Source organism: Xanthomonas sp. BRIP62415, from assembly GCF_003993515.1.
Classification (GTDB): domain Bacteria; phylum Pseudomonadota; class Gammaproteobacteria; order Xanthomonadales; family Xanthomonadaceae; genus Xanthomonas; species Xanthomonas euroxanthea.
In genome coordinates, this window is the sequence record NZ_QEZH01000013.1 from 229,845 (window position 1) to 287,360 (window position 57,516).

General features: G+C 65.5%; 52 protein-coding genes and 1 riboswitch (1 of these 53 cut by a window edge). Of the genes, 33 read left to right on the forward strand and 19 right to left on the reverse strand.

All coding sequences use genetic code 11. The annotated features are described in order from the left end of the window. The 7 genes from der to ndk form a co-directional block, all read right to left on the reverse strand. A protein-coding gene (der, locus tag EO141_RS04215) for a ribosome biogenesis GTPase Der (RefSeq protein WP_126970277.1) crosses the window boundary here: on the reverse strand, window positions 1-83 show its 5' end (the start). 1,315 nt of this gene lie to the left of the window's left edge; only the first 83 of its 1,398 coding nucleotides appear in the window; it begins with the start codon at window positions 81-83; the stop codon falls past the left edge of the window. 10 nt (window positions 84-93) lie between these two features. Continuing rightward, a complete protein-coding gene (gene bamB / locus EO141_RS04220; protein WP_164739055.1) occupies window positions 94-1,311 on the reverse strand; it encodes an outer membrane protein assembly factor BamB in 1,218 nt (405 codons plus the stop codon). Then, a complete protein-coding gene (locus tag EO141_RS04225) occupies window positions 1,311-1,949 on the reverse strand; it encodes a tetratricopeptide repeat protein (RefSeq protein WP_104648722.1) in 639 nt (212 codons plus the stop codon). Before EO141_RS04225 ends, bamB begins: the two co-directional genes overlap by 1 nt. A 70-nt stretch (window positions 1,950-2,019) precedes the next feature. Beyond that, window positions 2,020-2,880, reverse strand: a complete 861-nt coding sequence (locus EO141_RS04230) for a helix-turn-helix domain-containing protein (RefSeq protein WP_104582653.1) — start codon at window positions 2,878-2,880, stop codon at window positions 2,020-2,022. After that, a complete protein-coding gene (pilW, locus tag EO141_RS04235; protein WP_126946081.1) occupies window positions 2,877-3,665 on the reverse strand; it encodes a type IV pilus biogenesis/stability protein PilW in 789 nt (262 codons plus the stop codon). The genes EO141_RS04230 and pilW overlap by 4 nt, the downstream gene beginning before the upstream one ends. A gap of 10 nt (window positions 3,666-3,675) precedes the next feature. After that, window positions 3,676-4,881: a 23S rRNA (adenine(2503)-C(2))-methyltransferase RlmN gene (gene rlmN, locus EO141_RS04240; RefSeq protein ID WP_127168594.1), complete on the reverse strand. Its 1,206-nt coding sequence runs from the start codon at window positions 4,879-4,881 to the stop codon at window positions 3,676-3,678. Window positions 4,882-4,899: 18 nt separating this feature from the next. Further along, complete coding sequence (gene ndk / locus EO141_RS04245) at window positions 4,900-5,325, reverse strand: nucleoside-diphosphate kinase (protein ID WP_024940120.1); 426 nt, start codon at window positions 5,323-5,325, stop codon at window positions 4,900-4,902. A gap of 217 nt (window positions 5,326-5,542) precedes the next feature. Here ndk and EO141_RS04250 point away from each other — a divergent pair, with 217 nt between their 5' ends. From EO141_RS04250 to EO141_RS04260, 3 genes are all read left to right on the forward strand, one after another. Beyond that, a complete protein-coding gene (locus tag EO141_RS04250) occupies window positions 5,543-6,175 on the forward strand; it encodes a TetR/AcrR family transcriptional regulator (protein WP_024940119.1) in 633 nt (210 codons plus the stop codon). Window positions 6,176-6,200: 25 nt separating this feature from the next. Next, entirely contained in the window at window positions 6,201-8,573 is a 2,373-nt protein-coding gene (locus EO141_RS04255) for a 3-hydroxyacyl-CoA dehydrogenase/enoyl-CoA hydratase family protein (RefSeq protein WP_126945749.1), read from the forward strand. Between the two features lie 155 nt (window positions 8,574-8,728). Further along, entirely contained in the window at window positions 8,729-9,934 is a 1,206-nt protein-coding gene (locus tag EO141_RS04260) for an acetyl-CoA C-acyltransferase (RefSeq protein ID WP_024940117.1), read from the forward strand. A 326-nt stretch (window positions 9,935-10,260) separates the two neighbouring features. On the opposite strand, the gene crcB is transcribed toward EO141_RS04260, so the two are convergent. The 5 genes from crcB to EO141_RS04285 all read right to left on the reverse strand — a co-directional run bounded on the left by crcB (window position 10,261) and on the right by EO141_RS04285 (window position 17,510). Then, the gene (crcB, locus tag EO141_RS04265) at window positions 10,261-10,662 is read right to left on the reverse strand and encodes a fluoride efflux transporter CrcB (protein ID WP_127168595.1); all 402 of its coding nucleotides are present in this window, start codon (window positions 10,660-10,662) and stop codon (window positions 10,261-10,263) included. 114 nt (window positions 10,663-10,776) lie between these two features. After that, window positions 10,777-10,845: riboswitch (Fluoride riboswitch) on the reverse strand. 2 nt (window positions 10,846-10,847) lie between these two features. Further along, window positions 10,848-12,137, reverse strand: a complete 1,290-nt coding sequence (locus tag EO141_RS04270) for a replication-associated recombination protein A (RefSeq protein WP_241236620.1) — start codon at window positions 12,135-12,137, stop codon at window positions 10,848-10,850. A 159-nt stretch (window positions 12,138-12,296) separates the two neighbouring features. Further along, window positions 12,297-12,926 (reverse strand): outer membrane lipoprotein chaperone LolA, encoded by a 630-nt coding sequence (lolA, locus tag EO141_RS04275; protein ID WP_127168597.1) that lies wholly within the window; start codon window positions 12,924-12,926, stop codon window positions 12,297-12,299. A gap of 96 nt (window positions 12,927-13,022) precedes the next feature. After that, the gene (locus tag EO141_RS04280; RefSeq protein ID WP_127168598.1) at window positions 13,023-14,957 is read right to left on the reverse strand and encodes a DUF3857 and transglutaminase domain-containing protein; all 1,935 of its coding nucleotides are present in this window, start codon (window positions 14,955-14,957) and stop codon (window positions 13,023-13,025) included. A gap of 195 nt (window positions 14,958-15,152) precedes the next feature. Further along, a complete protein-coding gene (locus EO141_RS04285; protein WP_104582660.1) occupies window positions 15,153-17,510 on the reverse strand; it encodes a DNA translocase FtsK in 2,358 nt (785 codons plus the stop codon). Window positions 17,511-17,793: 283 nt separating this feature from the next. Between EO141_RS04285 and trxB the strand changes: the two genes are divergently transcribed. From trxB to infA, 4 genes are all read left to right on the forward strand, one after another. After that, window positions 17,794-18,762, forward strand: a complete 969-nt coding sequence (trxB, locus tag EO141_RS04290; RefSeq protein ID WP_104582661.1) for a thioredoxin-disulfide reductase — start codon at window positions 17,794-17,796, stop codon at window positions 18,760-18,762. A gap of 60 nt (window positions 18,763-18,822) precedes the next feature. Continuing rightward, window positions 18,823-19,941 carry a GNAT family N-acetyltransferase gene (locus EO141_RS04295; RefSeq protein ID WP_127168599.1) on the forward strand — a complete coding sequence of 373 codons (1,119 nt, stop codon included), beginning with the start codon at window positions 18,823-18,825 and terminating at the stop codon, window positions 19,939-19,941. Between the two features lie 229 nt (window positions 19,942-20,170). Further along, the gene (gene aat, locus EO141_RS04300) at window positions 20,171-20,920 is read left to right on the forward strand and encodes a leucyl/phenylalanyl-tRNA--protein transferase (RefSeq protein WP_127168600.1); all 750 of its coding nucleotides are present in this window, start codon (window positions 20,171-20,173) and stop codon (window positions 20,918-20,920) included. Window positions 20,921-21,000: 80 nt separating this feature from the next. Beyond that, on the forward strand, window positions 21,001-21,219 hold the full coding sequence (gene infA, locus EO141_RS04305; RefSeq protein WP_002813418.1) for a translation initiation factor IF-1: 219 nt from the start codon (window positions 21,001-21,003) through the stop codon (window positions 21,217-21,219). Between the two features lie 293 nt (window positions 21,220-21,512). Here infA and clpA read toward each other — a convergent pair whose 3' ends face one another. Both clpA and clpS read right to left on the reverse strand, forming a co-directional pair. Beyond that, the gene (gene clpA / locus EO141_RS04310) at window positions 21,513-23,795 is read right to left on the reverse strand and encodes an ATP-dependent Clp protease ATP-binding subunit ClpA (protein ID WP_104582663.1); all 2,283 of its coding nucleotides are present in this window, start codon (window positions 23,793-23,795) and stop codon (window positions 21,513-21,515) included. A gap of 142 nt (window positions 23,796-23,937) precedes the next feature. Next, on the reverse strand, window positions 23,938-24,258 hold the full coding sequence (gene clpS, locus EO141_RS04315; RefSeq protein WP_104582664.1) for an ATP-dependent Clp protease adapter ClpS: 321 nt from the start codon (window positions 24,256-24,258) through the stop codon (window positions 23,938-23,940). Window positions 24,259-24,347: 89 nt separating this feature from the next. Here clpS and EO141_RS21325 point away from each other — a divergent pair, with 89 nt between their 5' ends. The 6 genes from EO141_RS21325 to EO141_RS04340 all read left to right on the forward strand — a co-directional run bounded on the left by EO141_RS21325 (window position 24,348) and on the right by EO141_RS04340 (window position 28,419). Further along, window positions 24,348-24,512: a hypothetical protein gene (locus tag EO141_RS21325; RefSeq protein ID WP_164739056.1), complete on the forward strand. Its 165-nt coding sequence runs from the start codon at window positions 24,348-24,350 to the stop codon at window positions 24,510-24,512. Further along, window positions 24,509-24,967: an NUDIX hydrolase gene (locus EO141_RS04320; protein ID WP_104582665.1), complete on the forward strand. Its 459-nt coding sequence runs from the start codon at window positions 24,509-24,511 to the stop codon at window positions 24,965-24,967. The genes EO141_RS21325 and EO141_RS04320 overlap by 4 nt, the downstream gene beginning before the upstream one ends. After that, window positions 24,964-26,100: a tRNA 2-thiouridine(34) synthase MnmA gene (mnmA, locus tag EO141_RS04325; protein ID WP_127168601.1), complete on the forward strand. Its 1,137-nt coding sequence runs from the start codon at window positions 24,964-24,966 to the stop codon at window positions 26,098-26,100. Before EO141_RS04320 ends, mnmA begins: the two co-directional genes overlap by 4 nt. Further along, window positions 26,100-26,714 carry a high frequency lysogenization protein HflD gene (gene hflD, locus EO141_RS04330; RefSeq protein ID WP_104582667.1) on the forward strand — a complete coding sequence of 205 codons (615 nt, stop codon included), beginning with the start codon at window positions 26,100-26,102 and terminating at the stop codon, window positions 26,712-26,714. Before mnmA ends, hflD begins: the two co-directional genes overlap by 1 nt. 59 nt (window positions 26,715-26,773) lie before the next feature. Further along, window positions 26,774-28,051 carry a methyl-accepting chemotaxis protein gene (locus EO141_RS04335; RefSeq protein WP_180496970.1) on the forward strand — a complete coding sequence of 426 codons (1,278 nt, stop codon included), beginning with the start codon at window positions 26,774-26,776 and terminating at the stop codon, window positions 28,049-28,051. Window positions 28,052-28,134: 83 nt separating this feature from the next. Beyond that, on the forward strand, window positions 28,135-28,419 hold the full coding sequence (locus tag EO141_RS04340; RefSeq protein ID WP_104582668.1) for a hypothetical protein: 285 nt from the start codon (window positions 28,135-28,137) through the stop codon (window positions 28,417-28,419). A gap of 1,060 nt (window positions 28,420-29,479) precedes the next feature. On the opposite strand, the gene EO141_RS04345 is transcribed toward EO141_RS04340, so the two are convergent. After that, the gene (locus EO141_RS04345; RefSeq protein WP_181116226.1) at window positions 29,480-32,266 is read right to left on the reverse strand and encodes an EAL domain-containing protein; all 2,787 of its coding nucleotides are present in this window, start codon (window positions 32,264-32,266) and stop codon (window positions 29,480-29,482) included. Between the two features lie 120 nt (window positions 32,267-32,386). Between EO141_RS04345 and EO141_RS04350 the strand changes: the two genes are divergently transcribed. Together EO141_RS04350 and EO141_RS04355 are read left to right on the forward strand one after the other, a co-directional pair. Next, complete coding sequence (locus EO141_RS04350) at window positions 32,387-34,519, forward strand: PAS domain S-box protein (protein ID WP_164739058.1); 2,133 nt, start codon at window positions 32,387-32,389, stop codon at window positions 34,517-34,519. Window positions 34,520-34,522: 3 nt separating this feature from the next. Beyond that, window positions 34,523-36,244 (forward strand): EAL domain-containing protein, encoded by a 1,722-nt coding sequence (locus EO141_RS04355; protein WP_126945767.1) that lies wholly within the window; start codon window positions 34,523-34,525, stop codon window positions 36,242-36,244. A gap of 144 nt (window positions 36,245-36,388) precedes the next feature. Here EO141_RS04355 and EO141_RS04360 read toward each other — a convergent pair whose 3' ends face one another. From EO141_RS04360 to flgA, 4 genes are all read right to left on the reverse strand, one after another. Continuing rightward, window positions 36,389-37,615: an ATP-binding protein gene (locus tag EO141_RS04360; protein WP_104582670.1), complete on the reverse strand. Its 1,227-nt coding sequence runs from the start codon at window positions 37,613-37,615 to the stop codon at window positions 36,389-36,391. 153 nt (window positions 37,616-37,768) lie between these two features. Continuing rightward, a complete protein-coding gene (locus EO141_RS04365) occupies window positions 37,769-38,101 on the reverse strand; it encodes a hypothetical protein (protein ID WP_024939614.1) in 333 nt (110 codons plus the stop codon). 15 nt (window positions 38,102-38,116) lie between these two features. Next, entirely contained in the window at window positions 38,117-38,428 is a 312-nt protein-coding gene (gene flgM, locus EO141_RS04370) for a flagellar biosynthesis anti-sigma factor FlgM (protein WP_104582672.1), read from the reverse strand. Window positions 38,429-38,494: 66 nt separating this feature from the next. Beyond that, a complete protein-coding gene (gene flgA, locus EO141_RS04375) occupies window positions 38,495-39,139 on the reverse strand; it encodes a flagellar basal body P-ring formation chaperone FlgA (protein ID WP_104648710.1) in 645 nt (214 codons plus the stop codon). Window positions 39,140-39,436: 297 nt separating this feature from the next. Between flgA and EO141_RS04380 the strand changes: the two genes are divergently transcribed. The 18 genes from EO141_RS04380 to EO141_RS04470 all read left to right on the forward strand — a co-directional run bounded on the left by EO141_RS04380 (window position 39,437) and on the right by EO141_RS04470 (window position 57,368). After that, window positions 39,437-40,381: a chemotaxis protein gene (locus EO141_RS04380; RefSeq protein WP_104582674.1), complete on the forward strand. Its 945-nt coding sequence runs from the start codon at window positions 39,437-39,439 to the stop codon at window positions 40,379-40,381. Window positions 40,382-40,740: 359 nt separating this feature from the next. Beyond that, window positions 40,741-41,142 carry a flagellar basal body rod protein FlgB gene (gene flgB / locus EO141_RS04385; RefSeq protein WP_104533384.1) on the forward strand — a complete coding sequence of 134 codons (402 nt, stop codon included), beginning with the start codon at window positions 40,741-40,743 and terminating at the stop codon, window positions 41,140-41,142. Window positions 41,143-41,145: 3 nt separating this feature from the next. Continuing rightward, window positions 41,146-41,553 carry a flagellar basal body rod protein FlgC gene (flgC, locus tag EO141_RS04390; RefSeq protein ID WP_005914451.1) on the forward strand — a complete coding sequence of 136 codons (408 nt, stop codon included), beginning with the start codon at window positions 41,146-41,148 and terminating at the stop codon, window positions 41,551-41,553. A gap of 37 nt (window positions 41,554-41,590) precedes the next feature. Further along, entirely contained in the window at window positions 41,591-42,262 is a 672-nt protein-coding gene (locus EO141_RS04395) for a flagellar hook capping FlgD N-terminal domain-containing protein (RefSeq protein WP_104582675.1), read from the forward strand. Between the two features lie 31 nt (window positions 42,263-42,293). Then, window positions 42,294-43,517 carry a flagellar hook protein FlgE gene (gene flgE, locus EO141_RS04400; protein WP_104582676.1) on the forward strand — a complete coding sequence of 408 codons (1,224 nt, stop codon included), beginning with the start codon at window positions 42,294-42,296 and terminating at the stop codon, window positions 43,515-43,517. Between the two features lie 144 nt (window positions 43,518-43,661). Then, on the forward strand, window positions 43,662-44,417 hold the full coding sequence (gene flgF, locus EO141_RS04405; RefSeq protein WP_005921307.1) for a flagellar basal-body rod protein FlgF: 756 nt from the start codon (window positions 43,662-43,664) through the stop codon (window positions 44,415-44,417). A gap of 787 nt (window positions 44,418-45,204) precedes the next feature. After that, window positions 45,205-45,990 (forward strand): flagellar basal-body rod protein FlgG, encoded by a 786-nt coding sequence (gene flgG / locus EO141_RS04415; RefSeq protein ID WP_016901723.1) that lies wholly within the window; start codon window positions 45,205-45,207, stop codon window positions 45,988-45,990. Window positions 45,991-46,028: 38 nt separating this feature from the next. Beyond that, complete coding sequence (gene flgH / locus EO141_RS04420; protein ID WP_104582678.1) at window positions 46,029-46,721, forward strand: flagellar basal body L-ring protein FlgH; 693 nt, start codon at window positions 46,029-46,031, stop codon at window positions 46,719-46,721. Between the two features lie 10 nt (window positions 46,722-46,731). After that, entirely contained in the window at window positions 46,732-47,850 is a 1,119-nt protein-coding gene (locus EO141_RS04425) for a flagellar basal body P-ring protein FlgI (RefSeq protein ID WP_104582679.1), read from the forward strand. 1 nt (window position 47,851) lies between these two features. After that, window positions 47,852-49,030, forward strand: coding sequence for a flagellar assembly peptidoglycan hydrolase FlgJ (gene flgJ, locus EO141_RS04430; RefSeq protein ID WP_119128781.1), 1,179 nt, complete (start codon window positions 47,852-47,854; stop codon window positions 49,028-49,030). A gap of 11 nt (window positions 49,031-49,041) precedes the next feature. Further along, window positions 49,042-50,916, forward strand: coding sequence for a flagellar hook-associated protein FlgK (gene flgK / locus EO141_RS04435; protein ID WP_119128782.1), 1,875 nt, complete (start codon window positions 49,042-49,044; stop codon window positions 50,914-50,916). After that, on the forward strand, window positions 50,916-52,121 hold the full coding sequence (gene flgL, locus EO141_RS04440) for a flagellar hook-associated protein FlgL (RefSeq protein ID WP_104582682.1): 1,206 nt from the start codon (window positions 50,916-50,918) through the stop codon (window positions 52,119-52,121). Before flgK ends, flgL begins: the two co-directional genes overlap by 1 nt. A gap of 317 nt (window positions 52,122-52,438) precedes the next feature. Beyond that, window positions 52,439-53,638 carry a flagellin gene (locus EO141_RS04445; protein ID WP_104582683.1) on the forward strand — a complete coding sequence of 400 codons (1,200 nt, stop codon included), beginning with the start codon at window positions 52,439-52,441 and terminating at the stop codon, window positions 53,636-53,638. Window positions 53,639-53,908: 270 nt separating this feature from the next. Then, window positions 53,909-55,234, forward strand: coding sequence for a flagellar filament capping protein FliD (fliD, locus tag EO141_RS04450; RefSeq protein ID WP_126970251.1), 1,326 nt, complete (start codon window positions 53,909-53,911; stop codon window positions 55,232-55,234). A 150-nt stretch (window positions 55,235-55,384) separates the two neighbouring features. After that, window positions 55,385-55,798, forward strand: coding sequence for a flagellar export chaperone FliS (fliS, locus tag EO141_RS04455; protein ID WP_104537438.1), 414 nt, complete (start codon window positions 55,385-55,387; stop codon window positions 55,796-55,798). Between the two features lie 8 nt (window positions 55,799-55,806). After that, entirely contained in the window at window positions 55,807-56,100 is a 294-nt protein-coding gene (locus EO141_RS04460; RefSeq protein WP_127168626.1) for a hypothetical protein, read from the forward strand. Continuing rightward, window positions 56,100-56,666: a PilZ domain-containing protein gene (locus EO141_RS04465; RefSeq protein WP_127168604.1), complete on the forward strand. Its 567-nt coding sequence runs from the start codon at window positions 56,100-56,102 to the stop codon at window positions 56,664-56,666. The genes EO141_RS04460 and EO141_RS04465 overlap by 1 nt, the downstream gene beginning before the upstream one ends. A 69-nt stretch (window positions 56,667-56,735) precedes the next feature. Further along, a complete protein-coding gene (locus tag EO141_RS04470; protein ID WP_003482986.1) occupies window positions 56,736-57,368 on the forward strand; it encodes a response regulator transcription factor in 633 nt (210 codons plus the stop codon). Window positions 57,369-57,516 lie beyond the last annotated feature (148 nt).

A 57,516-nucleotide genomic window follows, 5' to 3' on the forward strand; every position in this document is an offset into this window, starting at 1 on the left:
GCGTCACGGGTGCGCGTCAGCGCATTGAAGATGGTGGACTTGCCGACATTGGGCCGTCCGACCAGGGCGACCAGGGGCAGCATCGCGAAGTCCTTATTGTGCCAACCGGAAGGCGGTGATATCGCCATCGGTGTTTTGTACCAACAGAATGCCATCCACGACGATCGGCTGCGCCAGCAGCGTGTCGCGTCCAGCGCGAGCGCGCGCGGCCAGTGCACCGTCGCTGAGTTTCAGCCAGTGCAGATAGCCCTTGTAATCGCCGACCACGGCGTAATCGCCCTGGATGGCCACACCGGTCAGGGAGCGACGCGCCAGCGCGGCCTGCGACCACATCGCCGCACCGCTGCTCTTGTCCAGGCCCCACACCGAGCCGGCGTTGTCGGACACGACCACCACCGCGGACGACACGCCGACGCCACCGGCGCCGCCGTGATCGCGCGTCCACAGCGGACGACCGCTCGGGCCTTCCAGTGCGAGGGTTTCGTTCTTGAAGCTGGTCGCATACAGCGTGGTGCCGTCGAGCACCGGCGCGCCGTCCACATCGGACATGCGCTCCAGCTCGGTGCGGCCTTCCGGCACCCCAATTGCCTGTTCCCACAACGGGCGGCCGTCCTGCAACGCCAGGGCGCTCAAGGTGCCGCTATCGTTGCCGACGAACAGCACACCCGGGCCGGTCACGATCGGTGCATTGCCGCGCACCGACAGGGTCGGGCCTTCTTCGGCATGGAACCAGCGACGCTCGCCGGTGGCTGCGTCGAAGGCAGTGACGCGACCATCGTTGCTGCGCACCAGCACCAGGTTCTGTGCAATGGCCGGTGCAGCGATGACTTCGTTCGGCACCTTGGCACGCCACTTTTCGGTGCCATCGGCCTGGTTCAACGCAATCACGTCGCCAGACAGCGTCCCGATCACCACCAGGCCATCGCCGACGCCGGGGCCACCGGACAGGCGCTGCTTGAACTTGCGATCGTTGCGCTCTTCCTTCTTGGGCTTGTATTCCCACACGCGCTTGCCGGTCTGCAGGTCCAGTGCCTGCACGCCGCCGGTGATCGCCGAGGCGTACACCTTGCCATCGGCCACCGCCGGACGCTGACGCACGCCGATATGGCCTTCGCCCTTGCCCACGCCGGTGGACCAGATCTTGTCGACCTTGACCGACGGCTCGAACTTGACCAGCTCGGCAGGTTCCTGCGCCTTCTTGGCGGCAGCGTCCTTCCCGGCAAACCAGCCCTTGACGGTGCCGCAACCGGCCAGCGACACGCCCATCAGGGCGATCAATGCAATGCGCTTGTACATATCAACCTGCTTCATCAAATCGGCTCCGCCGGATCGGGCACCTTGCCGCCCACATCCATCAGCTTGGTTTCCAGCAAACGGCGCTGCGGCGAGGCCACGTCCACCGTGGTCAGGGCCTTGGCGTAGAGCGCACGCGCTTGATCCGGCTTGCCCTGCACCACCAGCGCATCGGCGCGGATCTCCAGGCTGGTGTGATCCTGCGCATCGGCCAGCAGCTTGATCGCTTCGTCCGGCTTGCCGCTTTCGGTCAGCACGCGCGCCAGGCGCTGCTGCACGATCTGCTTGAGCTCGCCTTCGGCGGGCACGTCGCGCAAGGTCTTGATCGCCTCGGCATGCTTGCCGGCATCCACCTGGGCCTTGGCCAGACGCAATGCAGCCAGCTCGGCGTAGATTCCACCCTTGCCGTCATCGAGCGCCACGATGTCCTTGGCCGCCTTGTCCAGGTCCTTGCCCTGGATGGACTTCACCACCGCCTCGTAACGGGTATTGGCTTCCACCGATTGAGTGGCGGTGTGCTTCTGCCACCACTGCCAGCCCAGGATCAGGGCCAGGCCCAGTACGACGCCGCCAATCAGCCCTGCGCCATTCTTTCTCAACCAGGAACGAACGCGTTCGCCTTGTTCGTGTTCGTCCAGCAGATCGTCGATCGCCATGCGTACTCTCGCTCCGTCATCCCGGAGGCGCGGAACATCAATAGGGAAAAATGAAAAACCGCAGTCCGCTTCACTCGGAAGCAGGTACCACGGAGCCGTCGGAGGATACCGCAAAACGGGCGACGTTAGCGCGCTGGAACGGTCTCACGTCGACGATACTGCCGCCTTGCTGAACCTCTACCGCCGACGCGTTGCCCAGCACGACCCGGCCCACCTGCCCGGGCGAATAACTGCGACGCTCGCCGGCACGCACCAGTGCTTTTTCGACCGCGCTGCCATCGGGCGCCAGAATCTGCACCCAGCTGTCGCCACTGAAGCTCAACGACAGACTGCCGCCAGTGGCGGACGCCGCTGCAGGCGTCTCGACCTCGGGCGTGGCGCGCGGCACTGGCGTCATCGAGGCGATGTACGGGGCCGGCTGCTCGCGCGGCGCGCCGGCCGGCTGTGTTGCAGCGTTGGCCGGTGTACCGGCCCTGGGCGTTTCGGGCATGCTGTCCAGCGACACCGTGCTGGGCACCGTGCCATCCAGGTGCGAACGGGTCGCATACCACACCGGCACCGCGAACACCCCGGTGATCACCACATACATCGCCTTGCGCGCCGTGCTTTCCAGGATGCGCCGCGCCCGCGGCGTATGCGTATGACTGACCAGCTTGACCGGCTCGATCGGCGCAATGGTGGCCTGCTTCAGCAATGGCTCCAGGTCCACATGTAGCAGGCGCGCATAGCTGCGCAACTGACCACGCACAAAGACCGGCGCGCCCAGGCGCTGCCATTCCTCCTGCTCCAGCGAGCGCACCACATGCGCCGGCATGCGCAGCTTGCCGGCGACTTCGTCCACGCTCAGACCTGCCGCTTCGCGCGCATCGCGCAAATGCTGTCCGCAGCCCTTTTCTTGCTCGAAAGGGTTCGGATTGGAATCACTGATCACAATGCATTGGCCCCGGAGTTGGCGGTCGCTGCGTCAGGAAATTCCCTGACCAACCGCTGTTGGTAACGGCTGGCAGCTACCTTGTCGCCCAGCCCTTGCTCAATCTGAATGGCGAGTTGTAACACGGAAGCGGTTGCCGGTGCAGCCGCAAGCCGTCGTTCGATAAAGGCGCGCGCTTCGAAATAATTGCGACGTGTCGCTTCCGAACGCGCCATCGACTCGAGTGCGTACGGATTGACTGGATCCAGTTCCAGCGCTTTCCGCAAGTCACTGGCTGCACGTTCCGGCTGCCCCGCCTTGAGCGCGCAACCGCCTGCATTGCCCAATGCAGAGGCGGGCGATGCGTAGTTTCTGTCGGTCAGGGCGCGATCGAACCAGAGCAAGGCTTCGGCCGGCGAGCCGTTCGCGCACAACCATGCGCCGTAATTGTTCAAGACATCGCCACGCTGGGGTGCAAGTTCCGCAGCCCGGCGGTAGGAGGCACCGGAGCCGGAAACATCGCCCTTGGCACCCTGAATCAGCGCGAGCAACCCAATGGCATCCACCGATTGGGGATCTTTCTTCAAGGCTGCACGGACCTGTTCCTCGGCAGCGGCATAGTCGCCTATCTGCAGCCGGTTATTGGCCAGACCGAGCTTCTCCTGCACCGCCAGACGATTCTTGGTTGCGTTGCTGTCGCGGAACGAGTGCACCTGCGCGACCTCCTCGACCGTCTGGACCGAGCCCGCCTTTGCATTGCGACCACCGCAGCCGACCACGCTCAGCGCGATCGCCGCGGCCGCCATGACGGCAAGATCACGCTGCCGCATCTCGACCGGCCTGCCCTTCCAGGGAACGCAGGAAATCCGCCTGCCGACGGGTACGGTCCATGACCTGCCCCTTGAGCTGCCCACAGGCGGCGTCGATGTCGTCACCGCGGGTACGGCGCACCATCGTCAGTACTTGCGCATCGAGCAGGATCTTCTGGAAGGCGCGGATCTCGGTCTCGCCCGAGCGCTCATAACGCGTGCCCGGGAATGGATTGAACGGGATCAGATTGACCTTGCCGGCGTCCTTGGACTGCACCGCATTGTCGAACTGCCGCATCAACCGGGCCAGCTGGCGCGCATGCTCGGGCTGGTCGTTGATGCCCTTCATCAAGGTGTACTCGAAGGTGACCGAATCGCGCTTCTTGTTGCCGCGCAGATAGCGCGCGCACGACTCCATCAGCTCGGCGATCGGGTACTTCTTGTTCAACGGCACCAGGCTTTCGCGCAGCGTGTCGTTGGCGGCATGCAAGGAGACCGCCAGCGAGACATCGCTTTCGGTCGAGAGCCGGTCGATCATCGGCACCAGGCCCGAGGTCGACAGCGTCACCCGCTTGCTGGCCAGGCCGTAGCCCAGGTCGTCGCGCATCACGCTCATCGCGCGCACGACGTTGTCGAAATTCATCAACGGCTCGCCCATACCCATCATCACCACATTGGTGAGGCGGCGCTGCTGGTGCGGCACGTTGCCCAGATGGCGCGCCGCCACCCACACCTGCCCGACGATCTCGGCAGTGGTGAGGTTGCGGTTGAAGCCCTGGGTGGCGGTCGAACAGAAGGTGCAGTTCAGGCCGCAGCCGACCTGGGACGACACGCACAGCGTGCCGCGGCCCTTGTCGGGGATGTAGACGGTTTCGATCGCGTTCTTGCCGTCGGTGCCCATGGCCAGCAGCCATTTGTGGGTCCCATCGGTGGACGGCTTGTCGAACACGACATTCGGGACGAGGACCTCGGCATGCTGGTGCAACTTCGCACGCAGCGCCTTGCCGAGGTCCGTCATCTGGTCGAAATCGGTGACGTAGCGATGGTGGATCCACTTCATCACCTGATGGGCACGGTAGCGCGCTTCGCCGAGCGTGTCGGCGAAGAAGCGCTCCAGTCCCTCGCGGTCGAGGTCGAGCAGGTTCTGCTTGCGCAGTTCCGGGGCACGGACGGGGACGTCCTGCAGCACGGAGGGGATCACGACCTCATTCACGATTCGACTCTCTCGGCCTCAGCGCGAGACCACTTCGGTGGCGGCAAAGAAATACGCGACTTCGTTGGCAGCGTTCTCGACCGAATCCGAGCCGTGGGCGGCGTTGGCATCGATCGAGTCGGCGAAGTCGGCGCGGATGGTACCCGGCGCGGCGTCCTTGGGATTGGTCGCGCCCAGCAGGTCACGGTGTGCGGCAACGGCGTTCTCGCCTTCCAGCGCCTGGATCATCACCGGGCCGGAGATCATGAACTCGACCAGCGCGTTGAAGAACGGACGCTCGCGGTGCACGGCATAGAAGCCTTCGGCTTCGCGACGCGACAGCTGCTTGTACTTGGATGCCACGATTTTCAGGCCGGCCTTTTCGAAACGGCTGTAGATTTCGCCGATGACGTTCTTGGCAACGGCGTCGGGCTTGATGATGGACAGGGTGCGCTCCAGCGCCATGGGAAGATCTCCGTTGGGCGGGCCACTGAAGGCCCGAGATTATCATGAAAAAAACCCGCGTCAAAACGCGGGCTTAGGCTTCTTTGCGATGGTCAATTCTATCTCTTCGTCGCTGCGTTTGCACACCGCCCCCTGAATCGTGCTGCGCTGCCGCATGACCGGCGCGGCGGCCAGCCCGTAGACTAAAACAATCGTTTGATTGAGTTTCCTCCCGCGCATGCCCAAGCCCGCCCACTTCTCCACCAAGGACCGCATCCTCGGCGCGGCCGAGGAGCTGTTCGCCCAGCATGGCTTCGCCGGGACCTCGCTGCGCCAGCTGACCACCCAGGCCGACGTCAATATCGCCGCGGTCAACTACCACTTCGGCTCCAAGGAAAACCTGGTCAACGAGGTGTTTCGCCGCCGCATGGACGAGATGACCGCCGCGCGCCTGCAGCAACTGGAGGCGGCCAGGAAGTCGCAGCCAGGCGAGCTCACCGCGGTGCTCGCGGCCTTCGTCGAGCCGGCCCTGGCGATGGCCCAGGACCGCCAGAGCGGTGGCGCCTTCGTGCGCGTGATTGCGCGCGCCTACGCCGAAAAGAACGACAACCTGCGCAAGTTCCTGTCCGACCACTACGGGCATGTGCTGCGCGAATTCGGCAAGGCCATCGCTGCCTGCGTGCCGGGCCTGAGCAAGGAGGAGCTTTACTGGCGCCTGGATTTCCTCGCCGGTGCGCTCACCTATGCCATGGCCGATTTCGGCCTCATCAAGCGGCCGGCCGGCGTCAGCGAGGCCGACCACCGCGCGCGCGCCGCGCGCGAACTGATCCGTTTTGCAGAACCGGGTTTCCGTACCCATTCCACACCGTAGTCGCTCACACCAAAGGCTCATCGCTATGTCCAATCCGTTGCTAGTCCGTCGTGCTGCCGTGCTCGGTGCCGGCGTCATGGGCGCGCAGATCGCCGCGCATCTCACCAACGCCGGTGTCGACACCGTGCTGTTCGACCTGCCTGCCAAGGAGGGTCCTGCCGACGGCATCGTGCTCAAGGCCATCGCCAACCTCGGCAAGCTCAGCCCTGCCCCGCTCGCCAGCAAGGCGCTGGCCGAGGCGATCACCCCGGCCAATTACGAGAGCGGCCTGGAGCAGTTGCGCGATTGCGACCTGATCATCGAGGCCATCGCCGAGCGCATGGACTGGAAGCAGGACCTGTACAAGAAGATCGCCCCGTTCGTGGCCGAGCACGCCGTGCTGGCCTCCAATACCTCGGGCCTGGGCATCAACAAGCTCTCCGACGTGCTGCCCGAGCAGTTGCGTCACCGCTTCTGCGGCGTGCACTTCTTCAATCCGCCGCGCTACATGCACCTGGCCGAACTGATTCCCGCAAAGGGCACCGATAAGGCCGTGCTGGAAGGCCTGGAGAGCTTCCTGGTCACCACGCTGGGCAAGGGCGTGGTGTATGCGAAGGACACCCCGAACTTCATCGGCAACCGCATCGGCGTGTTCTCGATCCTGTCCACCATCCACCACACCGCCGAGTTCGGTCTGGGCTTCGACGAAGTCGACGCGCTGACCGGCCCGCTGGTCGGGCGCCCGAAGTCGGCGACCTACCGCACCTCGGACGTGGTCGGCCTGGACACCATGGCGCACGTGATCAAGACCATGGGCGACACCCTGCCCGACGATCCGTGGCATCAATATTTCAAATCGCCCAAGTGGCTGGATGCGCTGATCGGCAAGGGCGCGCTCGGTCAGAAGGTGGGCGCCGGCATCTTCCGCAAGGTCGGCAAGGACATTGTGGTGCTGGACCTGCAGAAGCAGGATTACAGGACCGCCGACCGCAGCGCCGCGCCGGAAGTGGTCGAGATCCTCAAGATCAAGAACCCGGCCGAGAAGTTCGCCAAATTGCGCGAGAGCCAGCACCCGCAGGCGCAGTTCCTGTGGGCCACGTTCCGCGACCTGTTCCACTACAGCGCCTACCACCTGGCCGATATTGCCGAGACCGCGCGCGACGTGGACCTGGCGATCCGCTGGGGCTACGGCTGGTCGCTCGGCCCGTTCGAGACCTGGCAAGCTGCCGGCTGGAAGCAGGTGGCGCAGTGGATTGCCGAAGACATCTCCAACGGCAAGAGCATGAGCAGCGCACCGCTGCCGAACTGGGTGTTCGACGGCCGCGACGGCGTGCATGCAGCCGAGGGCTCGTACAGCCCGGCACGCGATGCCAAGCTGCCGCGTTCGGCGTTGCCGGTATACAAGCGCCAGCGCTTCCCCGACCCGTTGCTGGGCGAGCAGTTCTCGCCGGGCGAGACGGTGTTCGAAAACGACGGCGTGCGCATGTGGCACGACGGTGACGACATCGCCGTGGTCAGCTTCAAAACCAAGATGAACACCGTCTCCGACCACGTGCTCAATGGTCTGCAGGAGGTCGTCGGCCGCGCCGAGAAGGACTTCGCCGGGCTGGTGATCTGGCAGCAGAAGGAGCCCTTCTCCGCCGGCGCCGATCTGGCCGGTGCGCTGGGTCTGCTGCAGGCTGGTAAGGTCGATGCGTTCGAAGCGCTGGTCGCCAACTTCCAGGCCACCAGCCAGCGCATCAAGTATGCGCAGGTGCCAGTGATTTCGGCGGTGCGCGGGCTGGCGCTGGGTGGCGGCTGCGAGTTCCAGATGCATAGCGCCAAGACCGTGGCCTCGCTGGAAAGCTACATCGGCCTGGTCGAAGCCGGCGTCGGCCTGCTGCCGGCCGGCGGCGGGCTGAAGGAAATCGCCGCGCGCGCCTCGGTGGCGGCAGGTCCGGGCGGCGACGTGTTCGCCGAGCTGAAGAAGACCTTCGAAACCATCGCGATGGCCAAGGTCTCCAATTCGGCGGTCAATGCCAAGGAGCTGGGCCTGCTGCGCGCCACCGACAAGGTGGTGTTCAACGGCTTCGAGGCCTTGCACATCGCCAAGGCCGAAGCGCGCGCACTGGCCGAGGGCGGCTACCGCGCTCCGCTGCCGGCACGCCGCATCCAGGTCGCCGGCGACGTCGGCATCGCCACCTTCAAGATGCTGCTGGTCAACATGCTGGAAGGCCGTTTCATCAGCGAATACGACTATGAAATCGCCACCCGCATCGCCACGGTGATGTGCGGCGGCGAGGTCGATCGCGGCGCGCTGGTCGACGAAGAATGGCTGCTCAAGCTGGAGCGCAAGCACTTCGTCGAACTGGCCCAGCAGGAAAAGACCCAGGCGCGGATTGGGCACATGCTCAAGACGGGCAAGCCACTCAGGAACTGAGAATCGGGAGTGGGGAATCGGGAATGGGTAAAAGCCCAACCGACTCCCCGCTTCTCCCCACTATTCTGCCGGGTAATGAAAATGGCGAACTCAGGCGAATCCGCACTTGCGATTCCCGACTCCCCATTCTCGATTCCCGGCTATCGGAGATAGCCATGAGCAAGCAGATTCAAGAAGCCTACATCGTCGCCGCCACGCGTACGCCGGTGGGCAAGGCGCCCAAGGGCGTGTTCCGCAATACCCGTCCCGACGACATGCTGGCGCACGTCTTGCGCGCAGTGGTGGCGCAGGCGCCGGGCATCGATCTGTCGCGGATCGACGATGCCATCATCGGCTGCGCGATGCCCGAGGGCGAGCAAGGCATGAACGTGGCGCGCATCGGCGTGCTGCTCGCCGGCCTGCCCAACAGCGTGGCCGGCCAGACCATCAATCGTTTCTGTTCGTCCGGCATCCAGGCCGTGGCGATGGCCGCCGACCAGATCCGTCTGGGCAATGCCGACCTGATGCTGGCCGGCGGTACCGAGTCGATGTCGATGGTGCCGATGATGGGCAACAAGGTCGCCATGTCGCCGAACGTCTTTGCCGACGACCACGTCGCGATCGCCTACGGCATGGGCATCACCGCCGAGAAAGTGGCCGAGGAATGGAAGGTCTCGCGCGAGGATCAGGATGCATTCGCGCTCGCTTCGCACCAGAAGGCGATTGCCGCCATTGCCGCCGGCGAATTCCGCGACGAAATCACTCCGTACGAAATCCTCTCGCACCAGCCCGACCTGGCCGGCAATGTCATCGCGCTGCGCAAGCGGCTGGTCGACACCGATGAAGGCCCGCGTCCGGACAGCTCGCTCGAAGGCCTGGCCAAGCTGCGCCCGGTGTTCCGCAACGGCCAGTTCGGTGGCAGCGTCACCGCCGGCAACTCCTCGCAGATGAGCGACGGCGCCGGTGCGGTGCTGCTGGCCTCCGAGCAGGCGATCAAGGATTACGGGCTGACCCCGCTGGCGCGCTTTGTCAGCTTCTCGGTGGCCGGCGTGCGTCCGGAAGTGATGGGGATCGGCCCGATCGCGGCGATTCCCAAGGCGCTCAAGCAGGCCGGCCTGACCAAGGACCAGATCGACTGGATCGAGCTCAACGAAGCCTTCGCCGCCCAGGCGTTGGCGGTGATCCGCGACAGCGAACTGGATCCGTCCAAGGTCAACCCGCTCGGCGGCGCCATCGCTCTGGGCCACCCGCTGGGCGCCACCGGTGCGATCCGTGCCGCCACCCTGGTGCACGGCCTGCGCCGTCGTCAGCAGAAGTACGGCATGGTCACCATGTGCATCGGCACCGGCATGGGCGCGGCGGGCATCATCGAAGCGCTGTAAGTCATGTACTGCGGGATCGGCCGCCGGGCCGATCTCGCAGTGCCGACCAAGCTGTCGATCAATCAGGGCGTGCGCAAGCACGCCTTTTTTATGCACCAGTGCAAACGGTCGTCAGCGAATGCCAGCGACATCATGCATCCGTCGGCGCGCCCGACAGGCACGCGGCCAGGCGTCGCGTCTGAGCATGGGCTCCTAATCGCACGTTGACCGTCGCCCCGCGGCGCCAACACATGCCAGCCATTCAATCGTCGGCGTGTATCTACGCTCGCAACGTCGCCGCATCCCGGCCTTGGCTTCACTCCCGCGATTACACGGCAGAGCTGCGCCTAACGCGTCACTAGCCACTGACCGGTACGCGCACCGGCAAACACCAGCGCCAGTCCGGCCACCAGCGTGATGGCCAGATACACGCCGATCATCGCGGACCGATCCGTGCGTGCAAGCACCAGGCATTCCATCATCAGCGACGAGAACGTGGTCAGCCCGCCGATCACGCCGACGATCAGCAAGGCCCGCAGCGGCCAGCTCGACGGGCCGCGCGCATCCAGCCAGACCAGCAGCACGCCGGCGACGAAGGAGCCGAGCAGATTCACCGTCAACGTGCCCCACGGAAATCCGTTGCCGAAGCGCTGCAGCAACGAGGCACCAATGGCAAAGCGCAGGCCGGAACCCAGCGCACCGCCGGTCATCGCCAACAGCAATTGCTGCCACCACACCGGTGCGTTCATGCGCGCACTCGGCAGGCGGCCGAAGGGGTTTTCAACGAAGTGTCGTGCATGGTCAGCAGCATCCAGTTCCTGAGCGAGAAAAGATGCCGGGGCACAGACCTGCCGCCCCGGCGGGGGTGGGCAGGCATCATCAGCGCGCAAGGTGCGTGCGGTTCAAGGAGGAATGCCATCTCCTGCACGGCCGATTATGCCGTGGGCTTGCCGACCTTGTCAGCCCGTGCCTGTTCGCGCGCGGCGCGCAGACGGTCGAGCTTTTCCTTGAGCTTGATCTCCAGTCCGCGCGGCACCGGGTTGTAGTAGACCCGCTCGCCCATCGCATCCGGAAAGCCGGTCTGGTCCAGCGCGATCCCGCCTTCGGCATCGTGGTCGTACTGATAGTCCTGCCCGTAGCCGAGCGTCTTCATCAGCCTGGTCGGCGCATTGCGCAGGTGCAGCGGCACCTCCTGCGTGCCGGTGGCGCGCACCTCGGCCTTGGCCTGGTTGAAGGCGGCATAGCCGGCATTGGACTTGGCGGTGCTGGCCAGATACAGCACCAGCTGCGCGAACGCCAGTTCGCCTTCGGGGCTGCCCAGACGCTCGTAGATGTCCCAGGCTTCCAGCGCCATGCTCTGCGCGCGCGGATCGGCCAGGCCGATGTCCTCGATCGCCATGCGGGTCAGCCGGCGTGCCAGGTATGCCGGGTCGCATCCGCCGTCGAGCATGCGCGTGAGCCAGTACAGCGCGGCATCGGGATTGGAACTGCGCACCGATTTGTGCAGCGCCGAGATCTGGTCGTAGAACTGCTCGCCGTTCTTGTCGAACCGACGCGTGCGGTCGGCCAGCACCTGCAGCAGCGTCTGCGGGGTGATCTGGCCACCCTCGCCGCCTGCCAGTTCCGCGGCAATCTCCAGCAGGGTCAACGCGCGGCGCACGTCGCCGTCGGCGGCGCTGGCAATTTCCAGCAGCGAGGCATCGCTGACCTGGAGCGTTTCCTGCCCCAGCCCGCGCTCTGGATCATGCAGGGCACGTTGCAAGGCCTCGACGATGTCCTGCGGCGAAACGCCTTCCAGCACGTGCACGCGACAGCGCGACAACAATGCCGAATTCAATTCGAACGAGGGATTTTCGGTCGTCGCACCGACGAACAGGATCGTGCCGCGCTCGATATGCGGCAGGAATGCATCCTGCTGCGCCTTGTTGAAGCGGTGCACCTCATCGACGAACAACACCGTGCGGCGTCCGCTGGCGAAACGCTGCGCTGCCTCGGCCAGGACCTGCCGCACCTCCGGCAAACCCGACAACACCGCCGAGATCGCCTTGAATTCGGCATCGGCGTAATGCGCCAGCAGCAGCGCCAGGGTGGTCTTGCCGCAGCCGGGCGGGCCCCACAGGATCATCGAATGCACGCGGCCGGATTCCACCGCGCGTCGCAATGCGCTGTCGGGCGCGAGCAGTCGCTTCTGCCCGACCATCTCGTCGAGGGTGCGCGGACGCATGCGCTCGGCCAGCGGGCGCAAATGCTCGCCGTCTACGCTGAGCAGATCGGCTTCGGGAGTGATGGGGAGCTTGGTTCGTGCCACGCGGCATTGTATCGCGTCAGCCAACGACCTTCTGCGAACACGGCCGTTGGCTGCACGACAACTGCAAGCAACGGCTTACTGCGCGTCGCCGACCACGTCCACGCCCTTGCCCGGCGCATAGCGGAAGGTGTCGGCCGCGAATGCCGGATTGCGCTTCCAGCCGCTGAAGCTGATCGCGGTGCGCTGGCCGACCGCGTCCACCACTTCCATCCTGGCCAGGCCATCCTTGCCGAACCCCAGCGAGGCCATCTGGAAGCTGGCCTCGGTGTCGACCTTGGGCGTCAGCGACAGCCACTGCAGTCCGTCACGTGGCGCCGCCTCTTCGCTGACGTCGTACTGCTTGTCCAGGCGCGCCGGGTCGATCAACGCGACCAGGGGGCTGTTCTGTTCTTCGCTGCCCTGCGCGCGCACGGTCACCTGCTCCAGATCCGGGTCGAACACCCAGACCTTCTTGCCGTCGGCCACGATCAACTGCCGGTAGGGCTTGGCGTACTCCCAACGGAACTGGCGCGGCGCCGACAATGCCACCCGCCCGCTCGCGCGCTCCTTGACCCGACCATTGGCATCGGAAACCTGCTGGCTGAACTGCCCGTCCAGGCCTTTGAGGCCGCGCGTGAACGTATCCAGCTCCTGGCGCGCGCCGGCGAACGCGGTGCCGGCGAACAGAGCGGTGGCGAGGACGGCATAACGGAGCTGGCGATGCATCGCAGTTTCCAGAAAGGGAATGCGGGAATTCTGATACTTCGTAGATGAATGGGCGAGCGCTATCGCGTGATGCGTTCAGATCGCGGCGGCGGCCGGTCAGTCCATTCCCTGTGCGGTCTGCACCCTGGCCAGATCGCCATACACGATCTGGCCGCGAAAACCGCGCCGTACCTGCTGGTAGAGCTCGCGAAACGCGCGGTAATCCTGCGGCTGACACAGCGCCTGCGGCCCACGCACTGCAGCGCGCTGCAACCGGTGCACCGCCGTCACCGTCTGGCCCTGGCGCGTCCACTCGACCGCATACTCGCCAGCGGCATTGCGAAAGCGGCTGCTGCGCGGGATCGCGATGATCGGCACCGTCGCCGGAAAGCTCACCACATAGGTCTCTTCGCGCACGCTGTCGTTGCAGTAGAACGGGGTCAGGTTGTCTTCGGCCGAGGTGGTCGTGTAGATGCCGCGGGTGGATTCGGCGCCGGGCATATCCGGCAAGGTCATGCCGCCGACCACCGAAAAATCCACTGCATCGTCGGCCTGGAACGCGTAGCGATAGTTGAACGGCGCATCCAGGTCCAGCGGGTCGCCCTGAATCAGCAGATCGCCGGTGCCATCGAAGCCGGACTGCGCAATGATCGACTCCTCGATGCGATTGCGGTTCTGCGCATTGAGCTGCACGAACATCGCCCGCAGCCCCACCTCGCCGGTCTGCCCGCTGTCGAGCGTGGTCAGGCCGTGCAACCCACCCTCGGGGGTAAAGCGGTACTCGGTACGCGCGACATAGCGATTGACCTTGCGGTCGTTGGGCGGGGTATGCGTGACCTTTCCGTCCAGCGTATGCACCACCGGCGCGCCGAGATCGCCGGCCGGCAACTGGCCGAAGCGCGCATAGGGATTGGTCGAATCCACATACAGGTCGAACGCCGGGATGTAGGTGATGGCGTGGTTGAAGCGGCCAAGCACCGGAATCGGCGGCAGTGTCGGCCCGCCTTCGGCACCGATCAGCACCGGCGTGCTGGCGATGCCCTTGGCCGCCAGCAAGGCTTCCAGGATCACGGTGTGGTCCTTGCAGTCGCCATAGTGGTTGGCCAGGATGCTGTCGGCGCCATTGGGCTCCAGCCCGCCGTTGCCCAGGTACACCGCCACGTAGCGGATATTGCGCGCCACCCACGCGTACAACGCGGCGGCCTGCGCGCGCGGCGCGTCGATACCGCGGGTCACTTCGTCGGCCAGCGCCTGGATCGCCGGCGTCACTGCGGCGGCGCGGCCGCCCTTGACGTGATAGGCCAGGCCCATCTGCGACCAGCTGTCGAAGGTGCTGGCCATCAGGGTGGGGCTGAATTCCCAGGTCGCCGCACTCCAGTTCTGGTTCTTCATCGGCGCGGTGCGCTGATAGCGCCACTCCCAGCGCGCCTGGTCGCCGCGCACCACCGGCCTGGTCCCGCCCTGCAGCCCGCGCACCGACAAATGCATCGGCAATGCCTTCGGCGCCACCAGGGTGACCACCGCATCGTCGTATTGCGCGAACACGCTGAAGGTCTCCCACAGGCTGAAGTACCCGGGGAAGTACGGCGTGTTCTGCGCCCGCCGCACGCGGTAGACGATGCGCGCACCCGGCGCCAGATTCGGGAACACCACCACCTTGACCTTGCGGTCGGCATACATCGCCGCCGCAGCACTGGAATAGCTTTCCTGGGTGTAGATCTTGTCGGGCGCCACGTCCTGGCGCAGTCCTTCGGCGGTGACGGTATAGGCCTGCAGCACCTCCAGGGTCTCCATCTTCTCGCTGTAGCTCAGCCGCACCTGGCTGAACTGCTCCACCGCCGATTTGGTCTTCAGCAGGATCTCGTACTCGTCGGTTTCCACGCTGCTGGCGTCGGCACGCACTTCGTAGTCGGCGCGGTAGCGCACGAAGCTGTAGTTGGTGTCGGCCTGCGCGCGCGCCGCAGCGGCAGCAGGCGCAGGCTGTTGCTGGGCCTGGGCCAGCAACGGCAATGGGATCAGCAGCAGGAGCAGCAAGACGGAACGACGCAGCATGGGCCTTGAATCGCGGCGGGCCGGAGCGGCCCTCGTGCAACAGGGTAGCCGGTGCACGCCGCAGCGTCAGGCACCGGCCTCCAAGATCACCGCATCCCTGCGCGCGGGCATGCACAGGCAGCCCGGATCAGCGCGGATCAGCGCGGAATCCCGCTGCCACCGGCAGGCGGATTCCACCGCGTTGCCGGCCGCCGGTTACTTGGGCGGCGGCGGCGCCAGCACGGTGCGGTCGCCATTGTGCTCGGGTTGGCTGACCACGCCGGCCGCTTCCATCGCTTCGATCAGGCGTGCGGCGCGGTTGTAGCCGATCTTCAAGCGCCGCTGCACGCCGGAGATCGAGGCGCGCCGGGTTTCGGTGACGATACGCAAGGCTTCGTCGTACAAGGGGTCGGACTCGTCGCCGCCACCACCGCTGCTCTCGGGCAAGCCGGTCGCACCGACTACGGTGCCATCGCCCATGGTCTGCACTTCGTCCAGCACGCCGTCGACATACGACACCGGCCCGCTGGCCTTGAGGTGCTCGACCACCCGATGCACTTCCTCGTCGCTGACGAAGGCGCCATGCACGCGGTCCGGCAGCGCCGTGCCCGGCGGCAGGTACAGCATGTCGCCGTTGCCCAGCAGCGCTTCGGCGCCGGACTGATCCAGGATGGTGCGCGAGTCGATCTTGGAGCTGACCTGGAACGCCACGCGGGTTGGGATATTGGCCTTGATCAGGCCGGTGATCACGTCCACCGACGGCCGCTGCGTGGCCAGGATCAGATGGATGCCGGCCGCACGCGCCTTTTGTGCCAGGCGCGCGATCAGCTCCTCGACCTTCTTGCCGACGATCATCATCATGTCGGCGAATTCGTCGATGAAGATCACGATGAACGGCAGCGTTTCCAATGGCCGCGGCGCTTCGCCCAGTTCGGGGTTGGGCTTGAACAGCGGGTCCATCATCGGCTGGCCGGCGTCGATGGCGTCCTTGATCTTCTTGTTGAAGCCGGCCAGGTTGCGCACGCCCACCGCGCTCATCAGCTTGTAGCGGCGCTCCATCTCGGCCACGCACCAGCGCAGGCCGTTGGCGGCCTCCTTCATGTCGGTGACCACCGGCGCCAGCAGATGCGGGATGCCCTGGTAGACGCTCAGTTCCAGCATCTTCGGGTCGATCATCAGCATCCGCAGTTCCTTGTGCGAAGCCTTGAACAGCAGGCTCAGCACCATCGCGTTGACCGCCACCGACTTGCCCGAGCCGGTGGTACCGGCCACCAGCAAATGCGGCATGCGCGCCAGGTCGGCGACGGTCGGGCGTCCGGCGATGTCCTTGCCCAGGGCAAGCGTCAGCGGGCTGGCCGACTTGTCGTATTCCTTGGAGCGCAGCAGTTCGGACAGGAAGATCATCTCGCGGCTGACATTGGGGATCTCCAGGCCGATCACCGACTTGCCCGGGATCACATCCACCACGCGCACCGACTTGACCGACAGCCCGCGCGCGATGTCCTTGTCCAGCGAGCTGATCTGGCTGACCTTGATGCCCGGCGCCGGCTCGATCTCGAAACGGGTGATCACCGGGCCCGGATAGGCCCCGACCACCTGCGCCTCGATGCGGAAGTCCTTGAGCTTGAACTCGATCTGCCGCGACAACGTCTCCAGCGTCTCTTCCGAATAGCCCTTGGCCTGCGGCTTGGGGTCGTCCAGCAGCGCGAGCGGCGGCAGGTCGGAACCGTCGGTGCTGACGCCCTGGAACATCGGGATCTGGGTATCGCGCTTGGCGCGCTCGCTCTTTTCCACCACCGGTGCCGGCGGCGGCTCGATCTTGACCGGCTCGCGCTTGGCCTGCTTGACCGCATCGACCTTGCGCACTTCCTCGCGCTCTTCGCGCATCACGCGGGTCTGCTGCCACTCGCTGGCCTGGTGGGTCTTGCGTTGCATCAACGGCCCCAGCGCCAGCACCCAGGTGCCGATACGCTCCATCACCGCAAACCACGACAGGCCGGTGGCCAGGGTGATCGACACCAGCAGCAGCACCAGCACGAACAGGTTGGCACCCAGCGCCCCGAACCCGGCGCTCAGCGAATTGCTGACCAAGCGCCCGAGGATCCCGCCGGCCCCGGCCACATCGCCGTTGAACAGGCGCAGATGCAGGAAGCCGGTCGAGGCGATCAAGAACCCGACCATGCCGACCAGCCGCAATGCCGGCCCCAGATCGGCTTCGGCCTGCCCTTCCTTGTCCATGCCGAACAAGGCGATCCAGGCCACCGCGCCCAGCACCACCGGCAGCAGAAAGGCCACATAACCGAACAGCTGCAGCAGTACGTCGGCCGTCCAGGCGCCGACGCGGCCGCCCATGTTGTGCACCGGCGCGACCACGCTGCCGGTCTGCGACCAGCCGGGATCGGCGCTCGAATAGGTGAACAGGCTGGCTAGCAGATACAGCAGCAGCGGCGCCACCGCGATCAATGCCAGATCGCGCCAGAGCTTTTGCCGACGCGGATTGTCCGCCACCGCTGTCTTGCGCGAGGACGTCTTGCCCTCAGCGGGCTTGCTGCGTTCGGGAACCTGCTTTGCCACCTGTAGCCAGACCTTAGAAAAATGCTGTTAGTGGTTGATAATAAACGACCGAGGCCGCGGTTTCAGCTGTTGTATGAGCGTCGCCTGCCCGGGCACGCGCCGGTCAACAAAAAACGCCGCACGAGGCGGCGTCGATTACGCGTACGGGGTGGACCATGCCATCTGCGGTTCAAGCAGTTCCATCGCGCCGCCTTGATTCACCGGGTGGGGACCGCCACTCTATGCCGCCACAGGGGCGCGAATTCACTCGCCTGCCCTGCCAATTCCTAGATCGCGAGTATACATGAGCGCCTCTTCTGCCAGTCCCGCCAAGCATTCCCGCCTGCTGATCCTGGGCTCCGGCCCGGCCGGCTGGACCGCCGCGGTCTACGCCGCCCGCGCCAACCTCAAGCCGGTGGTGATCACCGGCTTGCAGCAAGGCGGCCAGCTGATGACCACCACCGAAGTCGACAACTGGCCGGGCGACCCCCACGGCCTGATGGGCCCGGACCTGATGAGCCGCATGCAGGCCCATGCCGAGCGCTTCGAGACCGAGGTGATCTTCGACCACATCCACACCGCCGACCTGTCGCAGCGCCCGTTCCGGCTGATCGGTGACGGTGCCGAGTACACCTGCGACGCACTGATCATCTCCACCGGTGCCACCGCCAAGTACCTGGGCATCCCCAGCGAGGAAGCCTTCAAGGGCCGCGGTGTGTCTGCCTGCGCCACCTGCGACGGGTTCTTCTACAAGGACCAGGACGTGGTGGTGGTCGGCGGCGGCAACACGGCAGTCGAGGAAGCGCTGTACCTGTCCAACATCGCCCGCAAGGTCTACCTGGTCCACCGCCGCGACACCCTGCGCGCCGAAAAGATCATGCAGGACAAGCTGTTCGCCAAGGTCGCCGCCGGCAAGATCGAGACCGTCTGGCACCACGCCATCGACGAAGTGCTGGGCAACGATGCCGGTGTCACCGGCGTACGGGTCAAGTCCACCCTCGACGGCAGCACCCGCGAGATCGTCGCGCACGGCTTCTTCGTCGCCATCGGCCATCACCCCAACACCCAGCTGTTCGACGGCCAGCTGGCGATGAACAACGGCTACCTGGAAATCCGCTCCGGCCTCAACGGCGCGGCGACCGAGACCTCGGTGGCCGGCGTGTTCGCTGCCGGCGACGTTGCCGACCAGCACTACCGCCAGGCGATCACCTCGGCCGGTTTCGGCTGCATGGCCGCACTGGATGCCGAGCGCTATCTCGACAAGAGCGCCTGAGGTGGCCGCTGACCGCCGGCCGCGCCGTGCGGGAAGCGCCGATGCCGGCGGGCCGGGCGCATGAGCGTCACCGCCCGCTGGTGCCGCCGGCTGGACGAGCTCCCGGCCGGTGCCTGGGACGCGCTGCACGACGGCGCGCACCCATTCATTTCCTATGCCTTCCTGGAGGGCCTTGAACGGGAGGGCTGCCTGCGCCCGGACTGGGGCTGGAATCCGCTGCACCTGACGCTGTGGGACGGCGACACGCTGGTCGCTGCGGCGCCGGGGTACCTGAAGAACAACTCGCACGGCGAGTTCGTGTTCGACCACGCCTGGGCGCATGCGTATGCGCGTTATGGGCAGGAGTACTTCCCCAAGTGGCTGTGCGGGGTGCCCTACTCGCCGGTGACCGGCCCGCGCCTGCTGGGGGCACCGCGATGGCGCCCGCAGTTGCTCGCGGCGATGCGCGAGCTGGTGGAGCGCAGCGGGCTGTCGTCGGCGCATGTGAACTTCTACCCGGCCGACGAAGATGCGGCCTTCGATAGCGACTGGCTAGAGCGCAACGACCTGCAGTACCACTGGCATAACGCCAGCAGCTGGAGCGATTTCGAAACCTTCCTGGCCGCGATGGACCACAAACGGCGCAAGAACATCCGCCAGGAGCGCGCCAAGGTGCAGCGGGCCGGTGTGCAGCTGCGCGTGGTCCATGGCGATGAAGCCAGCGCTGCCGACCTGGAAGCGATGTATGGCTTCTATCTCAAGACCTTCAACGAATACGGCAACTCGCCTGCGCTGACGCAGGAATTCCTGCGTCATCTGGCCCGGCACCTGCCGCGCCAGCTGGTGATGTTTCTGGCCGAGCTGGACGGGCGCCCGATCGCCGGCGCGCTGTGCCTGCGCGGGCGCGACACGCTGTACGGGCGCTACTGGGGCGGCGAAGCCCTTCCGGGACTGCATTTCGAAACCTGCTACTACCAGGGCATCGACTACTGTCTGCGCGAGGGCCTGGCGCGCTTCGAGCCCGGCGCGCAGGGCGAGCACAAGATCGCACGCGGATTTCTGCCAACGCTTGTCCGCAGCCGTCACTGGATTGCCGACCCCGGCTTTCGCGAGCCGCTGGCGCACTGGTGCGCCGACGAACGCCAGGCGGTCGCCCGGCACGCACGCGAGCTGTCCGAGCACAGCCCGTTCCGCGATTGAACCCGCGCGGCAGCCAGGCCGGCTGCACCCGCCCTGATCGCAGGCTGGCCTCTTGCAGGCGACGCGCGACGCGCCCCGTCCAGGGACAGTCGTCAGCCCGGTAAGAACTGCACGCCCGGCAGCGCGGGCTCGTGCGCGCATGCCGCGGCGCGTATCGAGGACGCAGTGCAGCGTGCCGGGGACTGCGTGCCCCGGGTGCGCCATGGACGACAGGCTCTACACTGCGCGCATGTCCCGCACCCTTCCCTACCTGCTTGCGGCAGACCCGGCCGCGCCCTTCCCGCCGGCCGAACAGGCGTTGCGCGAGCCGGACGGCCTGCTTGCCATCGGCGGCGACCTGTCGCCGCAACGCCTGCTCAAGGCCTATGCCGGTGGCGTATTCCCCTGGTTCTCGGACGGCCAGCCGATCCTGTGGTGGAGCCCGGACCCGCGCACGGCGTTTCGTACCGATGGCGTACGCTTGTCCTCGCGCTTCCGGCGCCAGTTGCACAGCAGCCGCTGGATGCTGCGCGCCGATACCGCCTTCGCACAGGTGATCGCGGCCTGCGCATCGATTCCGCGCGCCGGCCAGGACGGCACCTGGATCACCACCACGATGCAGCAGGCCTACCTCGAACTGCATCGGCTGGGCCATGCGCATTCGCTGGAAGTGTTCGATGGCCCACGCCTGGTCGGCGGTATCTACGGAGTGGCGATCGGCCAGATGTTCTTCGGCGAGAGCATGTTCAGTGCCGTCAGCGGGGGCTCCAAGGTGGCGCTGGCGGCGCTGGCCGCGCATCTGCACGCCTGCGGTTGGCCATTGCTCGATGCGCAGGTGGAAAATCCGCACCTGATGCGCCTGGGCGCGCAGCGCCTGCCACGTGCAGATTTCCTGCAGCAGGTACGGCTGCAGGTCGGCCAGACTGCGCTGCCGGGCAGCTGGTCCGAACGCTACGGCGAGCGGCCTGCCAGCGCGCTTGCTGAAGTCCGCTTAACATAAAATTTGCACCGCGGGGAGATGGAGCGTAAAATGCTGTCCCTTACGGCCCTCCCGGGCCAGCCGTGATTGCACAGGATTACATGTCGAAAGACGACTCCATTGAATTCGAAGGCAGCGTCAGCGAGACGCTCCCCAACACCACGTTCCGGGTCAAGCTGGAAAACGGGCATGAAATCATCGCCCACATCTCCGGCCGCATGCGCAAGAACTACATCCGCATCCTGACCGGCGACCGGGTCAAAGTTGAGATGACTCCGTACGACCTGACCAAGGGTCGTATTACCTACCGCATGAAGTAAGCGGTTCTGGTGTGAGACGCGAGGCGGCCAATGGCCGCTTTTTGTCGTGGCCGGAATCTGGGCACTTGGCAGGCATGGCTGGCCGATGTCGTCGGCTTGCCCTGCATTCGCTGGTGTCATTGGCGTTTGTGCCCAGCCGATCCATTGCCTCGATTCCGAAGCGTGCGGTTGTCGCTGGTGGTTTGCGCTCCTCCGCGATTGCCGCGGCTGTGTGTCCCTCCCGCTGCGCGTCTCCAGGGACATAAAAAAACCGCTCCTTCGAGCGGTTTTTTCACTTCAGGACTGCAAGGAGATCAGTCGACCGTCGCCGGCAGCAGACGCTCCGGTTCCGGGTGCGCCTCCACCACCAGCTCGCCGTCCTTGACGTCGATATTGACCCGACCGCCTTCCACCAGCTTGCCGAACAACAGCTCGTCGGCCAGCGGGCGCTTGATCTTCTCCTGGATCACCCGCGACATCGGGCGCGCACCCATCAGTGGATCGAAGCCGTGCTGGGCCAGCCAGTCGCGCGCAGTCGGCGTGGCCGACAACGACACGTGCTTTTCCTGCAACAGCATTTCCAGCTCGATGATGAACTTGTCCACCACGCGCAGGATGTGGTCAAAGCCCAGTGGCTGGAACTGCACGATCGCATCCAGGCGGTTGCGGAACTCGGGCGTGAACCCGCGACGGATCGATTCCATCGCATCGGTGGAGTGATCCTGCTTGGTGAAGCCGATCGACCGCCGCGACGCCTGGGTGGCGCCGGCATTGGTCGTCATCACCAGGATCACGTTCTTGAAGTTCGCCTCGCGCCCGTTGGTGTCGGTGAGGATGCCGCGATCCATGACCTGCAACAGGATGTTGAAGATGTCCGGATGCGCCTTCTCCACCTCGTCCAGCAGCAGCACGCAGTGCGGCGTCTTGACGATCTTCTCGGTCAGCAGGCCACCCTGGTCGAAGCCGACATAGCCCGGAGGCGCGCCGATCAGACGGCTGATCGAATGCGCTTCCATGTATTCGGACATGTCGAAGCGCACCAGCTCGATCCCCAATTGCAGCGCGAGCTGCTTGGTGACCTCGGTCTTGCCGACACCGGTGGGACCGGCAAACAGGAAGTTGCCGATCGGCTTTTCCGGATTGGCCAGGCCCGAGCGCGCGAGCTTGATCGAGCCGGCCAGCGTCTCGATCGCCGGGTTCTGGCCGAAGATCACCATCTTCAGATTGCGCTCCAGATGCTGCAGCACGTCCTTGTCGGTCGCGCTGACCTGCTTGGCCGGAATCCGCGCCATCTTGGCGACGATGGTCTCGATCTCCTCGATATCGATCAGTTCCTTGCGCTTACCCTCGGGCAGCAGGCGCTGGCGCGCACCGGCTTCGTCGATCACATCGATCGCCTTGTCCGGCAGCAGGCGGTCGCCGATATGCTTGACCGACAGGTCCACGGCGGCCTGCAGCGCATCGTCGGCATAGGTCACGCCGTGGTGCGCTTCGTACTTGGGCTTGAGGCCCTGCAGGATTTCGAAGGTCTCGCCCACGGTCGGCTCGACGATGTCGATCTTCTGGAAGCGACGCGCCAGCGCACGGTCCTTTTCGAAGATGCCGCGGTACTCCTGGAACGTGGTCGAGCCGATGCAGCGCAGCTCGCCCGACGACAGCGCAGGCTTGATCAGATTGGAGGCATCCATCGTGCCGCCCGACGCCGAACCGGCACCGATGATGGTGTGGATCTCGTCGATGAACAGCACCGCATTGGGCACCTTCTTCAGCGCCGCCAGCACGCCCTTGAGGCGCTTCTCGAAGTCGCCGCGGTACTTGGTGCCAGCCACCAGCGCGCCCAGGTCCAGCGAGAAGATCACCGCGTCGGCCAGCACTTCCGGCACGTCGTTGTCGACGATGCGCTTGGCCAGCCCTTCGGCGATGGCGGTCTTGCCGACACCGGCCTCGCCCACGTACAGCGGGTTGTTCTTGCGGCGGCGGCACAGCACCTGGATGGTGCGCTCGATTTCGTCGCCACGGCCGACCAGCGGGTCGATCTTGCCGTTGCGGGCTTGCTCGTTGAGATTGGTGGCGAACTCGGCCAGCGCATCGCCCTTGGCCTCGCCCTCCCCGCCCTCGCTCTTGGGCTCGCCATCGGAGGTGGACGGCTGCTCGCCGTCCTCACCCAGCTTGGCGATGCCATGCGAGAGGTAGTTGACGATATCCAGACGGGTGATGTCCTGCTGATTCAGGAAATACACCGCGTGCGAATCCTTCTCGCCGAAGATTGCCACCAGCACATTGGCGCCGGTGACTTCCTTCTTGCCCGAGGATTGCACGTGATAGACCGCACGCTGCAGCACGCGCTGGAAGCCCAGCGTGGGCTGGGTGTCGCGGCCATCGTCTTCGGCCAGGCGCGAGACCGAGGCCTCGATCGCCTGCTCCAGATCATTGTGCAGACGCACCTGGTCAGCGCCGCAGGCCTTGAGGACGGCCTGGGCGGACGGGTTGTCCAGCAGCGAGAGCAGCAGGTGCTCGACGGTCATGAACTCGTGACGCGCCTCGCGTGCTCGCTTGTAGCACTGGCCGATGGTTTGCTCTAGGTCTTTGCTGAACATTGGTAACTCCGAACGGCTGTTGCCAACAATATGCGGCTTTTGTTGGGATTTACCACAACCCTATCGGATAGGCATGTTCAGACGGCGTTAGCATGTGATTGCAGCCACAGTGTTGCGCTGCTGGAATGATCCAATCGACCCGTCAGGCCTGTTCCATCGTGCACAGCAGCGGATGCTGGTTCATGCGCGAGAATTCGTTGACCTGCGCGACCTTGGACTCGGCGACTTCGCGGCTGTAGACCCCGCAAACGCCACGTCCGCGGGTATGGACATGCAGCATGACCTGCGTGGCCCGCTCCAGATCGAGGTTGAAAAACTGCTGCAACACCGTCACCACGAAGTCCATCGGGGTGTAGTCGTCGTTCAGCAGAAGCACCTGATAACGCGGCGGTGGCGCCACTTCAGGCTTGCTGGCTTCGACCGTGAGGCCGTGATCGTGTTCGTGTGAGGTCTTACGAGGCATCCGGGCATTATACGGTTCATCGCCGCACGCATTGGACGATTTACGCCGCGCCCCGCACAATTTGTCTCCGATTCCATGGCTGGCCCTTGATGACCGATTCCCTGACCGCGCCCTTGCTGGCGCCGTCGTTCACTGCCGACTTGTCCAGCTCCGTGCGCGAAGCAGGGTCCAAAGGCCGTTTAGGCCGGCTTAACGCCCGGACCCTCGCCGGCAAGGCGAGCAACCCTTCGATCGAGCAGGACCTGCAACGATGAGCGCCTCCGGACAACGCTGGCATCCGGATGTCACCGTGGCCACCGTGGTGGTACGCGACGGGCGCTTTTTGCAGGTCGAAGAGCACATCGGTGACCGGCTGCTGTTGAACCAGCCTGCCGGACACCTGGAACCGGACGAAAGCCTGCTCGACGCGGCGGTGCGCGAGACCCTGGAAGAGACCGGCTGGGATGTGCGCCCGACCCACTTCATCGGCACCTACCAATGGGTCGCCCCGAGTGGCCAGTGCTTCCTGCGATTTGCGTTTGTCGCCGAGGCCCTGACCCACCATCCCGAGCGCAGCCTGGACACCGGCGTGGTGCGCGCCTTGTGGATGACGCCGGAAGAATTGCGCAGCGCCACCGAGCGGATGCGCAGCCCGTTGGTGTGGGAGGTGGTGGCCGATTACCTGGCCGGCCAGCGCCATCCGTTGGCATTGGTGCGGCACGTCGCATGAGTACGCCGCGCATCGTGGTCGGGGTCTCCGGCGGCGTGGATTCGTCGGTGGCGGCCTGGCGGCTGGCCCAGCAAGGCGAGTCGCTCGCCGGACTGTTCATGCAGAACTGGGCCGACGATGGCAGCGGCGATTGCCGCGCCGAGGACGACCGCCGCGATGCGGTGGCGGTGTGCGGGGTGCTGGGCATTGCGTTCCATTTCCGCGATTTTTCCGGCGAATACTGGAGCGGCGTGTTCGAGCACTTCCTGGCCGAATACGCGGCCGGGCGCACGCCCAACCCCGATGTGCTGTGCAACCGCGAGGTCAAGTTCAAGCATTTCCTGGATGCGGCCCAGGCGCTGGGCGCCGAGCGCATCGCCACCGGCCACTACGCCCGGGTGGCGCACAGCGGCGGGCGCTGGCGCCTGCTGCGCGGCGCCGACCGCGGCAAGGACCAGAGTTATTTCCTGCATCAGCTGGGACAGACCCAGCTGGCCGCGACGCTGTTTCCGATCGGCGACCTGGAAAAAAGCACGCTGCGCCGGATCGCCCAGGATGCCGGCCTGCCGACGCATGCCAAGAAGGATTCCACCGGCATCTGCTTCATCGGCGAGCGCGATTTCCGCGAGTTCCTGGGCCGTTACCTGCCCGCGCGCACCGGCGTGATCCGCGACCCGCAGGGGCAACGCATCGCCGAGCATCCGGGGGTGTTCTATTTCACCCTGGGGCAGCGCGAAGGCCTGAACATCGGCGGCGTGCGTGGACGCGCCGCCGCGCCGTGGTACGTGGTCGGCAAGGATGTGGCGAGCAATGTGCTGTATGTGGACCAGGACCGCGACAGCCCGCTGCTGCAATCGCGCTGGTTGCAGTCCGAGCAGGCCCATTGGGTCACCGGCGCGCCGCCGGCGCGCAGCTTCGCTTGCACCGCACAGACCCGTTACCGGCAGCCCGACGAGCCGTGCACGGTGCAGGTGCAGGACGATGGCAGCGTGCAGGTGCGTTTCGAGCGGCCGCAGCGGGCGGTAACGCCCGGGCAGTCGCTGGTGTTGTACGACGGCGAGGAATGCCTGGGCGGCGCGGTCATTGCCGCCACCGATGCGCCGCTGGAACGCCAATTGGCGGGATCTTCTTTTTCACCTGAGGTAGTGGCTTGATGAGTTCTTCCATGGATCACCGCGTACTGGCGCTTGCCGGTGTCGCCCAGGCCTTGCAACAGGTGCGGCGGATCGCCGAAACCGGGCACTCGGAGGCTGCGACGGTGCGTACCGCCATGGACAGCGTGTTCCGGGTGGATGCGGCCTCGCCGGAGGCCGTGTACGGCTCGCCGGCGGACCTGGCACCGGGCCTGCGGCTGCTGCATAACTATTTCCACAATCAGGGCCAGGACGAGGTCCTGCCGCGGCTGGCGTTGGCGGTGCTGCAGCTGGAGCGCCGCTTCGTGCGCGACACCACCACCGTCGCCACGGTCTCCAAGGGCATCGAGGCGGCCGCGCGTCAGGCACAGAGCCTGGGCGACAGCGGCCATCCGGACGTATTGAATTCGCTCGGCGGGCTGTATGCGCAGACCATCAGCCACCTGCGCCCCAAGGTCATGGTGCAGGGTAATCCGCATTACCTGGGCCAGGCCGGCGTGGTCGCGGAAATCCGCGCGTTGCTGCTGGCCGCTGTCCGCTCGGCGGTGTTGTGGCGGCAGATGGGTGGCAGCCTGTGGGATTTCCTGTTCGCCAAGCGCGCAATGATCGAGGCGGTGGACCGCGCGCTGCGCTAAGCACCTGACAATTCGGGTTGCCACATGCGCCAGCGGTCGCTGGCGCGTGTCAACATCGGTTGAACGGGCGAGACGATGTGGCGATCGTCGCTAAAGACACAGGGGGGACGGCCGATACAGCAACCGTGACTCTGCCGAGAACGCCCATGTATTCACGTCCACTTATCCGTCTGGCCGCCCCTTTGGCCCTGACCTTGCTGTTTCCCTTCGCTGTCGGATTCGACTGGCCCGCTTCGGTGCGCTGGGCGATCCTGGCGACCATGACGCTCAGCTGGCTCGGTTTCGCTGCCTGGGTGACCTACTCCCAGTTCCGGCGTAATCCGGACCAGACCCGCATCCTGCGCGAGCAGGACCAGCTGCTCAACGAACTGCGTACGTTCGTCAGCAACGAAGTCGACGGTTCGCGCTCGGAAGTCGAGCGTGCCCGCGAACTGATCCGCCAGGCCGTGTCCGGTCTTGGTGGCAGCTTCGAAGCGATGAATCGCAAGTCGCGGCAGCAAAGCCAGGCATTGGCCCGCATCGTCGACCGTGCCGGTGACGACGGCAGCGCCGGTGTCGACGTCGCCCGCTTTGCCCAGCACGCCAGCTCCCGGATGGAGCAGCTGGTGGAAGCGCTGGAACAGGTGAGCGGCCAAAGTACCAACACGGTGCACCACATCGATGAGATGGCCCAGCACCTGGATGGCATCTTCGCGCTGCTGGAAGACGTCAAGTCGATCGCCGACCAGACCAACCTGCTGGCCCTGAACGCCGCCATCGAAGCAGCACGTGCCGGTGAAGCCGGTCGCGGCTTCGCGGTGGTCGCCGACGAGGTGCGCAATCTGTCCGAGCGTTCCACCACCTTCAACGAACAGATCCGCAAGCTGGCACACAGCTCCAAGGAATCGATCGCCAAGGTCCGTGAAACGGTCTCGCAGCTGGCCTCGCGTCACATGGATCGCTCCCGCGAAGCCCGGCATGAATCGGCGGCGATGCTGGAGAATGTCGCGCAGATCAACGCCTCGTTGGGCGACGGCATGCGCGAAATCTCCGAATGCGCGCGTTCCATCGACGGTAGCGTGGCCGAAGCGGTGCGTGCCCTGCAGTTCGAGGACATCGCCACGCAGACGCTGAGCGGTATCCATACCCACCTGGATCGTCTCACCGCGATCAACCGTGAAGCGGTGGCGCTGCAGGAACTTCTGCATCGTAACGGCGGCGTGTACGACAGCGATCTGGTCGCCGCGCTGCAGAAGGTGTCCACCCGCCTGCGCGATATGCGTGTGGAGTGGGAGCGCCCGCCGCACAAGCCGGTGGCGCAGCAAGGCATGGGTGCCGGTACGGTCGAACTGTTCTAAGACCGCTACCACGCACTGCCTGATTCCGACATTCCCCGGCCTTCCGGGGATTTGTCGTTCCGCAACAACCTGGTATTCCGCTCATGACGCTACTTGCCCCGCCCACCGATGCATCCACCGCCGTGCTCGAATCAGCCGCGCTGGCGGCTGCACATGCCCAGCGTATCGCGCAAAGCGACGCTGCCCGGCCTGCGCTGCGCAGCGTGCGCATGCCGGCCGCGCTGGAACGGCTGGAGCATGCCGCCCGTGCGGAAGTGCAGGCAATGCAGAACCCTCGCCGCAGTTGCAGCGAAGAAGACCTGCTGTTTGCGACCGTGGCCTGGGATCTGGGTCTGGATGGCGCCGCTGTCGGCGTGTCTGGAGCCTGACATCTGTGCAACGGCGGGGCGTGCCTCGGCAGGCGCCCCGCCGGTTGTTTCCACTGCCCGACCTGTGGCGCTGGTACGCCAGCCGTGCCACCATGCGTGGCTCCGAGCATGGGCGACCATTCGATTGCAGCACCAGGGTGACCTCTCCCCTGCCCGTCTGCTCGACGACCTCTAAGAATCCCACGAAACAATGTACCGCTTCGCTCGGCTGATCTACGGCCTGGCTGCAAGGCGCTTGCCCGCTCCCGGTCGCGAGACACGCCGCGAATCCATCGCTCCAGGCTCGTATGCGGTATCCATGCCGCAGGTTTCGAGGTAGTCAGCGGGCTGCACCGAGACGCCCCTGCTGCTCGCAGCTGCCGCATGTGCCTTCGGTAGTTTGGCGCGTGATAGCTCAGGTGTAGAGCGCCTGGCGCTGTGGCTTGGCTGCAGAGCCCTTGTCTGCCCATCATTGCGGGACACGCCATGACTCCGTTCCTGAAGTCGCTTCAGCGACATTCATGCCGCACAAGGTCCCCGCGATGGTAAGCGGGCTGCACCGGCACGACGCAGCTCCTGCTCTGAATTGCAGCGTGTGCCTTTCCGGTAGTCCGGTAGGTGAGGTTTAGAGCGTCTAGCTTTGCAGCTTGGCTGCAGGGTCCTTGCCCGCCTACCATCGCGGGACACGCCGTGAATCCGTCCATGGAGGCTCTGGCGCGGCATCCATGCCGCTCAAGGTCCCGCGACGGTAGGCGGACAAGGACCAGTCGGGATGGTCGGTGTGCATGGCTGCAAGCAGGGCACAAGGTTGCTTTTTGTATAGCCGGGGGTTGGGCCATCTTCCCAACGAAAGCCGAGCAGCGGGCAAGCTTTTAAAGTAACCGCTTGGTGTGGCGTCCTCACCGGTTGCGGAACCCATGGCGTCATGGATGCCGCCAAGGAGCCTCCGCGGACGGATTCACGGCGTGTCCCGCAAGGGACGAAGGCATTGCGCCCTCGACTCATCGAGCTTTTGACTTGCGTATGTGGACCGACAGACGAGTGAACAGCCGGACGACGCCAGGCGCTGCGACAGGTTGCGTCAGCCGGCGATGACCAGGCGTGCACCGAGGCGCATGCCGGCTTCGGCCTCGCGCAGCCACTGCGCCATGTCGCGCGGCGACAGCGGCCGCGAATAGAAGTAGCCCTGAATTTCGTCGCAGCCCTGCTGGCGCAGCAGTGCATCTTCCTGCACCGTCTCCACCCCTTCGGCCACCACCTGCATGCCGAGCGCATGGCCCAGATGCACGATGGCCTGGGTCACTTCGGCGGTGTTGGCGTCGTCGAGCATCCCCTGGACAAAGCTGCGGTCGATCTTCAGGCGCTGCACCGGAAAGCGGTTGAGGTAATGCAGGTTGGAGAAGCCGGTACCGAAGTCGTCCACCGCCAACAGCACGCCATTCTGTTCGAACAGCTCGAAACAGCGGCGCAGCGCATCCGAATCGCGGATCAATGCCGATTCGGTCAATTCCAGTTCCAGACGCGAGGGCGACCAGCCGTTGTCGCGGCAGATTTCCAGCACGCGCTCGGCAAAGCCGCGCTCGCGCAGCTGCACCGCGGACACATTGACGGCGATGCGGCTGAAATTGAGCCCGGCGCGATCCCAGACCACGGCCTGGCGGCAGGCTTCGCCGATCACCCATTCGCCCAGGCGCACGATCTCGCCGCACTCCTCGGCAATGGGAATGAACTCGACCGGGCTGCACTGGCCATGGCCGGGGCGATTCCAGCGCATCAACGCTTCGATCGCGGGCGAGGATTCGCCCACCGTGTTGACCAGCGGCTGGTAGACCAGGGTGAACTCTTCGCGCTCCAGCGCGCCTTGCAGCGCGTGTTCCAGCTCCAGGCGGCGCTGCGCGCGCATCAGCACATCCTGGCTGTAGTAATGGAAGGTGTTACGGCCCGATTCCTTGGCTGCGTACATCGCCGCATCGGCGGCGCGCAACAGGCTGTCGAAATCCGACAGGCCTTCGCCCTGCAGCGCGATGCCGATGCTGGCACCGAGCTTGAGGGTGACGTGGTCCTTGCGCAGCGGCTCGCCAAGGGCGCTGATCAACTTGCGCGCGACGTGGCCGGCGTCTTCCGGTTCGGAGAGATCGCGCAGCAGCACGATGAATTCGTCGTCGCTGAAGCGGCCGAACAGGTCGCTGTTGCGCAGATGCTGATGCAGGCGCGCAGAGGCCAGCTTGAGCAGGTTGTCGCCGGTGGCGTGACCGAACGAATCGTTGATGCTCTTGAAGCCATCCAGGTCGATCAGCAGCATTGCCAGTACCTGGCCACGCTCGTGCGCCTCGCGAATCGCGTTCTCCGCCTGCTCGCGCAGCAGGAAGCGGTTGGGCAGACCGGTCAGGCGATCGTAGTGGGCCAGCAGCTCGATGCGCTCGTTGGCCTCGCGTTCGCGGGTGACGTCACGGAACAAGGCGACGAAACGTGGCGGCAGGCCTTCGCGGCGGTCCAGCTCGATCAGCACCTGTACCCAGATCCGCTGGCCGGAATTGCGGTAGAAACACAGTTCCAGCTGTTCGGGCAGGCCACCGTCGGAGATACGCAGCAGCGCCGCCTCGAAGGCGTCGCGCGAATCCTGCGTGTACAGCGACAGCGCCTGCTCCAGGGTGATGTTTTCCTTGCGCAGGCCGTGGATGCGGTAGCACTCCTCGGTCCATTGCATGCGCCGGGTGTCGACCTCGATCTCGCAGCCGCCGATCTTGCCCAGCGCAGACACGCGGTTGAGCAGCTCGGTGCGCCAGCGGATCAATGCATCGGTCTGGCGCTGCTCGGTGACGTTCTGCAACTGGCCCAGCAGGCGCACCATGGCGCCATTGCCGTCGAACACCGGCTGCGCCCAGACCCGCAGGTGATGCGGATTGATGCTGGCAGGCCCGTTGATCTCCAGCTCGAAATGCACCGGCACGCCTTCGTGCTTGATCTTGCGCCAGGCACTGCGCAGATGTGCAACCGATGGCCGCCCCAGCAGACGCAGGATGTCGCGGATGCCCTGCAGGCGCAGTTCGGTCATGCCGAGCTGCTGCAGGAAATCCGGCGACACCCACAGCGCGTCCTTGAGCGTGTCCCAGCTCCAGCTGCCCATGCTGGCGATGCGCTGGGCCTCTTCGAGCTGGGCCTGCTGCTCGCGCAGCTGCTGCTCGAGCAATTTCTGGTGGTGCACGTCGGTATGCGTGCCGACCATGCGCAACGGGCGGCCGTCGGCAGTCCGCGAGACCACCCGGCCGCGGTCGAGGATCCAGCGCCATTGGCCGTCGTGCTGGCGCAGGCGGAATTCGGCCGTATAGGTATCGGTGCGCCCGTCCAGGTGCGCCTGCACGGCAGCACTGACCTGCGCGTGGTCGTCCGGATGGATCAGCCCGGACAACGCGGTGAGATTGTTCGGTAGCGGCTGCTCGGAGTAACCGAGCATGCGGGTCCAGCGCTCGGAGCGGTAGACCACATCGGCCGGAATATCCCAGTCCCACAGTCCGTGATCGGCGCTGTCCAGGCCCATTTCCCAGCGGCTGGTGCCGTCGGCGCCCATCGGCTCGGGAATGCTCAGGGTGAAGGCCATGACCTGGCCATGCTCGTCGCAGACCGCGCGGAGCCAGCCTTCCAGGCGCCCGCCGCCGGCCCCCGGCAGCACGCAGGCGGTCATGCCGCCGCTGCTGGCCACCTGGGCGCGACTGCTTTCCAGGACTTCCACGTAGGCGCCAAGGGTGGCCGGCAATCCCAGCGATTGCGCAACACGGTTGGCCGCCAGAGGCTGACCATGCGCATCCAACAACACCACCGCCGAGGTCAGCGGGTGCTGCAGCATGCTTGCAATGACGCCTGAGTCCACTCTGGAACACTCCGAAGAATCGACCCCTGCCTTCGGAGTCGCAATGGATAACGGCCGTTTCCTGGATTAGTTGAGGCGCGTGTTTCGGGCGCGACCGAACCGGGCCGAGTTGCGGCTAAGATGGTTGCATCGCCAGCACCAAAGGTCGTCCGCGGACCCATGCCCCATCCTGTCGCCGCGCCCGCGTTTTCGTCCGCTCCCGTGTCCCGTCTTCGCCTCGCCGAGCGCCTGCAGCAAGGTCTGTGGACCTTGACCGGGCTGTATTTGCTGGTCGGCGTGATCTGGCTGCTGCTGGGCAACCGGCTGCTGCACCTGGCCGGCGCCACCATGCCGGAGCGCTGGTCGGACGCGAGCTTTCTGCTGCTGTCCAGCGTGGTGATCCATCTGGTGCTGCGCCGCTTCGTGGCGCTGATCGTGGAAGAGCACGCACAACTGGCGCAGTCGGAGGCAGTGCTGCAGGCCAAGTTCCTGGCCTTGCCCAGCCCGGCCCTGGTCTACGACCTGGCCACGCTGCGCATCCTGGATGCCAACCCGGCGGCGCTGGAGTTCTTCGGCTGGGAACGCGACGAATTTCTGCAGCAGACGCTGCAGGCGATCTGGCCCAACGCCGATGGCGCGCGCCTGGAGGAAATCATCACCCAGATCCGCGCCAAGGGCGATGCCACCTGCACCTTGCACGAGGATCTGCTGACCCGCAGCGGCTCGCGCCATGTCGAGATCCGCAGCAACCAGCTGCATCTGGCCAGCGGCCCCGCCCGCCTGGTGGTCACCGTGGACCGTAGCGAAGAACGCCAGGCGCAGCATTTGCGCGACGAGGCGCTGCAGCGGCTGGAAGAAGCGCAAGGCATCGCGCGGCTGGGCTCGTGGCAGCTGGATTGCGCGACCGGGTTGGGACGCTACTCGCCGGCGGTGTATCGCCTGCTCGGCCGCAGCGTGCCGATGCATCGGCGCGACCACCGGCTGGAAGAACTGTTGACCGCATCGGACACCGCCACCCAGACGCGGATCGAACGCATGATCGAGGACATGTGCACCGGCGGCGAAGTGCAGATCGATGTGCTGCTACCGCTGACCGGCGGCGATTCGCAGCCGCGCACCGTCCATCTGCGCGCCGAAAGCGTGGCCAGCCCGAACGGCACCCGGCATATCCATGGCACGCTGCAGGACGTCAGCGAACGCGAGCAATCGCGCCGGTTGCTGCGCGAGCGCGAGGAGCAGTTCCGCGAGCTGGTCAGGGTGCTGCCGGATGGCGTGCTGATCCTGGCCGACGAGCACGTGATGTATGCCAATGCCGCCGGGTCGGTGCAGTTCGGTTTCCAGGGCGAAACCATCCTGGGCGAACCGCTGCAGACCCTGGTGAGCGACAGCGACCTGCCGGTGGTGCGCGAGTACCTGCGCGCGGGCAGCGATCGCAACGAGCCGGTGTCCAGCGCACGGGCGATGCGCCGTCGCGATGGCAGCACCTTCTATGCCGGGCTGTCGGCCGGTGACATCCGCTATGGCGGACGCAGCTGCAAGTTGCTGGTGGTGCGCGACCTGAGCGAACCCGAACGCATGCGCGATGCGCTGGCCGAGAGCAATGCCGAGCTGCAGGCGATGGCCAAGCGCCTGTTTTCGCTGCAGGAGGACGAACGCCGCGCGATCTCGCGCGACCTGCATGACGACATCGGCCAGGCCATCACCGCGATGAAGCTGTCCGCTCATGCCGCACTGGACGAACCGGACCCGGACGCGCGCCGCGAGGACCTGCTGGAAGTGGTGTCGCTGGCCGACAGCACCGTGACCAAGCTGCGCAACCTGTCGATGCTGTTGCGTCCGCCGCAGCTGGATGCGCTGGGTCTGGAAGCGGCCTTGCGCTGGCAGGCCTCGATGTTGTTTCGCGCATCGCCGGTGCGCTTGGAGCTGGACATCCAGGCACTGGACGTGCGGCCGGGCAACGAGATCGAGCAAGCGTGTTTCCGGATTGCGCAGGAAAGCCTGACCAATGCGCTGCGGCACGCCTGCGCGGGCGAAGTGCGCATGCGCCTGCACTCGATCGACAGCGAGAGCTTTCGCCTGGAAGTCAGCGATGACGGCGATGGCTTCGAACCGGAAGGCCCGCGCGGGCTCGGGCTGATCGTGATGCGTGAGCGTGCGCAAACCGTCGGCGGTGCGCTCGCGATAGAATCAGCCCCCGGAGCAGGCACGCGCGTGACGTTGCGCCTGCCCTATCACCCGGTCGGCGAGTCCGTCCACGACGATGGTGGACGTTAAGTCATGTGGAGCCCCGTAATCCCGCCCGGCCTGGAAATCATCAAGCCCACCCGCCTGGGCGCGGGCAATCCCGAACTGCTGCATCTGGTGGACGCTGCCGCCTCCGGCGGTCCGCCGTTGATGGTGTTCCATATCGATATCGACCACTTCGCCTCGATCAACGAGAACATGAGTGCCGAGGTCGGCGATCAGGCGCTGACGCTGGTCGCGCGCCGGCTGCAGGACTTCCTCGGTGCGCGTGGCAAGTTGTGGCGCCACGGCAGCGATGAGATGGTGGTGGTGGCGGTGCGGCGCGAAGACACCCCGCTGCCGGAAGATTTTGCCGAAGAGATCCGCCAGCAGCTGGAGCTGCCGTTGTCGGTGCTGCCGTACACCTTGTTCATGACCGGCAAGGTCGGCATCAGCCTGTGCCCGGAACACTCCACCTCGCTGTCGATCCTGCTCGACTACGCCGAGGAAGCCAGCTACCAGGCCGCACGCGAAGGCGGCAATACGGTGCGGCTGTATACCCGCAACTCGACCACCAACGCGCATAGCGAAAGCATCATCGCGCGCCAGATCGTCGATGCGATCCCGCATGGCGAACTGCGCCTGCGCTACCAGCCGCTGGTGAGCGCGCGCGATGGCCGCATCGTCGGCATGGAGGCGCTGCTGCGCTGGCAATCGCCCACCCTGGGCATGCTGGTGCCGGAACGCTTCATGCGCACCGCCGAGCGCCTGGGCGTGATCGTGCAGATCGGCGAATGGGTGCTGCAGAACGCGGTGCGTCAGGCGCGGCTCTGGCGCGACCAGGGCTTCGACGATTTCAGCATCGCGGTGAACGTGTCCACGCTGCAGTTGCTGCGGCCGGGCTTCTTCAACGAAGTGATGGCGATGCTGCAGACCGCCGGCGTGCCGGCGCAGTTCGTGACGCTGGAGATCAACGAAAGCGCGTTGACCAACAACGTCAACTTCGTCCACGAGACGATGGCCAACCTGCGCAACGAAGGCATCAGCCTGAGCCTGGACAACTTCGGTACCGGCGATTCCAGCCTGAGTGCGCTGGTGCGCTATCCGGTGGACCGGCTGAAGATCGACCGCAGCTTCATCAAGAGCGCGCCGGCCGGCAGCCGCGAGGCGGCGATCGCGCGCGCGATCATCGCGATGGGTCATCAGCTCGGCATGACGGTGATCGCCAATGGCGTGGAATCGCAGGCGCAACTGGGCTTTTTGCGTCGCAACGATTGCGACATCTTCCAGGGCTATCTGTTCGGCGAACCGATGTCGGCCGAGTCGGCCGGCATGGCGCTACGCCGCCGCTATCTGCGCCCGGAATCGTTCGCCGAAAGCCGCCCCGACCGCACGCTGCTGCTGCTGGACGACGAAGAAAACGTGTTGCGCTCGCTGGTGCGGCTGTTCCGCCGCGACGGTTACCGCATCCTGGCCGCCGGCAACGTGCGCGATGCCTTCGACCTGCTCGCCACCAACGACGTGCAGGTGATCCTGTCGGACCAGCGCATGAGCGACATGAGCGGCACCGAGTTCCTGGGCCGGGTCAAGATGCTCTACCCCGACACCGTGCGCCTGGTGCTGTCCGGCTATACCGACCTTGCCACCGTCACCGAAGCGATCAACCGCGGCGCGATCTACCGCTTCCTGACCAAGCCCTGGAACGACGACGAGCTGCGCGAGCACATTCGCCAGGCCTTCCGGACGCACGATGAGCTGCGTAACGGCCGGGAATAGGGAATCGGGAGTGGGGAATCGGTAAGGCAGTGCACTGGCCCTGCGTGTTCCCGAGATTTTCAATTTGCGCGTCAAGCGCAAATCACAAGCAAACCCCGCTCTACCGATTCCCGATTCCCCACTCCCGATTCCCGGCGCGCAGCGCTACCGCGGCTGCCGCACCGGCAATACGATCCTGAAACTGGCCCCCTGCCCCGGGACGCTTTCGACATCGATGCGGCCGTGGTGCTTGTTGATGATGCCGTAGGAAATCGACAGGCCCAGGCCGGTGCCGCTGCCGACCGGCTTGGTGGTGAAGAACGGGTCGAAGATGCGTTGCAGCAGGTCCGGGGCGATCCCGGCGCCGCTGTCCTGGAACTGGATCCAGACGTTTTCGGCCTCGTCGCGGCCGGTGGTGACGGTGATCGTGCCGCGCTCGACAATCGCCTGGCCGGCGTTGAGCAGCATGTTCATGTAGACCTGGTTGAGCTCGGACGGCAGGCATTCCACCAATGGCAGCTCGGCGTAGTTGCGCTCCAGCGTCACCTTGTATTTGAGCTCGTTCCAGATGATGTTGATCGTGGATTCGAGTCCGGCATGCAGGTCGACCATCTTCCACGACTCGGAACGGTCCGAATACGAGAAGTCCTTGAGGTCGCGCACGATGCGGGTGACCCGCTCGATGCCTTCGCGCGACTCGGCCATCAACTGCGGCAGGTCGCGGCTGATGAAGTCGATGTCGGCGCGATTGCGAATCTCGTCGATCTCCGGGATCAACGCCTTCGGATCCGGCGCCTGCAGCGCGCGCTCGTAGGCTTCGATCAGCGTGAACAGGCTGCGCAGGTATTCCTGCAGGCTGCCCAGATTGGAGTGCACGTAACCGATCGGGTTGTTGATTTCGTGCGCCACGCCGGCGGCCAACTGGCCGATGGAGGCCATCTTCTCCGATTGCAGCAGCTTGTCCTGGGCACCGTTCAGACGCAGATAGGCCTGGCGCAGTTCGGCGTGGCGCTGCTGCAGCTCGCGCTCGTAATCCTGCTGGCCTTCGATGTTGTGGAACAGCGCCAGAAAGTGCCCAACGCCCTGTTCTTCGTTGTAGTACAGATGCGCAATGACCACACGATCGGCGACCGGCAGGCTGCCGGTCCAGCTGCCCTTGCTGCGCGCCTGATTCAGCGCATCCGAGGGCAGCACCTGCGAGATCCGCTCGCCGAGATTGCGGTCGTCGGCGGGATCTTCCCTGCACAGGCTCTGGCGTGCGATGGCGTTGGCCAGGATCAGCTGCCCGTCTGCGCGGAACAGCAACACGCCCTCAAGCATCTGGTCGCCGAAAGCGCGCAGCATGGCCGAGGACGGTAATAAGGCTTGATTGAGAAAAAACTTGGCAGTCACGGGACAGGGCGGCGTAGAGGACGCTTCAATATACGCCGAACCGCCCAGGCCCCGTATTGCGCGGCGCCACGCTCCTGCACACCGGGCCCGTCAAGGCTGCACCACCACGCCGCCGGCGCGGCCTGTGCGTGCGCTCGGGCACGCTGCGGCGCGTCAGGCCACGGCCAGCGAACGACCGCCGCGCAGCACGCTCGACTGGCCCTTGGCATCGTAGGACGGCGCACTCTCGGTGCGGCCCAGATGACGCAACGCCCAGTTCACCTCGCGACGCCGGCGTGCCAGCAGCGCGCCGTTGGCGCGGTTGGCTTCGGCCAGTTCGCGCAGCCGCTCTTCTTCGCCCTGGGGCATTGCCGCTTCCAGCGCGCGCAGCGCCGACAGCTTGTCCTGCGTGTGCCGCATCAACCCATCGATGTCGTTCTCGAGTAATGCCTGGCGTTCGCCGGCCAGCGCATCGCTGAGACGTTGCAGGAACTCGTTCACATTCATCCTTTGGGTCGGGAATTAACCCGCCAGTTGCTGATTCAGATCCATCATGCGGCTGGCGATGGCATCCGGATTGATGGAATAGCTGCCGTTCTGCAACGCATCCTTCACAGCCTGGACGCGACCGGTGTCGATCGCCGAGGACTGCGACAGCGTGCGCTGCAAGTTCTGCAGGTTGGTCGCCTCACCGGTCAGCTTGACGCTGTCGGTTGGCGGCAATGCGGCGATCGGGGACGCGCGGTCTTCACCGGCCGAAGCGATCTTGCTGCTCGTGGCCGCGGTGCGAAGGGTGGCAGCGGTCGGTAGATTGCCTTCGATTTTCTGTGTCATGTCAGGAACTCCTCTACAGGTCGTAGGGGATAACGGCATGCCAAAAAAAAACTTTATAGCGAATTTCTATCTGGAGACCAAAACGGTCCCGCTCGCTTCGACAATCCCCTGCACCACCCGGCGCGACGAGGAATTTTCCACCGACACCCGCTCGTTCTCACCGGCATCGGACAGCGCGCGACCACTCATGCGCACCTCCAGACCGCCGTTGCGCGACACCAGCGGGACCGTGTCGCCGCGCCGGACCAGCCGTTGCGTCACCAGATCGTTGGCCGAGAGCAGCGAACCGGCCGGCAGGATGCGCCGGGCGCTCTTGCCCACCGCAGCCACCGGATCGGCCAGCACCGCGCCGACGATGCGTGCGGCGTCACGCTTCTCGATACTGATATCGGCCAGCGAAATGACTTCTCCAGCGCTGATGCCGCGGCGCAGCACCAACACGTCCTGATTGCGGCGCACCTTCAGCGGCACGAACAGGCGCCAGCCAGCCGGCTGCGGACAGGCCACTTCCACCGTATTGGTGCCGGTCGGCTGCGCCTGCAGCGCAATCGGGCAGGCCGGCATGCGCAAGCCCGGATCGAGCGTGGCCTCGGCCTCGGCATCCGGGCCAACGGTGGCCAGTGCCGCAGCGCGGATGGAATCGACAGACTGATAGCTCTGGGCCCAGGCCGGAGCGGCAGCCAACAAGATGACAAGCAGGAGCAGGCGCATGGGACCAGATCCGGAGGAAGACGGAAGAGGCAGTGCAAGTGGCGTGCCTGTTTTTTGAATCGGGAATCGGGAATGGGGAATCGGTCGGGGGCTGAGCCTTGATCGGTCTTCGCTGCTGATGTGCGATTTCCTTAGTGAACACCGTAGGTACGTCACACCGCGGCCCTTCGCCTCGGGCTTGCTGCAAAAAGCCCTCCGCTTTTGCGATTCCCCATTCCCGACTCCCGATTCCCGACAGCGCCCCACGCCAAGCTGAAACCGCTCAAGTTTTCCGAGGGCGCTGTCGATATCTGCCCCATGACCCACGATCTGCTCAACCGCATCGACCAGCGCACGCGTCTGGCTGGCCACAACCGACTGGCCCTGCTGCTGTTCCGGCTGGGCGGGCGCCAGCTTTTTGGCGTGAATGTCTTCAAGGTGCAGGAAGTGCTGCGCCGCCCGGAGTTGTTCCAGGTGCCCGGCCTGCCGACCGAGTTCGCCGGCGTGGCCGACGTGCGCGGGCGCTCGGTGCCGGTGCTGGACCTGGGCCTGGCGATCGGCCACCCGGAGCGCGATGCGCACTCGGAGAACGGCCCCGGCTACTTGGTGGTGGCCGAATTCAACCGCTCGGTCCAGGGCTTTCTGGTCAGCGGCGTGGAGCGCATCGTCAATATCGCGGTGGAAGATATCCATCCGCCGCCGGAGCTGGGCGCCGAAGCCACTTATTTGACGGCGGTGACGCGGTTCCAGGGCGAGCTGATCCAGGTCATCGACGTGGAGAGCGTGCTGGCCGACATCGCCAAGGTCAGCAAGGACGTGCAGCTGGATCCTTCGCTGCAGCTGGTCGCCTATGACCGGCAGTTCCAGGTGCTGGTGGTGGACGACTCGCGCGTGGCGCGTCAGCAGATCCGCAGCGTGCTCGACCAGCTCGGCGTGGCGGCGACCTTGTTGTCCGACGGTCGCCAGGCGCTGGACCACCTCTTGCAGGTGGCAGCATCAGGCGAGAATCCGGCCGACCGCTATGCGATGGTCATCTCCGACATCGAGATGCCGGCCATGGACGGCTACACGCTGACGACGGAAATCCGGCGCACGCCGGGGTTGCAGGGCCTGTACGTGCTGCTGCACACCTCCTTGTCGGGCGTGTTCAACAACGCCATGGTCGAACAGGTCGGCGCCAATGCCTTTGTGGCCAAATACAGCGCGCACGAACTGGCCGATTACGTGCTGGCCCGCCTGAAAGTGGTCGCCGAAGCGGCCTGAGCAGGCCACAAAGCGGCTGCCGGGTCGGAGCCGACAATAGCGATGAGCGCCGCGCTGCAAAGGTGCGGCGTCATGGAAGATCGCGCGGTTGGGGTCGGTGGGTCGACACCTGTTGAAGTGACACCCCCGACTTGAAGTGACGCCCCGACGCCGGGCAGCGCTCAGGGTCATGCGGGGCCTTCCGGCCTGGCGCACCTGAGTGAGCCAACGCTGCGACTTACACAGGTCCACCCTGTATCCCGGACGGCCAAGTTGCCGTTCGTCGGCGGCGCCGATAAGTCTCCAAGTTCCCCGACCCGCACCACCCCGATTGGCACAAACATTGCTTTCTCCCTGGCAACACTTCGCGGGAGAGCACCGTGTCCAATTCCATCTCGTCCTTTCTAGGCATCCACGGCGATGCCCTGCCGCTGCGCGAGCAGCGCATGAAGCTCATTGCCAGCAACCTGAGCAATGTGGACACCCCTGGCTACAAAGCCAAGGACATGGACTTCGAGGCCGCGCTGAAATCGGCCGAAGGCGTGCGCGACGGCACCCTGCTGCAGACCACCGACGCCAAGCATTTCGAGATCGGCAGCAGCGGCGGGCTCAACCCGTTCCAGATCACCCGCGAATCCGATCAGCCCAGCCTGGACGGCAATACCGTCGATCCCGATGCCGAACGTGCTGCCTACGGCCGCGCCGCGCTGGAATACCGCGCCTCGCTGAGCTTCCTCGAATCCAAGGTGCGCTCCATGCTCACCGCGATCACCGGCCAATAAGTCATGAGCAATCTTCCCATCTTCGATGTGGCCGGCTCGGCGCTGCACGCGCAGTCGGTCCGCCTGAGCACCATCGCCTCCAACCTGGCCAATGCGGACTCGGTCGCCGGCTCGGCCGAGGCGACCTACAAGCCGATCGAGCCGATCTTCCAGGCCCAGCAAAGTCGCCAGGACCCCAGCCTGACCTCGGTGAACGTCAAGGAGATCACCACCACCAACGCGCCGCCGATCCGTCGCTACGAGCCCGGCCATCCGCTGGCCGATGCCGACGGCTACGTGTTCTCGCCCGACGTGGATCCGGTCTCGCAGATGGTCAACATGATCTCGGCCTCGCGCAACTACCAGGCCGGCGTGGAAATGCTCAACACCGCCAAGGAACTGGCGCTCGCCACCCTGACCATGGGTCGCTGACCCGCCTAGCTGACCCTTCCCTTACGGACCTTTTCACATGAGCACGATCGGTAGTGACCTCTACACCAGCCTCGGGCTGACCTCCAGCAGCGCCACAGCGACCAAGAAGAAGGAGGAATCGCTCGGCCAGGCCGACTTCCTCAAGTTGATGACCGAGCAGCTGCAGCACCAGGACCCGCTCAAACCGATGGAAAACAGCGCGTTTCTGGGCCAGTTGGCGCAGTTCTCCACCGTGCAGGGCATTGGTGACCTCAATACCAAGGTCAGCAGCTTCTCCGCAGCACAGAGCAGCGATCAGGTGCTGAAGGGCGCCTCGCTGGTCGGGCACAACGTGCTGGTGCCCTCCGCGCAACTGGCCATCGATGCCACCAACTCGGCCAAGGGCGTGGTTGCGGCAACCTCGGCCGGCACCGTCAATTTCGAAATCACCGATGCCAACGGCGCGTTCGTCAAGCAGCTCAGCGTGCCGGCCAGCGCCGCCGGCGAGGTGTCGTTCGCCTGGGACGGCACCGATGCCAACGGCAACCGCATGGCCGCCGGCAAGTACGGCGTGACCGCCACCCAGACCGACACCGCCGGTGCCAAAAGCAAGTTGTCCACCTATGTCGACGCACCGGTGGACAGCGTCACGATCGGCTCGGACGGCCTGTATCTCAACCTGACCGGGCTAGGCACTTCCCCGCTCGCCAACGTGCTCCGCGTCAGCTGAGCCGGCAACCGACACTCAAAGGACCTCATCCATGGCTTTCAATACCTCGTTGTCCGGCATCAACGCAGCCAATGCCGATCTGAACGTCACCTCCAACAACATCGCCAACGTCAACACGACCGGGTTCAAGGAATCGCGCGCCGAGTTTGCCGACATGTTCCAGAGCACCAGCTACGGCCTGTCGCGCAATGCGGTGGGTTCGGGCGTGCGCGTCAGCAATGTGGCGCAGCAGTTCTCGCAGGGCAACATCGATCCGACCGGGCGCAGCCTGGATCTGGCGGTCTCCGGCGAAGGCTTTTTCACCGTGTCCTCCAACGGCGCCAAGATGTATACCCGTGCCGGCAACTTCCAGACCGATGCCAACGGCTATGTGATCAATCCACAGGGCGCGCGCCTGCAGGTCTTCGCCCCCAACCCGAGCGGCAACGGCTTCGACGTCGGTCGCCTGTCGGACCTGCAGCTGCTGACCACCGACAGCCCGCCCAAGTCGACCTCCACGGTCAACCTGGCCTTCACCCTGCCCGGCAACGCCACCGCGCCGGTGGTGACCCCGTTCAGCCCGGCCGACGACAAGACCTACAGCCACTCCACCGGCGGCATCAACGTCTACGATTCGCTGGGCGTCAGCCATGTGCAGACCTCCTACTTCGTCAAGACCGCCAACCCGAACGAATGGCAGGTGCACAACTACGTGGACGGTGCCGCGGTCGGCGCGCCGACCACGCTGCAGTTCTCCGATACCGGCGCACTGACCACCCCGGCCAACGGCATCATCACGATGGACCCGTTCACCCCGAGCACCGGCGCCGGCGTGCTGAGCATGCAGCTCAACGTCAGCGGCTCGACCCAGTACGGCGAGGCCTTCGCGCTGCGCGACACCCGCCAGGACGGCTATGCCAGCGGCAAGCTCAACGAGATCAGCATCGACACCAGTGGTGTGGTGTTCGCCCGTTATTCCAACGGTGCCGACAAGCCGCTGGGCCAGGTCGCGCTGAGCAGCTTCGTCAATCCGCAGGGCCTGCAGTCGCAGGGCAACAACATGTGGGCCGAAAGCTACACCTCCGGCGCCGCCCGCACCGGCGCACCGGACACCTCGGACCTGGGCCAGATCGAATCCGGCTCGCTGGAATCCTCCACGGTGGACCTGACCGAGCAGCTGGTGAACATGATCGTGGCCCAGCGCAACTTCCAGGCCAACTCGCAGATGATCTCGACCCAGGATCAGGTCACCCAGACGATCATCAATATCCGTTAACGGCTGGGAATGGGGATTGGGGAATAGGGAATCGTAAGAGCTGGCATTGCGTGTATCGGATGCCCGCCTTGCCCCCCTTCTTCCAGTCTCCAGCAATCCCGCCTTTGCGATTCTCCATTCCCGATTCCCGATTCCCGGTGCCTCATGGACAAAGCTCTCTACGTTGCGATGACCGGCGCCCGCGCCTCCCTGCAGGCGCAGGGCACCGTGTCGCACAATCTCGCCAACGTCGATACGGTGGGGTTCAAGGCTGCGCTGGCCAACACCGAGGCGTTCAAGATCCAGGGCAAGGGTTATCCGTCGCGGATCGATGCGCTGCATGTGGACCAGGGCTTCGACCGCAGCCAGGGCCACCAGAAGGTCACCGGCAACCCGCTGGACGTGTCGCTGCAGCAGGACCGCTGGCTGGCGGTGCAGTCGCCCGACGGCAGCGAGGCCTACACCCGCAACGGCGAGCTGGCGCTCACTGCCAATGGCCAGCTGGTCACCGCCAATGGCCATGCGGTGCTGGATGAAGGCGGCAATCCGATGACGATCCCGCCGCACCAGGCGATGGAGATCGGCAGCGACGGCAGCATCTCGATCATTCCGCAGGGCGAAGGCCCGCAGACCATGGCCATCGTCGGCAAGATGAAGGTGGTCGACGCCCCCGCCGACCGTTTGACGCGGCGCCCGGACGGGCTGATGCGCAACACCAGCACCGACCCGGCGCAGGCGTTTGCGGTGGCCACCGGCAAGACCATCAACAGCGGCATGCTGGAGGGCAGCAACGTGGATGCCGCCGGCGCACTGGTGGAGATGATCCAGCTGCAGCGCCAGTTCGAAATGCAGGTCAAGATCATCAAAAATGGCGACGACAACGCGCAGTCGGCCAATTCGCTGCTGCGGGTCAGCGGCTAAGCGCCACTGACGCCCACTGCCGCAGCGCCGGTCGGTTTGCCGCGCTGCCGAGCACCTGGATGGCGACCGCCCGGGTTCGCTGCAGAGCGGCTGGTTTGTGACTTGGCTGCAGGGCCCTTGCCCGCCCTCCCTCGCAGGACACGCCGCAAGTACGTCTGTGTAGGCTCTTACCCGGCATCCATGCCGCGTAAGGTCCTGCGACGGTGGGCGGGCAAGGACCTGTCGAGATGGTCGGCGTGCGTGGTGCAAACAATGCCTGACGTGGATTGCTTGGATAACGGCGCGTCCAATGATTTTCTCAATGCAAGCCGAGCAATGGACAAGCTTTAAGAAAGCAACCTTCAAACTCTCTAGTGCGGTGGCCTCGCCGATTGCGGGACCGTGTGGCGGCATGGATGCCGCCACCGAGCCTACATGGACGTACTTGCGGCGTGTCCCGCGAGCGGTGAGGCCACCGCGCGCTCGACCAACCAGCCTGTTGACTGCGTCGCAATGCCAGCCGGCAAATCCCGAGAACCCTTCCGCACGCAGCGGCAAGGGTTCACACGTCGTCGAACACATCGCTGACCGGCGACCGATCTTCCGCGCCTGATCTGCCGCGCAGGTTTCCACCGCTTCGGCCTAGCCGCTGCCTGTCCGCCGCCAGCCCTGCCCCGCGCAGGCCGTCGCGCCCGCTTCGCGTGATCCAGTGCACAGCCGGCAAAAATCCGGCGCGGGTTTGGCACGGCACGTGCATATACCCACCCGTACCCGGAACACATCCCCGGGTCTAACGAGGAATCGGGTCATGAATCAGGCTTTGTGGGTCGCCAAAACCGGACTGGATGCGCAGCAGACGCGCATGTCGGTCATTTCCAACAACCTGGCCAATACCAATACCACCGGCTTCAAGCGCGATCGTGCGGCGTTCGAAGACCTGTTGTATCAACAGGTGCGTGCGCCGGGCGGCTCCACCTCCGCGCAGACGCAGCTGCCGACCGGCCTGCAGCTGGGTACCGGCGTGCGGGTGGTCTCCACCTTCAAGGGCTTCGACCAGGGCAGCCAGCAGCAGACCGGCCGCGCGCTCGACGTGATGGTCAACGGCCGCGGCTTCTTCGAAGTGCAGATGCCTGACGGCACCTCGGCCTATACCCGCGACGGCACCTTCCAGATCAATGCGCAGGGCGAGCTGGTCACCAACAGCGGCTACCCGCTGCAGCCGGGCATCCAGATCCCCGAAGGCGCGCAGTCGCTGACCATCGGCAACGACGGCACCATCAGCGTGACGCTGGCCGGCCAGGCCGCCGCGCAGGAAATCGGTGCGTTGACGCTGACAGACTTCATCAATCCCTCGGGCCTGCAGTCCAAGGGCGAGAACCTGTTCGTCGAAACCACCGCCTCCGGCCCCGCGCAGAACGGCACCCCTGGCCTCAACGGCCTGGGCAACACCGTGCAGGGCGCGCTGGAAGGCAGCAACGTCAATACGGTGGAAGAGCTGGTGAGCATGATCGAGACCCAGCGCGCCTATGAAATGAATGCCAAGGCGATCTCCACCACCGACTCGATGCTCGGTTACTTGAACAACAACGTCTGATCGGCCCACCGGTCGCTGCCCTCTCAGGAATCCACGCCATGTCACGCCTGCCTTCCCTTTCCTCCCTGTGCCTCGCCATCGCCTGCAGCGCGCTGCTGGGCGGCTGCGTGGCGGCCGGCGATGTGCGGCCGTTCGCCGAACTGGCGCCGATCGTGCCGGTGGTCGCGCCGGTGGCGCAGCCCACCGCCGGGGCGATCTATGCCGCCGGCCCGAGCCTGAATCTGTACGGTGACCGCCGCGCCCGCGATGTCGGCGATCTGCTGACGGTGAACCTGGTGGAAAGCACCACCGCCTCGTCCACCGCCAACACCAGCGTCAGCAAGGCCGACACCGTGGACATGAGCACGCCCACGCTGCTCGGCGTTCCGCTCACCGTCAACGGCACCGATGTGTTGCGCAACTCCACCAGCGGCGACCGCACGTTTGCCGGCAAGGGCAACACCGCGCAGAGCAACCGCATGCAGGGCAGCGTGACCGTCACCGTGATGCAGCGCCTGCCCAACGGCAATCTGGTGATCCAGGGGCAGAAGAACCTGCGCCTGACCCAGGGCGACGAACTGGTACAGGTACAGGGCATCGTGCGCGCCGCCGACATCGGCCCGGACAACACCGTGCCTTCGAGCAAGGTGGCCGACGCCCGCATCGCCTACGGCGGCCGCGGCGCGATCGCGCAGTCCAACGCGATGGGCTGGCTGAGCCGCTTCTTCAATTCCCGTCTGTCGCCCTACTGAGCCTGCGACCATGAATCTGTCTTCCCTGCCCTTCCGTCTGCTGGCTGCCGCTGTGGCGGTCTGTGCGATCGCCGCGCCGGCCTCGGCCGAGCGCATCAAGGATCTTGCCCAGGTCGGCGGCGTGCGCGGCAACGCGCTGGTCGGTTACGGCCTGGTGGTCGGCCTGGACGGCAGCGGCGACCGCACCAGCCAGGCGCCCTTCACCGTGCAGAGCCTGAAGAACCTGCTCGGCGAGCTGGGCGTCAATGTTCCGGCAAACGTCAATCCGCAGCTGAAGAACGTCGCGGCCGTGGCCATCCATGCCGAACTGCCGCCGTTCGCCAAGCCCGGCCAGCCGATCGATATCACCGTGTCCTCGATCGCCAACGCGGTGTCGCTGCGTGGCGGCTCGCTGCTGATGGCACCGCTGAAAGGCGCCGACGGCCAGGTCTACGCGATGGCGCAGGGCAACCTGGTGGTCGGTGGCTTCGGCGCGCAGGGCAAGGACGGCTCGCGGGTGTCGGTCAACATTCCCAGCGTCGGTCGCATCCCCAACGGCGCCACCGTCGAACGCGCCTTGCCGGATGTGTTTGCCGGCAGCGGCGAGATCACCCTCAACCTGCACCAGAACGATTTCACCACCGTCTCGCGCATGGTCGCGGCGATCGACAGCAGCTTCGGTGCCGGGACCGCACGTGCGGTGGACGGCGTGACCGTGGCAGTGCGCTCGCCGACCGATCCCGGCGCGCGTATCGGCCTGCTGGCGCGGCTGGAAAATGTCGAACTCTCTCCGGGCGACGCGCCGGCCAAGGTGGTGGTCAACGCACGCACCGGCACGGTGGTGATCGGCCAGCTGGTGCGGGTGATGCCGGCGGCGATCGCGCATGGCTCGCTCACCGTGACCATCAGCGAGAACACCAATGTCAGCCAGCCGGGCGCCTTCAGCGGCGGCCGCACCGCGGTGACCCCGCAATCGACGATCACGGCCACCTCCGAAGGCAGCCGCATGTTCAAGTTCGAAGGCGGCACCACGCTCGATCAGATCGTACGCGCGGTCAACGAAGTGGGCGCCGCTCCCGGCGACCTGGTGGCCATCCTGGAAGCGCTCAAGCAAGCCGGTGCGCTCACGGCGGAGCTGGAGGTGATCTGACATGCGTATCGCAGCCTCGCCCATTGATCTCAACCCGAGCACCAAGGCCGATCCCGCCAAGATCGACAAGGTCTCACGTCAGCTCGAAGGACAGTTCGCGCAGATGCTGGTCAAGAGCATGCGCGATGCGAGCTCCGGCGACCCGATGTTTCCGGGCGAAAACCAGATGTTCCGCGAGATGTACGACCAGCAGATGGCCAAGTCGCTGACCGACGGCAAGGGGCTGGGCCTGTCGGCGATGATCTCCAAGCAGCTGAGCGGCGACACCGGTGGCCCGGCGTTGAATACCTCGCTCAGCACCGCCGATGCCGCCAAGGCCTATGCGCTGGTGGCCGGCAAGCGCGACGCCTCGTTGCCGCTGCCGGCCCGTGATGGGGCTGCGGGCAGCGTCGGTGCAGGCATCGGCAGCGCGGCAGGCATCGGCGCAGGCGGCCTGGGCGGCATCGGCATGAGCCAGGTGCTGGATCTGATCGCCGGGCGTACCGGCAGCAGCGAAGCCGGCAGCGACGATGCGGCCGCACTGAGCTGGCCCTCGGCCAACGATCGCTGGGCCGACGTGGCCGCCAGCGACGCCGCCGATGCCAACGCCGCGGTCAATGCGAGCGCGGCGAGCAGCGCCGCTGCCAGCCTGGGCGAGCGCACCCCGGAAGGCTTCGTGGCCAAGATCTGGACGCATGCGCAGAAGGCCGCGCGCGAACTAGGCGTGGATCCGCGTGCACTGGTGGCGCAGGCAGCGCTGGAAACCGGCTGGGGCCGGCGCGGTATCGGCAATGCCGGCAGCTCCAACAACCTGTTCGGCATCAAGGCCACCGGCTGGAGCGGCGACAAGGTCACCACCGGCACCCACGAATACGTCAATGGCGTCAAAACCACCGAAACCGCCGACTTCCGTGCCTACGGCTCGGCCGAGGAAAGCTTTGCCGACTACGTGCGGCTGCTGAAGAACAACAGTCGTTACCAGCCCGCGCTGCAGGCCGGCACCGATATCAAGGGTTTTGCACGCGGCTTGCAACAGGCTGGATACGCCACCGATCCGGGCTACGCAGCCAAGATCGCGGCGATCGCCAACGGTCCGACCATCGACCGTGCGGTAGCCGCGATCGGCAACGCGGCGGCCGACCTGTCCAACCGCTATGCCAGCACCGCCGAGCCTGCCGGGCTCGGCACCATCCGTCGTTGAGGTAAACGCCCATGTCCATCATGTCCACCGGGACCAGTGCGCTGATCGCCTTCCAACGGGCGTTGTCGACCGTTAGCCATAACGTCGCCAACATCAATACCGAAGGCTACAGCCGCCAACGTGTGGAATTTGCAACGCGCACGCCTACCGACATGGGCTACGCGTTCGTGGGCAATGGCGCCAAGATCACCGACGTCAGCCGGGTGGCCGACCAGCTGGCCACCTCGCGCCTGCTCGACAGCGGCGGCGAGCTCTCGCGGCTGCAGCAGCTGTCCTCGCTGTCCAACCGCGTCGACAGCCTGTACTCCAACACCGCCACCAATGTGGCCGGGCTGTGGTCGAACTTCTTCGATTCCACCAGCGCAGTGTCGTCTAATGCCTCGTCCACGGCCGAGCGGCAGAGCATGCTCGACAGCGGCAACTCGCTGGCCACGCGTTTCAAGCAGCTCAACGGGCAGATGGACAGCCTCAGCAACGAGGTCAACAGCGGCCTGACCTCCTCGGTGGACGAAGTCAATCGCCTGACCCAGCAGATCGCCAAGATCAACGGCACCATCGGCAGCAGCATCGACAGCGCCTCGCCCGACATGCTCGACCAGCGCGATGCGCTGGTGTCCAAGCTGGTCGGCTACACCGGCGGCACCGCGGTGATGCAGGACGGCGGCTTCATGAACGTTTTCACCGCCGGCGGCCAGGCCCTGGTGGTGGGAACCACCTCGTCCAAGCTGACCACCGTCGCCGACCCGTATCAGCCGACCAAGCTGCAGGTGGCGATGCAGACCCAGGGCCAGAATGTCAGCCTCAGCACCAGCTCGCTGGGCGGGCAGATCGGCGGCCTGCTGGAGTTCCGGACCAGCGTGCTGGAACCGACCCAGGCCGAACTCGGTCGCCTGGCCGTGGGCATGGCCAGCACCTTCAACGCCGGTCACGCGCAAGGCATGGACCTGTACGGCGCGATGGGCGGCAACTTCTTCAACATCGGCACGCCCACCACTGCCGCCAATCCCAGCAATACCGGCAGCGCGTCGCTGAGCGCCAGCTTCAGCAACATGTCGGCGGTGGATGGGCAGAACGTCACGCTCAGCTTCGACGGCAGTGCATGGAAGGCCACCAATGCCAGCACCGGGTCGGCGGTGCCGATCAGCGGCGCCGGCACACCGGCCAATCCGCTGGTGCTCAACGGCGTCAGCCTGGTGGTGGGCGGCACGCCGGCCAACGGCGACAAGTTCCTGCTGCAGCCCACCGCAGGGTTGGCCGGCAGCCTGTCGGTGGCCATCACCGACCCTTCGCGGATTGCCGCGGCCACCCCGGTCAAGGCGACCGCCACGCTCGCCAACCTGGGCACCGGCAAGATCAGCGACGTCAAGGTCACCAACGCGCAGAACCCGGCGCTGCTGACCCCGGCCTCGGTGGAGTTCATCGACGCCAACCAGTACACCATCGATGGCAGCGGCCCGTTCGCCTACACCGCCGGCCAGACCATCAGCGCCAATGGCTGGAGCTTTGCGCTGGACGGCGCGCCCAAGGCCGGCGACACCTTCGGGGTCGGCCCCACCGGCGCCGGTTCCAGCGACAACGGCAACGTCAAGCTGCTGGCCAAGATCGACGACGCCAAGGCGCTCAGCGGCGGCACGGTCACGCTCAACGGCGCGCTGTCGGGCCTGACCACTTCGGTCGGCTCGGCTGCGCGCGCGGCCAGCTACGCCTCGGATGCGCAGAAGGTCATCAACGACCAGGCGCAGGCCAGCCGCGATTCGATTTCCGGCGTCAACCTCGATGAGGAAGCCGCCAACATGCTGAAGCTGCAGCAGGCCTACCAGGCCGCCGCACAGATGATTTCCACCGCCGACACCATCTTCCAAGCCATCCTGGGCGCCGTACGCTGATGACCGACCGTATCTCCACCAGCATGATGTACAGCCAGTCGGTGTCGTCGATGACGGCCAAGCAGTCCCGGCTGAGCCAGATCCAGGCCCAGCTCGCCAGCGGGCAGCGCCTGGTCACCGCCAAGGACGACCCGGTCGCCGCCGGCACCGCGGTCGGCCTGGATCGCGCGCTGGCGGCGATCACGCGCTTTGGCGAGAACGCCAACAACGTGCAGAACCGGCTCGGCCTGCAGGAAAACGCCCTGTCGCAGGCCGGCGACAAAATGGCGCGCGTCACCGAATTGGCGGTGCAGGCCAACAATTCCTCGCTCAGCCCCGACGACCGCAAGGCGATCGCCTCGGAACTGACCGCGCTGCGCGACAGCATGGTCAGCCTGGCCAACAGCACCGACGGCACCGGGCGCTATCTGTTCGGCGGCAGCGCCGATGGCAGCGCACCGTTCATCAAGAGCAATGGCGGCGTCACCTACAACGGCGACCAGACCCAGAAACAGGTCGAGGTGGCGCCGGACACCTTTGTCAGCGACACCCTGCCCGGCAGCGAAATCTTCATGCGTATCCGCACCGGCGACGGCACCGTGGATGCGCACCCCGACAACGCCAATACCGGCACCGGCCTGCTGCTGGATTTCAGCCGTGATGCCAGCACCGGCAGCTGGAACGGCGGCAGCTACAGCGTGCAGTTCACCGCCGCAGACACCTACGAGGTGCGCGACAGCACCAATACGGTGGTCGGGACCGGCACCTACAAGGATGGCGAAGACATCAACGCGGCCGGCGTGCGCATGCGCATCAGCGGTGCACCGGCGGTGGGCGACAGTTTCCAGATCGGCGCCTCCACCACCAAGGACGTGTTCTCCACCATCGACGACCTGATCGGCGCGCTCAATTCCGACACCCAGACCCCGCCGCAGAAGGCGGCGATGATCAACACGCTGCAGTCGTCGATGCGCGACATCGCACAGGCCTCGTCGAAGATGATCGATGCGCGCGCCTCCGGCGGCGCGCAGCTGTCGGCGATCGATAACGCCAACTCGCTGCTCGAATCCAACGAGGTCACCCTCAAGACCACCCTGTCGTCGATCCGCGACCTGGATTTCGCCTCGGCGCTCGGGCAATACGAACTGGAGAAGGCCTCGTTGCAGGCCGCCCAAACGATTTTTCAGCAGATGCAGTCGTCGTCGTTGTTTAACCTGATCCGCTGATTTTCCGCAGAAAGCCCACATTTTCTGCACGCCTGCGCGCGCGCACCTGCGCAGGCCGACGGAGTTTATTCGTCAAAAGTTATACCAACGCTAAAGATCGACGGGGTGCTGCCGAATAAACCAAACCCCTTGCTACACAACGCTTCCGTATTTCGTCCTGCAGCAGAAAGACAGCAAAAAAACACTGGATTTCGCTAAAGGTTCCCGACGCAACGCCGTTATTCATCTCAGCAGCGGCAACGGCCAACTTGATGGCCCCCCTGCGGAGGCTCCGGGCAAGTCCCCCTTGCCGGAAAAATCGCTTAGGAGAAATCAAAATGGCACAGGTAATCAATACCAACGTAATGTCGCTGAACGCTCAGCGTAACCTCAACACCAGCAGCGCGAGCATGTCGACGAGCATCCAGCGTCTGTCCTCGGGTCTGCGCATCAACAGCGCCAAGGACGACGCCGCAGGTCTGGCGATCTCCGAGCGTTTCACCACGCAGATCCGCGGCCTGGACGTTGCCTCGCGCAACGCCAACGACGGTATCTCGCTGGCCCAGACCGCTGAAGGCGCGATGGTCGAAATCGGCAGCAACCTGCAGCGTATCCGCGAGCTGTCGGTGCAGTCGTCCAACGCCACCAACTCGCCGACCGACCGTGACGCGCTGAACTCCGAAGTCAAGCAGCTCACCGCCGAAATCGACCGCGTCGCCAACCAGACCAACTTCAACGGCACCAAGCTGTTGAACGGCGACTTCTCCGGCGCGCTGTTCCAGGTCGGCGCCGACGCCGGCCAGACCATCGGCATCAACAGCATCGTCGACGCCAACGTCGATTCGCTGGGCAAGGCCAACTTCGCTGCCGCCGTTTCCGGCGCTGGCGTGACCGGCACCTCCACCGCATCGGGCTCGATCAGCGGCATGAGCCTGTCGTTCAAGGACGCCAGCGGTGCAGCCAAGAGCGTCACCATCGCGGACGTCAAGGTCGGCGTCGGCGAGAGCGCTGCCGACGTCAACAAGAAGGTGGCTGCCGCGATCAACGACAAGCTCGACCAGACCGGCATGTACGCCTCGATCAAGACCGACGGTACGGTGCAGATCGAATCGCTGAAGGCTGGCCAGGACTTCACCTCGCTGACCGCCGGTACCTCCAGCGCCGCAGGCATCACCGTCGGCGCCGGCATCACCACCGCCTCGGCCGCTTCCGGCTCCACCGCTTCGACCCTGAGCACCCTGGACATCTCCACGTTCTCCGGCGCGCAGAAGGCCCTGGAAATCGTCGACAAGGCGCTGACCGCGGTCAACTCCTCGCGCGCCGACATGGGTGCGGTGCAGAACCGCTTCACCTCCACCATCGCCAACCTGAGCGCAACCTCGGAAAACCTGTCGGCCTCGCGTAGCCGTATCCGCGACACCGACTACGCCAAGGAAACCGCCGAGCTGACCCGCACGCAGATCCTGCAGCAGGCCGGTACCGCGATGCTGGCCCAGGCCAAGTCGGTTCCGCAGAACGTGCTGAGCCTGCTGCAGTAATCGGCAGCGCGTCGCAGCAAGTCCAAAGCCCCTCTCCGGAGGGGCTTTTTTGTGGTCGCAGATATTTACAGCCGCAGGGATTCGACACGATCGCGCAGCACGGGTTTCTGGCGCGGGTTTCTTGACGCATCGCCGGCATGGAAATTGCATCACCCAACCTCGTGAGCGAGACGGGCTCGCCGCCGCTAAAGTCCTCGCCGAGGCGGCCGATACCCGTCTCGTAATCCCATGCGTCCATCCTTGCTTGGACGCCCAGACGAGGAATGCAACATGGCATCGGTGATCAGCACTTCCGGCTCCGGTCTGGACATCCCCACCGTGGTGTCCACCCTGGTTTCCCGGCAGAAAGACCCGGAGCAGGCGCGCATCAACAAGGCCGGAGCCGCTGCGACGACGCAGCTGTCGGCGATCAGCCAGATCAAGAGCAGCATGACCACGCTCAAGTCTGCGCTGGACAAGGTCATCAGCAGCGCCGACACCAATGCCTACAAGGCAACGGTGCCCACCGATGCCGGCTTCACCGCCACCACCACCAGCTCGGCCGCGCCGGGCAACTATTCGGTGGAAGTGGTCTCGCTGGCCAGCGCGCAGAAGCTCGCCTCTGGCGCGTTCGTCGCCGATGCCACTGTCGGCAGCGGCACGCTGACGATCGGGTATGGCGACAAGAAGATCACCGTTGACATCAGCGGCACCGACAAGCTCACCGACATCGCTGCGGCCATCAACAAGGCGGCCGGCGGTAAGGGCGTCAACGCCAGCGTGGTGACCGCCAACGACGGCCAGCACCTGGTGTTCAACGCGGTCGACTCCGGGACCAAGGGCGCGCTGACCGTCAGTGCCAGCGACCCGAGCCTGAGCAGCCTCACCTACGGCCCCGGCGTCAGCGGCGGCCTGACCCAGTCCGTGGCCGCAACCGACGCGCTGGTGCGCGTGGACGGCTTCGAACGCACCTCCAGCTCCAACACCGTCACCGACATCGTGCCGGGCGTGGTGCTCAACCTCACCAAGGCCGCCGAAGGCACCAAGGTCACGTTGGGCGTTGCGGCCGACACCAGCAGCCTCAAGGCCAATCTGACTGCGTACGCCGCCGCCTACAACACCGCCAACACCTTGCTGGCCAAGAGCAGCGCCTACGACGCCACCACCAAGACGGCCGCGGCACTCACCGGCGATTCGCTGGTGCGCGGCCTGCAGCAGCAGCTGCGCGGCCAGGTCAGCGGCAACCTCATCGAACTCAAGGGGCTCGGCCTGACCATCGACAAGGATGGCGTGATGAGCTTCGATGGCGGCAAGTTCGATACCGCCATCGCCGAGGACGGTGGTGCCGCCGCCGAGGTGTTCGGCAAGGACAGCAAGTTCGGCGCGGCCATGACCAAGCTGCTCGACAGCAACGTCAACGCCAACGACGGCACCCTGACCATGCGCTCGGACAGCCTGAACAAGCAGATTAAGGGCTACGAGTCTGACCTGGACGACCTCGACGCGCGCATGACCAAGCTCAGCGATCGCTATACCGCCCAGTTCACCGCGATGGAAACCATGATCAGCAAGCTGCAGAGCAGCACCAGTTCGCTCAGCAGCCTGCTGACAGGCTGATTTTCGTGATCACGATCCTCAAGTCCCGCAATGGTCTTGCCGATACAAGAAGGGCCTATCGTGATATCGGCCTTGCCTTCCGGCAGGAGCGTCGTCGCCCGAGCGCAGCGCTCCGGGACCCGCGAAGGTCAGCCCATTGAGGAGTCATCCATGTACGGTTCCAATCGTCAGTATGCCGAGCAATACCGCAAGGTCGGCGTGTCCACCAGCGTGACCGAAGCCGACCCGCACAAGCTGGTGTCGCTGCTGTTCGCCGGCGCCTGCCAGCGCATCCGCCTGGCCCAGGCCTGCCTGGCGCAGGGCGACCAGGCGCGCAAGGGCAAGGCCATCGGCGAAGCCTGCGCGATCGTCGGTCACTTGAACGGCTCGCTCGATCACGAAGCCGGTGGCGAGATCGCTGGTAACCTGTCGGCGCTCTACGACTACGTGATGCAGCGGCTGACTGCCGCCAACCTGCACAACGACGAAACCGCGTTGACCGAAGCGCTGGAGTTGCTCAGCGAAATCGACTCGGCGTGGAATTCCATCCCCCTCGATCAACGCGGCCTTTCTGCCGTTTCGTGAGCCAGACCATGCATAGCGCGCAGAGCCTTCAAGCCGAAATCGCCGACATCCGCCTGGCCATGGCGCAGGAGGAATTCGAGGTGATGCCGTTCATGCTGGACACCCACGATCTGCACCTGCGCGAGTACGCGCAGCAGGCGGACCTGAACCAGGACCGCGACGCACTGCAGGCGCTGCAGGCCATGCAGCAGGATCTGATGCGGATCATGCTCGAGCGCCGACGCAAGTTGCTGGACCTGATCCGCGCGCAGCGTACGTCCTCCTCGGCCAGCCGCGCCTACGCCCGGGTCGGGCGGATCTGATGCCCGCGCTCGGCACACTCGCGCCATCGGCCGATGCCGCGCTGTTCGCCGACACGCTCAGCTGCGAAGTGCGTCTGCCGGCCGGCTTCCGCGCCGGCAGCGATGCCGGCCCGCACGGCGCTGCGGAAACCCTGCTGCGCAGCCTGGGCCAGGTGGAAGACCTGCGCAGCGAAGACACCAGCGAAGACCGTGGCGAGCTGCCGCTGCTGGTGCAGCGCATGGACGCCAAGCTCGACCTGATGCTGGCCCTGATCGGCCGTCTGGTGCAGCAGGGCGACAGCGGACTGATCCAGGGGAACGTGCAGTGGTCGGTGCGCGGAATCCGCCTGAGCTGCGCAAGCAGCCATCCGCCGGGCACGTTGGGGAGTGTTTGCCTGCAACCGTCCGACTGGCTTCCTGAACTGGTACAGCTTCCTGCCGAGGTCCTGGCAAGCGCAAGTGATGGTCACGACCATTGGCTTTGGCTGCGGTTTGCGCCGCTTTCGCCAGGCTTGCAGGAGGCGCTGGAACGTCATCTGTTCCGTCTGCATCGCCGTCAGATCGCCGACGCCCGCCGCCAGCGCTGATACCACCTGTTGGCGCGGGGCGCCGGGTCGGCTAAGGTGCCCTTTACTGAAAAAGGTCTCTTCTGCGCCGTGCGAGTCATCATCGTCGACGATCACACCCTTGTCCGTGCCGGCTTGTCCAGGCTGCTGCAAACCTTCGCCGGCATCGATGTCGTGGGTGAGGCCAGCAACGCACAGCAAGCCCTGGACATGACATCCCTGCACCGGCCTGATCTGGTGTTGATGGATCTGTCCCTGCCCGGCCGCAGCGGCCTGGATGCCATGACCGATGTGTTGCGCGCTGCGCCGCGTACGCACGTGGTGATGATGTCGATGCACGACGACCCGGTGCACGTGCGCGATGCGCTGGATCGCGGCGCGGTCGGCTTCGTGGTCAAGGATGCCGCGCCGCTGGAGCTGGAGCTGGCACTGCGTGCAGCGGCGGCCGGCCAGGTGTTCCTGAGCCCGCAGATTTCGTCCAAGATGATCGCGCCGATGCTGGGCCGCGAAAAACCGGTCGGCATTGCCGCCTTGTCGCCGCGCCAGCGCGAGATCCTGCGCGAGATCGGCCGCGGCCAGAGCAACAAGGAAATCGCCGCCGACCTCGGCATCAGCGTCAAGACGGTGGAGACCCACCGCGCGCGCATGATGGAATCGCTCGGTTGCCGGCGTGCCAACGATCTGGTGTTGCTGGCGGCCAAGCATCACAACGAACTGGTCTGAGGACCGGCCGCCGGGCGATGACCGGAGGCGGCCGCCAGCGACCAAAACAGTGACGGGATTCCGGCGAGCACGCTTGAGTCCGTCTTGTACGTCAGGGAATTCCCCACGCGCTATCAGGAAAATCACGAATTGCCTCACGCGATTCCCT

Coding starts and splice junctions, on each gene's coding strand:
- bamB (WP_164739055.1), bottom strand. CDS start 1,311: ATGAAGCAGGTTGATATGTACAAGCGCATTGCATTGATCGCCCTGATG.
- EO141_RS04225 (WP_104648722.1), bottom strand. CDS start 1,949: ATGGCGATCGACGATCTGCTGGACGAACACGAACAAGGCGAACGCGTT.
- pilW (WP_126946081.1), bottom strand. CDS start 3,665: ATGGCGGCCGCGGCGATCGCGCTGAGCGTGGTCGGCTGCGGTGGTCGC.
- ndk (WP_024940120.1), bottom strand. CDS start 5,325: ATGGCGCTGGAGCGCACCCTGTCCATCATCAAGCCCGACGCCGTTGCC.
- EO141_RS04250 (WP_024940119.1), top strand. CDS start 5,543: ATGCCCAAGCCCGCCCACTTCTCCACCAAGGACCGCATCCTCGGCGCG.
- EO141_RS04255 (WP_126945749.1), top strand. CDS start 6,201: ATGTCCAATCCGTTGCTAGTCCGTCGTGCTGCCGTGCTCGGTGCCGGC.
- EO141_RS04260 (WP_024940117.1), top strand. CDS start 8,729: ATGAGCAAGCAGATTCAAGAAGCCTACATCGTCGCCGCCACGCGTACG.
- crcB (WP_127168595.1), bottom strand. CDS start 10,662: ATGAACGCACCGGTGTGGTGGCAGCAATTGCTGTTGGCGATGACCGGC.
- EO141_RS04270 (WP_241236620.1), bottom strand. CDS start 12,137: ATGCGTCCGCGCACCCTCGACGAGATGGTCGGGCAGAAGCGACTGCTC.
- lolA (WP_127168597.1), bottom strand. CDS start 12,926: ATGCATCGCCAGCTCCGTTATGCCGTCCTCGCCACCGCTCTGTTCGCC.
- EO141_RS04280 (WP_127168598.1), bottom strand. CDS start 14,957: ATGCTGCGTCGTTCCGTCTTGCTGCTCCTGCTGCTGATCCCATTGCCG.
- trxB (WP_104582661.1), top strand. CDS start 17,794: ATGAGCGCCTCTTCTGCCAGTCCCGCCAAGCATTCCCGCCTGCTGATC.
- EO141_RS04295 (WP_127168599.1), top strand. CDS start 18,823: ATGAGCGTCACCGCCCGCTGGTGCCGCCGGCTGGACGAGCTCCCGGCC.
- aat (WP_127168600.1), top strand. CDS start 20,171: ATGTCCCGCACCCTTCCCTACCTGCTTGCGGCAGACCCGGCCGCGCCC.
- infA (WP_002813418.1), top strand. CDS start 21,001: ATGTCGAAAGACGACTCCATTGAATTCGAAGGCAGCGTCAGCGAGACG.
- clpA (WP_104582663.1), bottom strand. CDS start 23,795: ATGTTCAGCAAAGACCTAGAGCAAACCATCGGCCAGTGCTACAAGCGA.
- clpS (WP_104582664.1), bottom strand. CDS start 24,258: ATGCCTCGTAAGACCTCACACGAACACGATCACGGCCTCACGGTCGAA.
- EO141_RS21325 (WP_164739056.1), top strand. CDS start 24,348: ATGACCGATTCCCTGACCGCGCCCTTGCTGGCGCCGTCGTTCACTGCC.
- EO141_RS04320 (WP_104582665.1), top strand. CDS start 24,509: ATGAGCGCCTCCGGACAACGCTGGCATCCGGATGTCACCGTGGCCACC.
- mnmA (WP_127168601.1), top strand. CDS start 24,964: ATGAGTACGCCGCGCATCGTGGTCGGGGTCTCCGGCGGCGTGGATTCG.
- hflD (WP_104582667.1), top strand. CDS start 26,100: ATGAGTTCTTCCATGGATCACCGCGTACTGGCGCTTGCCGGTGTCGCC.
- EO141_RS04340 (WP_104582668.1), top strand. CDS start 28,135: ATGACGCTACTTGCCCCGCCCACCGATGCATCCACCGCCGTGCTCGAA.
- EO141_RS04350 (WP_164739058.1), top strand. CDS start 32,387: ATGGTTGCATCGCCAGCACCAAAGGTCGTCCGCGGACCCATGCCCCAT.
- EO141_RS04355 (WP_126945767.1), top strand. CDS start 34,523: ATGTGGAGCCCCGTAATCCCGCCCGGCCTGGAAATCATCAAGCCCACC.
- EO141_RS04365 (WP_024939614.1), bottom strand. CDS start 38,101: ATGAATGTGAACGAGTTCCTGCAACGTCTCAGCGATGCGCTGGCCGGC.
- flgM (WP_104582672.1), bottom strand. CDS start 38,428: ATGACACAGAAAATCGAAGGCAATCTACCGACCGCTGCCACCCTTCGC.
- flgA (WP_104648710.1), bottom strand. CDS start 39,139: ATGCGCCTGCTCCTGCTTGTCATCTTGTTGGCTGCCGCTCCGGCCTGG.
- EO141_RS04380 (WP_104582674.1), top strand. CDS start 39,437: ATGACCCACGATCTGCTCAACCGCATCGACCAGCGCACGCGTCTGGCT.
- flgC (WP_005914451.1), top strand. CDS start 41,146: ATGAGCAATCTTCCCATCTTCGATGTGGCCGGCTCGGCGCTGCACGCG.
- EO141_RS04395 (WP_104582675.1), top strand. CDS start 41,591: ATGAGCACGATCGGTAGTGACCTCTACACCAGCCTCGGGCTGACCTCC.
- flgE (WP_104582676.1), top strand. CDS start 42,294: ATGGCTTTCAATACCTCGTTGTCCGGCATCAACGCAGCCAATGCCGAT.
- flgF (WP_005921307.1), top strand. CDS start 43,662: ATGGACAAAGCTCTCTACGTTGCGATGACCGGCGCCCGCGCCTCCCTG.
- flgG (WP_016901723.1), top strand. CDS start 45,205: ATGAATCAGGCTTTGTGGGTCGCCAAAACCGGACTGGATGCGCAGCAG.
- flgH (WP_104582678.1), top strand. CDS start 46,029: ATGTCACGCCTGCCTTCCCTTTCCTCCCTGTGCCTCGCCATCGCCTGC.
- EO141_RS04425 (WP_104582679.1), top strand. CDS start 46,732: ATGAATCTGTCTTCCCTGCCCTTCCGTCTGCTGGCTGCCGCTGTGGCG.
- flgJ (WP_119128781.1), top strand. CDS start 47,852: ATGCGTATCGCAGCCTCGCCCATTGATCTCAACCCGAGCACCAAGGCC.
- flgK (WP_119128782.1), top strand. CDS start 49,042: ATGTCCATCATGTCCACCGGGACCAGTGCGCTGATCGCCTTCCAACGG.
- flgL (WP_104582682.1), top strand. CDS start 50,916: ATGACCGACCGTATCTCCACCAGCATGATGTACAGCCAGTCGGTGTCG.
- EO141_RS04445 (WP_104582683.1), top strand. CDS start 52,439: ATGGCACAGGTAATCAATACCAACGTAATGTCGCTGAACGCTCAGCGT.
- fliD (WP_126970251.1), top strand. CDS start 53,909: ATGGCATCGGTGATCAGCACTTCCGGCTCCGGTCTGGACATCCCCACC.
- fliS (WP_104537438.1), top strand. CDS start 55,385: ATGTACGGTTCCAATCGTCAGTATGCCGAGCAATACCGCAAGGTCGGC.
- EO141_RS04460 (WP_127168626.1), top strand. CDS start 55,807: ATGCATAGCGCGCAGAGCCTTCAAGCCGAAATCGCCGACATCCGCCTG.
- EO141_RS04465 (WP_127168604.1), top strand. CDS start 56,100: ATGCCCGCGCTCGGCACACTCGCGCCATCGGCCGATGCCGCGCTGTTC.